The following is a 57,671-nucleotide window of genomic DNA, read 5'->3' on the forward strand; positions in this document are numbered from 1 at the left end:
GGGTGACGGGGGTCTGGACGGTGGGCTGCGGCGGGGCGACGGGGGCGGCCTGCTGGGGCGGAGCCACGGGGGCCGGCTCCTCCACGCTCACGCCGAAGTCGGTGGCGATGCCGGCCAGGCCGTTGGCGTAGCCCTGGCCCACGGCGCGGGCCTTCCACGCGCCGTTGCGCAGGTAGATCTCCACGATCACCAGCGCGGTCTCGGTGCCGAGCTGCGGGGGCGTGAAGGTGGCGAGGACGGAGTTGTCGGCGGCGTCGCGGATCGTGGCCGTGGGTTCGATGCCCTGGAAGGACTGGCCGGCGGCGTCCGGGCTGGCGGTGACGACGATCTTCTCGATGCCGGGCGGGATCGCGGCCGTGTCGACGACGATCGCGTCGGGGGCGGAGCCACCGCCCGAGCGGTACGTCACGCCCGGGCCGTTGGGCTGGTTGTAGAAGATGAAGTCGTCGTCCGAGCGCACCTTGCCGTCGGCGGTGAGCAGCAGGCTCGATACGTCGAGCCGCACCGGAGCGGCGACGTCCACCGTCACGCGCGCGGCGGAGAGAGGGATGTTCGAGCCGGGGGTCATAGCTGTCATGCCCGGTGAACGAGCGAGCCCCCTTTACCGTTCCCTTACCCGCGATCGTTCGGTTCAGAGGCGGTTGCGGGGGTGGTTGCGGGCCGTGCGTTCGTTGCCGTGCTTGTAGTTTCCGGTCCAGCGGGCCATGACGAGCTGGGGGTCCGGGGAGGACTCGACCTCGGCGAGGAACTGCGCGGCTCTGGGGCCGTGGAGGGTGGTGGCGGGGCGGTTGTGGTGGGTGATGTGGACGGTTCCGCCGGTGTGGGTCACGTAGTGGAATCCCTGGGGTTTTGGCATGCGGGGATGGTAGGGGCCCGGCGGGGGCGGACCCCAACGGTTTTCGCCCCCGCCGCCCCTACCCGTCCCATCCTCCAGGGGCGCTGCCCCTTCGACCCCGTTCCCAGGGGGCTCCGCCCCCTGGACCCCCGCTCCTCAAACGCCGGAGAGGCTGAAATTCACGGACCGCCCGTTTTTCATGCGCCGGTCACTGCATTTCAGCCCGTCCGGCGTTTGAGGAGCGGCAGCGGGGGTCTGGGGGCGCAGCCCCCAGGGGCGGGACGGGTAGGGGTGGCGGGGCCGAAAACCGCCCCTACGGCACCACCACGATCTTCCTGCCCACCCCCGACGCGAATTGGTCCAGCGCCTCCGGATAGCGGTCGAGGGGGATGCGGTCGCTGATGAAGATCTCGGGGTCGAGGACGCCGTTGGCGAAGAGTTCCGCCGCTCGTTCGAAGCTGTGCAGGACCGCCATCGAGCCGGTGATCGTCAGCTCCTGGTTGTAGATGCGGTACGGGTCGATCGTCACGCGCGTCGCGTAGTCGGCCACGCCGAACTGGAGAAACGTGCCCGCCTTCGCCACCCGCTCCAGCCCGTCCTGGATCGCCGCCGCGTTGCCCGTCGCGTCGACGACCACGTCCCAGCCCTGAGGGCGCTCGAGCTCGTCCGCGTTCGCCGCCGAGGACGAGACGCCCAGTCGGCGGGCCGTCTCCAGGCGGGACGGGTTCAGATCCACCACGTCCACACTCGCCGCACCCGTCCGCTTCGCAAGCTCCAGCATCATCAGCCCCATGGTTCCGGAGCCGTAGATCAGGACGTGGGCGCCCAGCCGGGACCGCAGGACGTCGTAGCCGCGTATCGCGCACGACAGCGGTTCCACCAGGGCCGCGTCCTGTGTGCGGACATGTTCGGGGAGCCGCACGCAGTTCGCCACCGGGGCCACCGCGTACTGCGCCGCGCCGCCGGCCGTGGTCACACCGATCGCCGCCCAGCGTTCACAGAGGTTGTTGTGGCCCGTACGGCAGTAGCGGCACTCGTAGCAGTACAGGGACGGGTCCACCGCCACCCGGTCGCCCACCGACAGTTCCGTCACCTGCCGGCCGACCCCCACCACCTCGCCCGCGAACTCGTGCCCCGGCACGATCGGCAGCTTCGGCGCGAACTCGCCCTGGAGGATGTGCAGGTCGGTGCCGCACAGCCCGCACGCGGCGACCTCGACGACGACCTCGCGCGGACCCGGCGTCGGGTCGGGGACCTCGGCGACGACGGCACGGCCCACGGACTCGATGACGGCGGCCTTCATTTCACGGCTCCCAACGACAGACCCTGGACCAGCTTGTCCTGGGCGGCGAACCCCGCGGCGAGCACCGGCAGGGAGATGACGAGCGACGCGGCGCACACCTTCGCCAGGAACAGGCCCTGGCTGGTGATGAAGCCGGTCAGGAAGACGGGGGCGGTCTCCGCCACCACGCCGGTCAGGACCCTCGCGAACAACAGCTCGTTCCAGCTGAAGATGAAGCAGATCAGCGCTGTCGCGGCGATTCCCGGGAGGGCGATCGGGGCCACCACGCGCGCCAGGATCGTCGGGAGCCGCGCCCCGTCCACCCGGGCCGCCTCGATGATCGCCACCGGCACCTCGGCCAGGAACGACTGCATCATCCACACCGCGATCGGCAGGTTCATGGAGGTGTAGAGGATGACCAGCAGCCAGATGTTGTCGAGCATGTCCGTGTTCTTGGCGAACAGATAGATGGGCAGCAGACCCGCCACCACCGGCAGCATCTTCGTCGACAGGAAGAAGAACAGGACGTCCGTCCACTTCTTCACCGGGCGGATCGACAGCGCGTACGCCGCCGGGAGCGCCAGGAGCAGGACGAAGGCCGTCGACGCCAGCGACGCCACCGACGAGTTGATCAGTGCCGGCCAGGGGCTCGCGCCGCCGCCCGTGCCGAAGAACTCGCGGTAGCCGTCCAGGGTGAGGGCGGCCCCGAAGGACGGCGGGTTGGTCGCCGCGTCCGCCTCCGAGTGGAAGGACGTCAGCGCCATCCACGCGATGGGGAGGAAGAACGCCACTCCCAGGAGCCAGGCCAGCAGGCCCAGGCCAACGCCCTTACGGCGTACGGTCATTGCACTCATGCCCGACCCGCCTCCTCACGGAACAGGGACGACACCACGCGCAGGGCGAAGGTCGCGATGATGATCGAGCCGATGACCACCAGGACGCCGGCGGCCGAGGCGAGGCCGTTCTCGTGGGCCTGGTAGAAGCTCTGGTAGACGGTGTAGGGGAGGTTGGCGGTGCCGAGGCCGCCCGATGTGATCGTGAAGACCGCGTCGAAGTTCTGGACGATGTAGATCGAGCCCAGCAGCGCGCCCAGCTCCAGATAGCGGCGCAGATGCGGGAGCGTCAGATGCCGGAAGATCTGCCAGTCGCTCGCGCCGTCCACCCGTGCTGCCTCGATCTGCTGGGAGTCGCGGCTCTGCAGGCCCGCCAGCAGGATCAGCATCATGAACGGCGTCCACTGCCAGACCAGGGAGGCCTCCACCGCCAGCAGCGGGGTGTTGGAGATCCAGTCCGGCTGTGGGCCGCCCACATAGTGCAACAACCCATTGAGCAGACCGTATTCGGGGTTGTAGAGCACATGCTTCCAGAGCAGCGCCGCCGCCACGGGGACGACGAGGAAGGGGGCGATCAGAAGGGTGCGGACCACGCCGCGCCCCTTGAACCGACGGTCCAGCAGGAGCGCCAGGGCCAGGCCGAGCACCAGGCTCACCAGGACCACCGTCGCCGTCAGCAGGACCGTCGTCCACACCGAATGGCGCAGGTCCGCGTCCGTGAGGACCTGTTGGTAGTTGTCGAAGCCCGTGAAGTGCCGGGCCTTCGGGTACAGGGCGTTCCAGTCGAAGAAGGAGATCACCAGCGTGGCCACGAACGGGAGCTGGGTGACCACGATCATGAAGATCAGGGCGGGCAGGAGCGGGGCCCGGGTGGCCCAGTTGCGCAGCCGGGCCGACGGTGGGCGGGCGGTGCGTACGGGAGTCGCGGCCACGGGGGCCGTCGTTGTCGCTGTCATCGTCCCTCGTACTCCTCGGAGATCTTCTCGGCGAGCCGCTGGGACTTCTCCAGGGCCGACTCGACGGACTGGCGTCCGGCGATGGCCGCGCTGATCTCCTGGGAGACCTTGGTGCCGAGATCGGTGAACTCGGGGATGCCGACGAACTGGATGCCGGGCGCGGGGCGCGGCTGCACCCCCGGGTCGTTGGGCTGCGCGCCTTCGATGGCCTCCTTGGTCATCTCCTGGAAGGCGGCGGCCTCTTTGACGTACGCCGGATTCGTGTACGTCGACGCGCGTTTGCCGGCCGGGACGTTGGACCAGCCGATCTGGTCGCCGACCAGCTGTTCGTACTGCTTGCCGGAGGCCCAGGACACGAACTTCCAGGCCTTGTCGGGGTTGTGGGAGGCGTCCTGGATGCCCCAGGCCCAGGTGTAGAGCCAGCCGGAGGACTTCGTCTCCTCGACGGGGGCGGGGGCGTAGCCGACCTTGCCCTTGACGGGGGAGTCGTCCGCCTCCAGGGAACCGGCGGCGCTCGTGGCGTCGTACCACATGGCGACCTTGCCCTGGGTCATGTTGTTCAGGCACTCGGCGAAGCCGGACTGGGGCGCTCCCGACTCACCGTGCTCACGGACGAGGTCGACATAGAACTTCGTCGCCTTCTCCCACTCGGGGGAGTCGAGCCGGGCCTTCCAGTTCTGGTCGAACCAGGTGCCGCCGAAGGTGTTCACGACGGTCGTCAGGGGTGCCATCACCTCGCCCCAGCCCGGCAGTCCGCGCAGACAGATGCCCTTCATGCCGGGCTCGGCGCCGTCCACCTTCGCGGCCAGGTCGGCCACCTGGGTCCAGGTGGGGTGGGCCGGCATCGTCAGACCCGCGTTCGCGAAGACGTCCTTGCGGTACATCAGGAAGGAGGACTCGCCGTAGAAGGGCTGGCCGTAGAGCTTGCCGTCGTCGCCGGTCAGGGACTGGCGCATGGGCCCCAGGACGTCCTGTTCGTCGTACGCCTGGTCCTTGGCGACGTAGGAGTCCATCTCGTGCAGCCAGCCGTTGCGGGCGTAGATCGGGATCTCGTAGTTGGAGAGGGTGGCCACGTCGTACTGGCCCGCCTGGTTGGCGAAGTCCTGGCTGATCTTGTCGCGGACGTCGTTCTCGGGCAGGACGGTGAAGTTGACCTTGATGCCGGTCTCTTCGGTGAAGCGGGGGGCGAGTTTCTGCAACTCGGTCATCTGGGGGTTGTTGACCATGAGGACGTTGATCGAGTCGCCGCCCGCCCCCGCCCCGCCGGCTCCGACCCAGCAGCCGGAGAGCAGCGGGGTGAGCAGCGTCCCTGCGGCGGCCAGGGCGAGCGTGGCTCGCGGTGGCCGTCGTCGGCTCTGGGTTCGCATGGATCGCTCCTGGACTTATGGGGAGATAAAGGGCACGACAAGGTGTGACGTGCCGCATTAAGTGGTGGGTTGGATTTTCAGACGCGGATGACCTGAGGCCCGAGCAGTGAGTAGCGGTGGGCCTCGGACGTGGGGAGCAGGGTGCTCGTGACGATCGTCTCCAGCGTGCCGATCTCCGCGAACCGGCAGAAGCTGACCGCCCCGAACTTGGTGTGGACACCCGCGAACACCGTGCGACGCGCGGCCCGGATCGCCTGTGCCTTGACCTCGCTGACCGCGGGGTCGGGGGTGGTGAGGCCGTGTTCGCGGGAGATGCCGTTGGCGCCGATGTAGGCGAGGTCGAGGACGAAGCCGGCGAGCATCTTCGTCGTCCAGTGGTCGACGGTGGCCAGGGTGCCGGAGCGGACCCGGCCCCCGAGCAGGAGGACCGAGACGCCGTCCGCCTCGGCGAGGGCGCCCGCGACCGGGAGGGATGCGGTGACCACGGTCAGGGGGCGGTCCCGGGGCAGGGCCTCGGCGATGAGCTGTGGGGTGAAGCCCTCGTCGACGAAGACCGTCTCGGCGTCCCCGAGCAGCTCGGCCGCGGCGGTGGCGATGCGGCGCTTCTCGGGGACGTGGCTGGTGGCCCGGAAGGCGAGCGTCGTCTCGAAGCCGGCGCTCTCCACGGGGTAGGCGCCGCCGTGGGTGCGGCGGACCAGGCCGTGGTCCTCCAGGGCGCGGAGGTCTCGGCGGACGGTTTCTTTCGCGACGCCGAGTTGGGCGGCGAGCGTGTTGACGTCGACGGCGCCTGTGGTGCGGGCGGCGTGGACGATATGCCGCTGGCGGTCTTCCGCGGTGCCGGTCATGTCGTCACCCGCCCTCCTGTGCTGCCGTTGCCCGTTCGGGCCGTATGCAGGAAGTTCTACAGCGGGTGGGTGGTGGTGACCAGGTCTGTTGCGTCAGTGATAGTGACCGTGTGTGCCCGTTCGGGCAGGGGGCGCCTATGGGTTGGGAGGGTGCGGTCGTGTGGCGGCTGCGGATTCGTTGTGGCTGGTCGCGCAGTTCCCCGCGCCCCTGGCAGGGCGCGGTCGCACCCGTTCCAGGGCCATGGCCGTCTGCCCGAACACCACTGCGGGCGGGCCCGTTCGGTGCCCGCCCGCCATCTTCATGGGTGTCTCAGTACGGCCAGATCGGCGGATCGCTCACGAAGTGGCCGCCGAGGTGGGCGTGGGCGATGTTCTCCGGGTCCAGTTCGCCCTGCTCGGCGATGATCTTCTCGGCGTACTGCTCGGAGTCGTCCCGGGGGTCGTAGCCGATCGCCCGGGCCGTGCTGAGGTCCCACCACAGGCGGGTGTTGGCGGAGGAGCCGTAGACGACGGTGTGCTGGACGTCCTCGGCGGTCAGGGCCGCGTGGAAGAGGCGGGCGCCGTCGGCCGGGCTCATCCACACCGACAGCATGCGGACGCTGCTGGGCTCGGGGAAGCAGGAGCCGATGCGTACCGACACGGTCTCCAGGGCGTGCTTGTCCCAGTAGAGCTGGGCAAGGTCCTCGCCGAAGGACTTGGACAGGCCGTAGAAGGTGTCCGGGCGGTGCGGGGTGTCGATCGGGATCAGGGGAGCGTCGCCCTGGGGGCGGGGGGTGAAGCCCACCGCGTGGTTGGAGGAGGCGAAGACGATCCTCGGTACGCCCTCCTCGCGGGCGGTCTCGTACAGGTTGTAGGTGCCCTCGATGTTCGCCCTGAGGATCTTGTCGAAGGAGGCTTCCAGGGAGATGCCCGCGAGGTGGATGATCGCGTCGACACCCCGGACGGCCTCGCGCACGGCGTCCTTGTCGGCGAGGTCCGCGACGATCGCGTCCGGTGCGCCCTCGACGGGGAGCAGGTCCAGGAGGCGCAGCTCGTAGCCGTACTCGGGGAGCAGGTCCCGCATCAGGGTGCCGAGCCCGCCGGCGGCGCCGGTGAGCAGTACGGTGCGGGGCGCTGGCATCCTCGGTTCTCCTTGAGTCGACGGCCGTAACACTGCTCGGTATTCACATTCGTGGACAAGTTAAGGATCATCGGCACGCCTCGTCAAGGGTGGTGCTACGCATGTTCAGAAACGTAAACTCTGATCAGAATCCCGCACGCCTCTGTTTCTCGTTCTAGGGAGAGCCCGTGACGACTGCCGACCTCGCCACCCGACTCGGCATCCCCAGCGGGCCGCTGTTCTTCCCCGTCACCGCCTACGCCCCCGACGGCTCGGTCGACCTCGACGTCTACCGCGCCCATGTGCGCCGCGGGGTGGAGGCCGGGGCCGCCGCCGTCTTCGCGTGCTGCGGCACCGGGGAGTTCCACGCGCTGACGCCCGAGGAGTTCGAGGCGTGCGTGCGGGCGGCCGTGGAGGAGACGGCGGGACGTGTGCCGGTCGTCGCGGGCGCCGGGTACGGCACCGCGCTCGCCGTGCGGTACGCGAAGCTGGCCGAGGCGGCCGGCGCGGACGGGCTGCTCGCGCTGCCGCCGTACCTCGTGATCGCCGGGCAGGAGGGCCTGCTGCGGCACTACAAGGAGATCGCGGCGGCCACCGCGCTGCCCGTCGTCGTCTACCAGCGCGACAACGCCGTGTTCACACCGCCGACCGTCGTCGAACTGGCCCGCACCGAAGGGATCGTCGGCCTCAAGGACGGGCTCGGCGACCTCGACCTCGTCCAGCGGATCGTCAGCGCCGTGCGCACCGAGGTCCCCGGCGACTTCCTCTACTTCAACGGCCTGCCGACCGCCGAACAGACCCAGCTCGCCTACCGCGCGGTCGGCGTCCCGCTCTACTCCTCCGCCGTGTTCTGCTTCGCCCCCGAGATCGCCCTCGCCTTCCACGGGGCGCTCGAGTCGGACGACTCGCGGACGGCCGACCGTCTCCTGGACGGCTTCTACCGCCCGTTCGTCGAGCTGCGCGCCCAGGGCCGCGGCTACGCCGTCGCCCTGGTCAAGGCCGGTGTACGGCTGCGCGGGCTCGACGTGGGGGAGGTCCGGCCACCGCTGCACGAGCCCACCGAGGATCATGTGAAGCAGCTCGCCCAGATCATCGAGCGTGGATACGCGCTGCTGGAGGAGGACACCAAGTGAAGGCGTCGACATTCGTCTACCCCTGGGACGTCAACGGGGACCCAGAGGCGGCCGCGCGCATCGCCTCCCTCGGTGTGGGCCAGGTGACGCTCGCCTCCGCGTACCATTCCACGCGCGCGCTGACGCCCCGCCACCCGCGCCACCGCATCGTCACCGCCGAGCACGCGTCCGTGCTCTACCCCACCGACGACCGCTGGCAGGGACGGGAGTTGCGCCCGTACCCGGCCGGCGACTGGGCGCCCGGCGACGCGTTCGGCGAGGCGGCCACCGCGCTGACGCGGGCCGGCCTGGAGGTGCACACCTGGGTGGTCCTCGCCCACAACTCCCGCCTGGGCGCCGAACATCCGGACACCTCGGTCGTCAACGCCTACGGCGACCGCTACCCCTGGGCTCCCTGTATCGCCCAGCCCGCCACGCGCGCGTACCTCGTCGACCTGGCTGCCGAGGCCGCGGTGCGCCCGGGCGCGCGCGGCACCGAACTGGAGTCCCTCGGCTGGTACGGCCTCCAGCATCTGCACGCCCACGACAAGACCGGCGGGGTCGGCCTCGGGGACGCCGGGATGTATCTGATGGCGCTCTGCTTCTGTGCGGTCTGCCGGGAGGGCTACGCCGCCCAGGGCCTGGATGCCGACGAACTGGCGGCCGCGGTACGGGACGCGCTGGAGCCGCTGTGGCAGGGGGCGCCGGACGACCGGGAGTGGGCGGGTGTCGAGAAGCTCCTGGGTGCCTCGGTGGCGGCGGCCACGCGCGCGTGGCGCGACGAGACCGCCCGCACCCTCCAGGAGGCGGCGGTCGGGGCGGTGCGCGCGGCGGCTCCCGACGGTTTCCAGATCCTGCTGCACGCCGACCCGGTGACGTATCACGTCGGCGCCAACCCGGGCGTGGACCCCGCGCACATCCTCTCCGTGGCGGACGGCGTGGTGGTGCCGTGCGCGGGCGGACCGGGCCTGCTGACGCCGTTCGCCGAGCAGGGCCGCGAGGATGCGGTGATCGCCGCCAACTTCGGCGTGGTCTCCGGGATGGGCGGCAGCCCCGGCACGCTCGCGGCGGACGCGGCACGCGCGCGTGAGCTCGGCGCCACCGAAATGCGGCTCTATCACGCCGGATTGGCGTCGGACGGCGACCTGGCGGCGGTGCGCGCGGCTCTCGCCGGCCGCTGAAGCGGCGGGGCCGCGCTCGGGTTCCCTGGTCGGCGACTGGTCGGCGACGAATTTCCCGTAGGGCGATGAGTTTCGGGAGCGTGGGCGGTCCACCCTCTGAAGGGCACCCATCCCGGAGGAGCACGCATGACTCTCGACCTCGGCCCCCAGACCCGCACTCTGGCGCGCCTCGCCCAGGCCGTCCGGGACGAGCGGCTGGCGGACCCGACCCCCTGTCCGGACCTGGCGCTCCGCAATCTGCTGGGCCACCTGCTGGGCCTGAGCGTCGCCTTCCGTGACGCCGCCCGCAAGGACCTCGGCCCCACGACGAACACCGACCCCTCCGCCGCCGTACCGGACATCGGTCCCGGCTGGCGCGAGGAGCTGCCGAAGGTCCTCGACGAACTCGCCGACGCCTGGCGCGACCGGTCCGCCTGGACCGGTATGACCCGCGCGGGCGGCGTCGACCTGCCCGGCGAGGTCGCGGGAGCGGTCGCGATCGACGAACTGGTCATCCACGGCTGGGACCTGGCCCGCGCCACCGGCCTCCCGTACGACCCGGACCCCGCCGCGCTCCAGGTGTCGTACGACTTCCTGCTCGCGGCCGCCAAGGAGGACGACCGGGGCGGCGGCATCTTCGGCCCCGTGGTTCCGGTGGCGGACGGCGCGCCCCTGCTCGACCGGGCGGTCGGGCTGAGCGGGCGGGATCCGGGGTGGCAGCGACCGTGATGAGCGGCAGCGGTTCTTAATCAGAGGCGCGGGGCAGGAGCCGCGACCTACCCTCCCCGCATGTCTCTCACCCTCACCGTCCTCGGCACCGCCTCCCCGCACCCCGGCCCGGGCACCCCCTGCTCCGGCTATCTGGTACGGGGCGGGGGTGCCGAGGTGTGGGTGGACGCCGGTACCGGAACCTTCGCCGAGTTGCAGCGGCACACGGATCCGACGCGGCTGAGCGCGATCTGGATCTCGCATCTGCACGCCGATCACTACGCCGATCTGACCGCCGCCTTCTACGGCTTCGCGTACGGCGGACTCGCCCTCCCCGCGCCCGTCCCCGTGTACGCACCGCGCGACTGTGCCCAGCGCCTCGCCGGCTTCTTCGGCCGGCCGGACACCGGGTTCCTGAGCGGTGTCTTCGACCTCCAGCCGCTGTACAACGGGCATTCCGTCCGGCACGGCGGCCTGACGCTCACCGCCCGTGCCGTCGAGCACGATGTCGAGGCGTACGGCCTGTGGGCACAGAGCGACGGACGGGCGCTGGCGTACTCCGGGGACACCGGGCCGTGCGACGGACTGCTGCGGCTCGCCGCCGGGGCGGACCTGTTCCTCTGCGAGGCCGATGTCGACGCGCATCGCGAAGGCGAAGTCGATCCGGTGCATCTGACACCGGAGGAAGTCGGCACCGCCGCCCGCATCGCAGGCGGCGTAGGGAAGGTGCTGGTCACCCACGTCGGCCCCACGCTCGCCCCCGAAGACGCCACCGCGCGCGCCGCCTCCGTCTTCGGTGGATCCACCGCCGTGGCCCGCGTCGGGGAGACGCACACCGTCTGAACGCCCTGATCGGCAACCTCAACTTCCTTTGTCAGAAGCATTGACGAAACACGAGCCCCCTCCTACCTTCAACCCGTCGTACTTCGTACGTCATATATGAGACGCGATACGTGAGATCCGATACGCGAGATCCGAGAGGCGCGCATGACCTCTGTGCCCACGCCGATCCCCTCCCGCACGCAGTACGTGCTCGAGGAGATCAAACGCCGCATCCTCACCGGCCAGCTGACGCCGGGGCAGGCTCTGGTCGAGACCGAGCTCGCCGCGCAGTTCGGGGTGTCCAAGACCCCGGTGCGCGAGGCGCTCAAGACCCTGGCCGGCACCGGGCTCGTCGTGATGAACCAGTACAAGGGCGTCACGGTGCGCATGGTGGACGCGGACATGGCGCGCGAGGTCTACGACGTCCGGCTGCTCCTCGAACCCGAGGCCCTGAAGCGGGCCGTCAAGCGCGGCGCCTCCCTCGACGAGGCCCGTGACGCGCTGACCCGGGCCGACCAGGCCACCGACACCGCCGAACGCTCCCTCGCCAACCGGGAGTTCCACCGGTCCCTGTATCTGCCGTGCGGCAACCCGCTGCTCGGCCGGATGCTCGACGAGGTCCGGGACCAGGCGGCCCTCGTCTCCGCCGTCGCCTGGGCGGCCTCGCCCTCCTGGGAGCGGGAGGCCGGTGAGCACCGGGAGATCCTGCGGCTCGCCCTCGACGGTGACGCCGACGGCGCGGCCCGCGCCCTCCACGCGCACATCGCGTCGTTCGTGCAACGGGCCTTCCCGGACGCGGAGTCCGAGGCCCAGGGAGAGGACGGTCAGGCATGACAGCGACGTTCGAGACCCAACGGGCGGCCCTGGCCGACGTGGTGGCGATCCCGGTGACACCGTTCGCCGAGGACGGCACCGTCGACCAGGACACCCACCGGGCCCTGCTGCGTCGTCTCCTCGACGGTGGGGTCACGACCCTCACCCCCAACGGGAACACCGGCGAGTTCTACGCCCTGACCCCCCAGGAGCGCCGGCTCGTCACCGAGCTGACGATCGACGAGGCCGGCGACCGTGCCGTGATCCTCGTCGGCGTCGGCCACGACGTGCCCACCGCCGTCGCCTCCGCACGGCACGCCCGTGAGCTGGGCGCGGCGATGGTGATGGTCCACCAGCCCGTCCATCCGTACGTCTCCCAGGGCGGCTGGGTCGACTACCACCGCGCCATCGCCGAGGCCGTGCCCGAGCTGGGCGTCGTGCCGTACATCCGTAACGCGCAGCTCAGCGGGGCTCGGCTCGCCGAACTCGCCGACGCCTGCCCGAACGTCATCGGGGTGAAGTACGCCGTCCCGGACGCGGCGAGATTCGCCGCCTTCGCCCGGGACGCGGGACTCGAACGCTTCGTGTGGGTCGCCGGCCTCGCCGAGCCCTACGCCCCCTCGTACTTCTCCGCGGGCGCCACCGGCTTCACCTCCGGACTCGTGAACGTCGCCCCGGCCGTTTCGCTGAACATGATCGAAGCGCTGCGATCCGGTGACTACCCGGCCGCCATGAAGGTCTGGGAGCAGATCCGCCGCTTCGAGGAACTCCGCGCCGCCAACGGCTCCGCCAACAACGTCACCATCGTCAAGGAGGCCCTCGCCTCCCTCGGACTGTGCCGCCGCGAGGTGCGTCCGCCGAGCCGGCCGCTGCCCGAGGACGAGCGGGCCGAGGTCGCCGGGATAGCCGCCGGGTGGTCGATATGACCGACAGAGAACGCAAACGCCCCGAGGAGCTGCGGAGCCACCAGTGGTACGGCACCGAGGGCCAGTTGCGCACCTGGTCGCACAACGCCCGGATGCGCCAGCTGGGTTACGAGGCGGAGGAGTACCGGGGCCGCCCGGTGATCGCCGTCCTCAACACCTGGTCCGACATCAACCCCTGCCACGTCCATCTGCGCGAGCGCGCCGAGGCGGTCAAGCGGGGCGTGTGGCAGGCCGGGGGCTTCCCACTCGAGTTCCCGGTCGCCACGCTCTCGGAGACGTACCAGAAGCCGACCCCGATGCTCTACCGCAACCTCCTCGCGATGGAGACGGAGGAGCTGCTGCGGTCGTACCCGATCGACGCGGCGGTGCTGCTCGGCGGCTGCGACAAGTCGACGCCGGCGCTGCTCATGGGCGCTGCCTCGGCCGACGTGCCGTCGCTCTTCGTGCCCGCGGGGCCGATGCTGCCGGGGCACTGGCGCGGGGAGACCCTCGGGTCCGGCACCGACATGTGGAAGTACTGGGACGAGCATCGCGCGGGCAATCTGACGGACTGCGAACTCCGCGAGCTCCAGGGCGGGTTGGCGCGTTCACCCGGTCACTGCATGACCATGGGCACCGCGTCCACGATGACCGCTGCGGCGGAGGTCCTCGGCATGACACTGCCGGGTGCCTCCTCGATCCCGGCCGTCGAGTCCGGGCACGAGCGGATGGCCGCCGCCTCCGGGCGCCGTGCCGTGGAGCTCGCCTGGACCGCCCTCAAGCCGTCGGAGATCCTCACCCGGGAGGCCTTCGAGGACGCCGTCACCACGGTGCTCGGACTCGGCGGCTCCACCAACGCCGTGATCCACCTGATCGCGATGGCGGGCCGGTCCGGGATCAAGCTCGCCCTCGACGACTTCGACCGCATCGCCCGTACCGTCCCGGTGCTGGCGAACGTACGGCCCGGCGGACAGACGTACCTCATGGAGGACTTCTACTTCGCCGGTGGCCTGCCCGCCTTCCTCACACGGATCACCGACCTGCTGCATCTGGACCGGCCGACCGTCAACGGCACGCTGGGAGAGCAGCTCGAAGGTGCCGTCGTGCACAACGACGACGTCATCCGCACCCGCGAGAACCCGGTCGCCGGCGAGGGCGGTGTCGCCGTCCTGCGCGGCAACCTCTGCCCGGACGGCGCGGTCATCAAGCACATCTCCGCCGAGCCGCACCTGCTCAAGCACACCGGTCCCGCGGTCGTCTTCGACGACTACAGGACCATGCAGCGGACCATCAACGACCCGTCGCTGAACATCACCGCCGACAGTGTGGTGGTGCTGCGCAACGCCGGGCCCAAGGGCGGTCCGGGCATGCCCGAGTACGGCATGCTGCCCATCCCCGACCACCTGCTCAAGCAGGGGGTGCGGGACATGGTCCGGATCTCCGACGCCCGGATGAGCGGCACGAGTTACGGCGCGTGTGTGCTGCACGTCGCGCCCGAGTCGTACATCGGCGGACCGCTCGCCCTCGTCCGCAGCGGTGACCGGATCACCCTGGACGTCGAGGCGCGCTCCCTCCATCTCCACGTGGACGACGAGGAGTTGGAGCGCCGCAGGGCGCAGTGGACGCCGCCGCCCGTCCGTTACGAGCGAGGCTACGGCGCGCTCTACAACGAGCAGATCACGCAGGCCGACACCGGCTGCGACTTCGAGTTCCTGGCCCGCCCGGGCAAGGGGAGCGACCCGTACGCCGGCTGAGCCGCAGCAGCACCACAGCGCACCCGCATGTCCAGAGAGAAAGCGCTTCCCGCAAGACGTACCAAGACGTACCGAGATCGGAGAACAGTCATGGCCCAAGCCGCAGCCGTGGCGAAACCGCCCGCGCCACCCCGGCGGCGCCGTGCCTCCGCCACCCCGCGCAAGCTCCCCTATCTGCTGATCGCACCGGCCGCCCTGCTCATGCTGGGCTTCATCGCCTACCCGGTGATCAGCGTCTTCTACTACAGCCTGCAGAACTACAACCCCACGAAGCCCTGGCGCAACGGATACGCGGGCTTCGACAACTTCGTCCACGCCTTCACCGAGGACCCGGTCTTCTGGAACACGCTGACCTTCAGCGCCAAGTGGGTCTTCGTCGAGGTGGGCCTCCAGCTGCTCTTCGGTCTCGCGCTGGCGCTCATCGTCAACCAGAGCTTCGTGGGCCGGGCCATGGGACGCGCCATGGTCTTCTCCCCGTGGGCCGTCTCCGGTGTGCTGACCTCCGCGATCTGGGTCCTGCTCTACAACTCCCAGACGGGCCTCACCCGTTACCTCGCGGACATGGGCATCGGCTCCTACGGCACCAGCTGGCTCTCGGACACCTCCACCGTGTTCCCGGCGGCGATCGTCGCCGACCTGTGGCGCGGTGTCCCCTTCTTCGCGATCCTCATCCTCGCCGACCTCCAGTCCGTCTCCAAGGACCTCTACGAAGCCGCCGAGGTCGACGGGGCCAGCCGGTTCAAGCAGTTCCTGCACATCACGCTGCCGCACCTGAAGGACGCGATCATCCTGTCCACGCTGTTGCGCGCGGTCTGGGAGTTCAACAACGTCGACCTGCTCTACACCCTCACCGGCGGCGGACCCGCCGGCGAGACGACGACCCTCCCGCTCTACATCGCCAACACATCCGTCGACGCCCACAACTTCGGCTACGCATCGGCCCTGACCACGGTGGCGTTCGTGATTCTGCTCTTCTGCTCGATGGTCTATCTGCGCCTGAGCAAGTTCGGAGGCGACGACAAGTGATCACCAAGGAAGCCACCCCGGTCGCCCCGGCCCCGCAGGCCGCGGACCCCGCACCACCGCGCCCGAAGAAGCACCGGCGTGCCTGGGACGAGGTCCCCCGCTGGCACATCTACCTGCCGCTGTCGATCTATCTGCTCTTCACCCTGATCCCGTTCTACTGGATCCTGCTCTTCGCGCTCCGCCCGTCCGGCTCGACCTCGCTCGTACCGTGGCCGATGACCTTCGACCACTTCGAGAAGGTCTGGACGGAACGCTCGTTCGGCACCTACTTCGAGAACAGCGTCCTCGTCGGCGTCGCCACCCTGGTGATGACGACCCTCGTGGCGCTGGCCGGCGGCTACGCCCTCGCCCGGTTCAACTTCAAGGTCAAGCGGGCCTTCATGCTCGGCCTGCTGTGCTCGCAGTTCGTGCCGGGCGCGCTGCTCCTGGTGCCGCTGTTCGAGATCTTCGCCGAACTGCAGATGATCAACTCGCTGACCAGTGTCATCATCGCCGAGACGGTCTTCCAGCTGCCGCTGTCGATCATCCTGATCAGCAACTTCATCAAGAACGTGCCGTACTCCCTGGAGGAGGCGGCCTGGGTCGACGGCTGCAACCGCTTCACCGCGTTCCGGATCGTCGTCCTGCCACTGCTGCGGCCCGGTCTGATCGCGGTGGGTTCCTTCGCCTTCGTGCACTCCTGGAACCACTTCCTGTTCGCCCTGATGTTCCTCAACAACCAGGACAAGCAGACGATCCCGGTCGGCCTCAACACCCTGATGGGCGCGGACAGCGTCGACCTCGGCGCGTTGGCCGCCGGCGGCATCATCGCGGCGGTGCCCGTGGTGATCGTGTTCGCCTTCATCCAGAAGTGGCTGATCACCGGCTTCAGCGCGGGGGCGGTGAAGGGATGAGGCTCCGTCAGGGCGTGGAGCGAAGCGCGGGAGGGGGTCTCTTCCGGGCCGTGGGGTCAGGCGCGGGGTCGGGTCTCTTCCGGAGTGTGAGGGGAGGCGTGGGGCCGGATCTTCTCCGTCGCGCCGGCCGCGTAGACGGCCGTAGCGTCCGACGCGGCAACCCGGCGGCAGCCAACGGCCGGGCGGCCGCGAGGGAGGGTGTGGCCGACGGCGGCTCTGCGGAAGCAGCTGTCCGCCGCGGCGGCCGCGCCCGGACGCGGTTGACCTCCGGGTTCGGCGCCAAGCGCGCCAGCGGAACCACCACGACGGGCCGTCAGTCGTCCGCGGCGCAGTCATGGCTGGTCGAGCCCGGCGGCGCGGCATATCGATACAGCCCCGCTCCCCTTCAGGACGCTGCCGAGCCGCAGCGGACTTCGCCGGACCCGCTCAGGGAGGTGTACGCATGAGGCTCCGTCACATCGCCGCCTCCGCAGGTGTGTTGGGGCTCCTCTGTGTCCCCGCCCACGCCGAGGCCCGTGACATCAGCCGCGACACGCTGCCGGTGAACGACGGCTGGGCGTCCGAGGGCCCGGGCACCACCGGTGGCTCCGCCGCCGACGACGCCCATGTCCTCACGGTCACCGGCCGCGCCGAGCTCGCGGCAGCCCTCGACGGCGGCAGCGCCACCCCGAAGATCATCAAGATCGCCGGGACGATCGACGCCAACACCGACGACGACGGCGACCACCTGGACTGCGCCGACTACGCCACCGACGGCTACTCCCTGAAGAAGTACCTCGCCGCATACGACCCCCGCACCTGGGGCCCGGCCAAGCCCAGCGGAGCGCAGGAGGAGGCCCGCCAGGCCTCCGCGGCCCGGCAGGCCGAGCGGGTCACGCTGAACGTCGGCTCCAACACCACGATCGTCGGCCTGAAGGGAGCCGTCCTCAAGGGCGCCAACCTCCAGGTCAGGAACGCCTCCAACGTCATCATCCGCAACCTCGACCTGCGCGACGCCTACGACTGCTTCCCCGTCTGGCAGCCCAACACCGGCGGCCTCGGCGACTGGAAGACGGCGTACGACAACATCTGGCTGATCGGCTCCCACCACGTCTGGGTCGACCACGTCACCCTCAGCGACAAGGGCCACCCGGACGAGAAGGAACCGACGTACTTCGGCCGCAACTATCTGCGCCACGACGGCCTGCTGGACATCACCAACGGCTCCGACCTGGTCACCGTCTCCTGGAGCCGGCTCGTGGGTCATGACAAGGCGATGCTCATCGGCAACAGCGACTCGGCGACCGGCGACCGCGGCAAGCTCCGGGTGACCCTGCACCACAACGAGTTCGAGTCCGTCGTACAGCGTGCGCCCCGGGTCCGCTTCGGCCAGGTGCACGTCTACAACAACCGCTACGTCGTCCCCGAGGACGCGGCCGACTACCGCTACTCGATCGGTGTCTCCACCGAGTCCGGCGTGTACGCCCAGAACAACGCCTTCGACACGCCCGGCCACGTAGAGGTCGCCGACCTGGTCAAGAGCTGGAACGGCACCGCCCTGCACGACGAGGGCACCCTCTTCAACGGCTTCCCGGTCGACCTGCTGCCGATCCACAACGCCTACAACTCCGGCAGCGAGCGCGACCTCACGGCCGACGTCGGCTGGACGCCTACCCTGCACACAAAGATCGACAGCGCCGAGGAGGCCGACCGAGAGGTGGCACGCGGCGCGGGCGCAGGGAGGATCCCATGAGCACCGTAGACATCGTCCTGGCGGGCGCACGAGGCCACGGCCGCTGGCACCTGGAGAACATCCGCCGGCTCCAGGACAAGGGGATCGTCCGCCTCGCGGGCATCTGCGAGCTGACCCCGCTGACCGCGGGCGAGCTCCCCGAGGGCCTCGGCACACCCGAGCAGTCCGCCGACTTCGGTGCCCTCCTGGACTCCACGGGCGCCCGGATCGCGGTGATCTGCACGCCGATCCCGACCCACACCGACCTGGCGCTCGAAGCGGCCCGCCGGGGCGTGCACATCCTGCTGGAGAAGCCCCCGGCCCCGTCGTACGCCGAGTTCCGGCGCATGGCCGACGGGGTCGCCGCGGCCGGGGTCGTCTGCCAGATCGGCTTCCAGTCGCTGGGCTCGCACGCGGTGCCCGCGATCCGGCAGCTGGTCGCCGACGGAGCCGTCGGCGAGCTGGTCGGCGTCGGTGGCGCCGGTGCCTGGGCACGCCCGGAGGCCTACTACACGCGGGCTCCCTGGGCGGGCAAGCGGCGCCTGAACGGCGTCGACGTGATCGACGGCGCGCTGACCAACCCGCTCGCGCACGCGGTCGCCACCGGGCTCGCCCTGAACGGCTCCACGCGCGCCGAGGACGTCACCGGCATCGAGACCGAGCTGCTGCGCGCCAACGACATCGAGTCCGACGACACCTCCTGTGTCCGGATCTCCACGGCACAGGGCCGCCCGGTCACCGTCGCCGCGACCCTGTGCGCCGAGGACCCGGACGACCCGTACGTCCTGGTGCACGGCACGCGCGGCCGGATCACCTTCTGGTACAAGCAGGACCGCGTCCTGCTCCAGCGCGCTGGCCACGGCCCGCAGGAGTACGACCACGGCCGCACCGACCTGCTGGAGAACCTGGTCGACCACCTGACCGACGGCACCGACCTGCTGGTCCCGCCGGACGCGACCGGCGCCTTCATGAAGGTCGTCGAGGCGATCCGGACGGCCCCCGATCCGGCCCAGCTGCCCGAGAGCGCCTGGCACCTGATCCCCGGCGAGGACCGCAGGGTCGTCCCCGGCATCGACGGGCTCGTCGCGGCCTCCGCGGACACCCTCGCCCTCTACTCCGAGCTCGGCACGCCCTGGGTCGTGGATGCCCTACCGAAAGAGGTGAGTACCTGATGACGACCCCGGACTCCCCGGTCCTGCGCGTCGCGGGCCGCCCGGTCGGCCGCTATGTCACCCGGCCCGAGCTGCCCGCGCGGCTCTCCCCGCGCCCCTATCTGCACCCCGTCACCACCCTGGCCGGCACGGCGGTCACCGAACTGAGCCCCGCCGACCACCTCCATCACCTCGGCGTCGGTGTCGCCGTTCCCGACGTCGAGGGGTTCAACTTCTGGGGCGGACGCACCTACGTCCGCGACCAGGGCCCCACCGAGCTCGACAACCACGGCGCCCAGCGCCACAGCTCCTTCCAGCTCCGCGACCCGGACGGCTTCGTGGAGGAACTGCGCTGGATCGCCGCGGGAGCCGAGCTGCTGCGCGAGCGCCGTACCGTCGCGGCCAGCGAACTCACGGACGCGGCCTGGGCGTTGGACTTCACGTTCTCGCTCACCAATGTCACGCCCGACCCGCTGTCCATCGGCAGCCCGGCCACCAATGGCCGCCCCGGCGCCGCGTACGGCGGCTTCTTCTGGCGGGCCCGCAAGGAGGACCGGGCGCCGGACGTGTTCACCCCGAGCGCGGAGGGTGAGTCCGAGGTGCACGCCCGCCCCGCCCACTGGCTCGCCCTCGTCGGCTCCACCTGGACGCTGGTCTTCGCCGGGGCCACCGAGCAGACCCGCCGGGACCCGTGGTTCGTGCGCACCGGCGAATACCCGGGCGTGGGCTCGTCGTTGGCGCACGCCGAGCGCGTACCGATCGCCCCGGGCGACACCCTCGTCCGCCGTGTCGTCACGGTCGTCGCCGACGGCCGCCTCGACCGGGACGGGGCCGCGGCTCTCATACGCAAGGCGGTGAGCCTGTGACCGCCTCCGGGACATATACGAACCCGATCCTGAACGCCGACTGGTCCGACCCGGACGTCCTGCGCGTCGGCGACGACTTCTACCTCACCGCCTCCAGCTTCGGCCGCGCCCCCGGCCTGCCGCTGCTGCACTCCCGCGACCTCGTCAGCTGGACCCTGGTCGGCCACGCACTCCAACGCCTGGAGCCCGCGGCCGAGTTCAAGGCCCCCCGGCACGACTGCGGCGTCTGGGCCCCGTCGTTGCGCCACCACGACGACCGGTTCTGGATCTTCTGGGGCGACCCCGACCAGGGCATCTTCCAGATCAACGCCCCCGAGATCAGGGGACCTTGGTCCCGCCCGCACCTCCTCAAGGCCGGCAAGGGCCTGATCGACGCCTGCCCCCTGTGGGACGACGAGAGCGGCGAGGCCTACCTGGTGCACGCCTGGGCCAAGTCCCGCTCCGGCGTCAAGAACCGGCTCACCGGCCACCGGATGCACCCCGACGGCACCGAACTCCTCGACGACGGCAAGCTCATCGTCGACGGCGACCGGATACCCGGCTGGTTCACCCTGGAGGGCCCCAAGCTCTACCGGCACGACGGCTGGTTCTGGATCCTCGCCCCCGCCGGGGGAGTGGAGACCGGCTGGCAGGGCGCCTTCCGCTCACGCGAGTTCTTCGGGCCGTACGAGGAGCGGATCGTCCTTGAGCAGAAGGACACCGACGTCAACGGCCCCCACCAGGGCGGCTGGGTGCGCACCCCGTCCGGTGAGGACTGGTTCCTGCACTTCCAGCAGAAGGGCGCCTACGGCAGGGTCGTCCACCTCCAGCCGATGCGCTGGGGTGACGACGGCTGGCCGGTGCTCGGGGACGAAGGCTCCCCCGTCGCCGTACACACCAAGCCCGACCTGCCGCCGCAGCCGCCCGCAGCGCCCGCCACCGACGACGACTTCCCCGGCGGACGCTTCGGCCGCCAGTGGAGCTGGACCGCCAACCCGAGGGACGGCTGGGCCACCCACCACTCCGGCGACGGCCTCCGCCTCACCTGCGTCCGCTCGGCCGACGCGCACGACCTGCGCAGACTGCCGAACGTCCTCACCCAGCGGCTGCCCGGCACGCCCTGCGCCGTCGAGGTGGAGCTGCGCCTGGACAGCGAGGATCCGGGGGCGCGGGCCGGGCTCGCGGTCCTCGGGGACGCGTTCGGCTGGATCGGGCTCCAGCGGGACGAGGACGGGACTGTGCGGGTCGTGCACCGGTTCGCCGAGGCGGTCGCCGAGCGGGAGCGCGACGCCGCCCATCCCGTGATCGCCCCCGAGGGACGGGTACGGCTGCGGATCGAGATCGGCGCCGGGGCGCGCTGCCGCTTCTTCCACGACGTCGGCGACGGCCCGCGTCCGTCCGGTCCCGTCTTCGCGGCCACGCCGTGGCGCTGGGTCGGCGCTCTGCTCGGTCTCGTCGCCCTCGCGCCCGCCGGACAAGGTCACGCCGGCGCGGCAACCTTCACGAAGTTCAGGATCGACCAGCTGTAGCACACCTCATTCTTGTACGCCTGTTGGGAGCCGCAATGACGCACCTCCATAGCAAGCGCTTGTCGGGACTCGGTCCCGGCAGAGTCCTGGCCACCGTCGTGGGCCTGCTGGCCGCCCTCGTGCTGGGGGCGAGCGGGGAAGCCGACGCCTCGGCAGGACCCTCGCCGGTGGCCGCTCCCCGCTGGACCGACCAGCCGCACGGCTTCGCCTCCCTCGCCGGCGGCACCACCGGCGGGGCGGGCGGCAAGGTCGTCACCGTCACCGACCAGGCCTCGCTCGCCCGGTACGCGGCGGCCGAAGAGCCGTATGTCATCCGGGTGTCGGGGGCGATAGCCGTCGAGCCGTTCGGCTCGGACATCGTCGTGGCCTCGGACAAGACGATCATCGGCGTCGGCGACACCGGCGAGATCGTCCACGGCGAGCTGCACCTCAACCCCGGCACCAGCAACGTCATCATCCGCAACCTGACGATCCGGGACTCCTACGTCGAGGGCGACTGGGACGGCAAGACCACCGACTTCGACGCCATCCAGATGGACACCGTCGAACACGTCTGGATCGACCACAACCGCTTCACGCACATGGGCGACGGGCTGCTCGACATCCGCAAGGACAGCCGGTACATCACCGTCTCCTACAACCAGTTCACCAACCACAACAAGGCGTTCGGGATCGGCTGGACCACCAACGTCCTCACCGAGATCACGATCGACCACAACTGGTTCACGGGGACGAAGCAGCGCAACCCCTCCGCGGACAACTGCGCCTACGCCCACCTCTACAACAACTACCTCTCGGCCCAGGTCGCCGACGGGGACCCGACGTGGACGTACGGGAACTGGTCGCGCGGCAGGACCAGGATGGTCATCGAGAACAGCTACTACGACGGCGTCCAGCACCCCTACCAGGCCGATGCCACGGCCGAGTTGGTGCAGCGCGGATCGATCCTGAAGAACACGGCCGGGCGAACCGACGCATGGGGCACGGCATTTGACCCCCGGGGGTTCTACGCCTACCGGCTGGACCCGGCCGCCGCCGTTCCGGCGCTGGTGACGCGGTTCTCCGGGCCCCGGAAGCAGATCGGCGCGGTGACCCTGCACGTCCCGGCCGACTACGCGACCGTGCAGGCCGCCGTGGACGCCGTGCCGGCCGGGAACACCGAGGCGGTGAAGATCGCCGTCGCGCGGGGGACCTACCGCGAGAAGGTCCTCATCCCCGCGACCAAGCCGAACATCGTGCTGCAGGGGACTGGACAAGATCGGTCCGACACCGTCATCGTCTACGACACGCCCGCCGCGTACGGCGGTTCGACCGGCAGTGCCACCGTGCGGATCGCCGCGAACGACGTCACGGTGCGCAACCTCACCTTCAGCAACGACTTCGACGAGGCCGCGGTCGAGCTGAACGGCGAGCAGGCGCTGGCGATGAAGACGACCGGCGACCGGATCGTCTTCGAGGACACCGCCTTCCTGGGCAACCAGGACACCCTGATGACCGACAGCCCCAAGCTGACCACCGTCAGCCGGGTCTATGTCCGCGACTCGTACATCGAGGGCGATGTCGACTTCGTCTACGGACGGGCGACGACCGTGATCGAGCGGTCGGTGATCAAGGCGCTGAGCCGGGGCTCGGACACCAACAACGGCTACATCACGGCGGCTTCGACGTGGACCGGCAACCCGTACGGGTTCCTGATCACCGGCTCGAAGATCGTCAGCGACGCGCTGGCCGGGTCCTTCCACCTCGGCAGGCCCTGGCATCCGGGAGGGGAACCGGAGGCCGTCGCCCAGGTCCTGATCCGCAACACCGAGCTGCCGGCCGCGATCAAGGCCTCCCCGTGGACCGACATGAGCGGCTTCTCGTGGAGGGACGCCCGGTTCACCGAATACCGCAACTACGGGCCCGGCGCCGAAGTCACCGCGGACCGGCCGCAGATGAGCGAGCCGGACGCCCGCGCCCACACCGTCGCCGACTACCTCCGCGGCAGCGACGACTGGGCGCCGTACGCCCGCCACTGACCCCCACAACTCCATATCTCGACACAGCAGTTCACCGCTTGATCCAGCTGAGACTGACCCAGAAGAAAGAGCCGACCAATGAAGATCAGCATCCGCAGAAGCAGGCGAGCCGCCGTGGCGGTCGCCCTGGGCTCCGTCCTCGCGCTGACCGCCACCGCCTGCGGTGACGACGGCAGCAGCACGGGTGACAAGGGCGACGACGGCAGCGGCACGGGCAAGATCGTCTTCTGGGACAACAACGGTGGTGTCCGCACCGACATCTGGAAGGAGGTCATCGCCGACTTCGAGAAGGCGAACCCGAAGATCGACGTCGAGTACGTCGGTATCCCCTCCACCGACTACCAGTCCAAGGTGGACACCGCCATCCAGGCCGACAGCCTGCCGGACGTCGGTGGCGTCGGCGCGGCGATGCTCGCGGGGTTCTCCGCCCAGGGCGCGCTGGAACCGCTGGACAACCGGCTCGCCAAGTCCTCGCTCAACGGCAAGCTCAACGAGGACATGGTCGAGTCGCTGACGGCCGCCGGCGGCGGTGACGGCCGGCTCTACTCGATCCCGACCTCCGCGAACAACGGTGTGCTCTACTACCGCACCGACCTGTTCAAGAAGGCGGGCCTGGACGAGCCGGCCACATGGGACAAGTTCTACGAGGCGGCGGACAAGCTCACCGACGCCGGCAAGAACGAGTTCGGCTACACGATCCGCGGCGGCGCCGGGTCCATCGCGCAGGCACTGGACGCGATGTACGGGCAGTCCGGGCTCACGTCGTTCTGGAACGGCGACAAGACCACGGTCAACGACCCGAAGAACGTGGAGGCGCTGGAGAAGTACGCGGCGCTCTTCAAGAAGGACACCCCGGCCGCCGACCTCAACAACGACTTCACCAAGATGGTCGCCCAGTGGGATTCCGGCACGATCGGAATGCTGAACCACAACCTGGGGTCGTACCAGGACCATGTGAAGGCGCTCGGCGTCGAGAAGTTCCGGGGTATTCCGCAGCCGACCGGGGCCGACGGAAAGCGGGTCCAGGTCTCCAACCCCGTTGACGGCATCGGCCTGTTCAAGAGCTCCAAGAACAAGGACGCGGCCTGGAAGTTCATCGAGTTCGCGCTGTCGCACGCGGAGAACTCGAAGTTCAACGAGTCCGCGGGGCAGGTGCCCGCGAACAACGAGGCGGCGCAGGACGCGTGGATCTCGAAGGCCGAGCCGACCAAGCTGGCCGCGGCCGCGCTGACCGACGGTTCCACCAGCATTGTCCAGCTGCCGTACTACCTGCCCGACTGGGGCACCATCTCGAAGGCCGACAACGAGCCGAACTTCCAGAAGGTGCTGCTCGGGAAGATGAGCGCTAAGGACTTCCTCGACACGCTGGCGGACCAGCTGAACGAGGCTCAGGCCGAGTGGAAGTCGCAGAACGGCTAAGAGTTCGGGTGGTTGGGGTTGTGGGGAGCTGCCGGCCGGTTGGGGCTGGTCGCGCAGTTCCCCGCGCCCCTAGGGACGTCAACGAAAGGCATTCCTGTGTCACTTACCCGCAGACAGGTCACCACAGCGGCCCTCGCCGCCGTTCCGCTCTCCTTCGCGGCCACCGGTACCGCTTCCGCCGGAAGCCGTCGGCCCCGGACGATCTACATCGCCGGTGATTCCACCGCCGCTCAGAAATACGCCGACGCCGCTCCCGAGACCGGGTGGGGTATGGCGCTTCCGTTCTTCCTTCACAAGGACCGGCCCGTTTCCAATCACGCGGTGAACGGGCGGAGTTCGAAGAGTTTCGTCGATGAAGGTCGGCTCGATGTCGTTCTCGGGGCCATCCGGCCCGGGGATTTCCTGCTCATCCAGTTCGCGCACAACGACGAGAAGGTCGCCGATCCGACTCGGTACACCGAGCCCTGGACGACGTATCAGGACTGTCTGCGGCTCTATATCGACGGTGCCCGCGCCCGTGGGGCCCGGCCCGTGCTCGCGACCTCTGTGGAGCGCCGGAAGTTCGACACGGCCGGCAACGCCGTGCCGACCCACGGCGACTACCCGGCGTCGATGCGTGCGCTCGCCGAGGAGGAGCGGGTCGCGCTGCTCGACATCCAGGCACTGTCCCTCGCGCTGTGGCAGAAGCTCGGGGTCGAGGAGACGAAGACGTACTTCAACTGGACCGCGACCGAGCAGGACAACACGCACTTCAACCCGCCCGGTGCCATCGCCGTGGCGCGGCTCGTGGCGCAGGAGCTGCTGCGCACCCGGGTGCTGCGCCCGCAGGACGTGCGGCGGCTCGACCAGGAGATCCCCACGTCCTGGATCACCTGGCCCGAAGCCACCGCGTAACCCCTCTGAACCGGAAGAGAGAGCCGCACAATGAGCACACAGAAATGGCATGGGCATGACATAGCGGCCAAGGTGGCGCGTGCCGCCGCCGTCGTCGGCTGCACCGCGCTCGTGCTGACCGTCACCGGACCCGGCGCCCAGGCGAGCGGTCGTGACGTCGCCCGGCAGACCCTCCCGGCCGGTGACGGCTGGGGTTCCTACGGGACGGGGACCACCGGTGGCGCCGAGGCCGACGCCGCCCACGTCCACACCGTCTCCACCTGGGCCGAGTTCAAGGCCGCCCTGGCCGCCGGCGGAGACGCGCCGAAGATCATCAAGGTCAAGGGGACGATCGACGCCGTCTCCGAGGGCTGCGACGCCTTCGCCGCCGCCGGATACGACTTCGACGCCTACCTCGCCAAGTACGCGCCGGAGACCTGGGGGCTCGACACCGACCTCAGCGCCGAGCCCGACGACAGCCCCGAGGGGCTGCGCCGCACCTCGGCCGCCAACCAGGACAAGGCCATCAAGGCCAACGTCCCCTCCAACACCACGATCATCGGCATCGGCAAGAACGCCGGGATCAAGGGCGCCAGCCTCCAGATCAAGGCCGTCGACAACGTCATCATCCGCAACCTCGCCTTCGAGAGCCCCATCGACTGCTTCCCGCAGTGGGACCCGACCGACGGCGCCAACGGCAACTGGAACTCCGAGTACGACACCGCCGTCGTCTACGGCTCCACCCATGTGTGGATGGACCACAACACCTTTACCGACGGCGCCCACCCCGACAGCGCCGCGCCGACCTACTTCGGCATGCTCTACCAGCAGCACGACGGGGAGCTGGACATCGTCCGCGGCTCCAACTACGTCACCGCCTCCTGGAACGTCTTCACCGAGCACGACAAGACGATCCTGATCGGCAACAGCGACAGCGAGTCCACGGCGGTGGGCGACCGGGGCAAGCTCAAGGTCACCTTCCACCACAACCAGTTCTCCGACCTCGTCGAGCGGGCCCCACGCGTGCGGTTCGGGCAGGTCGACTCCTACAACAACCACTTCGTGGCCAACGAGGACTACGCCTACAGCTTCGGCATCGGCAAGGAGTCCCAACTCGTCGCCGAGCACAACGCGTTCACACTGCCGCAGGGGGTCAGCGCGGCCAAGGTGCTCAAGCGCTGGAACGTCTCCCCGGTCACCGCCGCCGACAACTACGTCAACGGCGAGCTCACCGACCTGATCGCCGTCCACAACGCCGAGATCCCCGCCGAGGCCCTCGAGTCCGGCGCCGGCTGGACACCGACCCTGCGCACGAAGATCGACCCGGTCAAGAAGGTCCCCGGGATCGTCGACCGCGGCGCCGGCGCCGGCCGCATCTGCTGACACCCGCCTCCTGAACGGCCGGGGCGGCCCGCACCGCACTCACCACCTCGAGCGCGCCCGCCCGCCCCGGCCCACACCCCCCACGGCGAGGAAACACCACGCACATCCCCGAAGAGCCGCACAGCCAAGGAGCCTTTCCATGCGCTCGCCCCACCGCCGACTCCCCCTGTCCAGAAGGGGCTTCCTGACCGCGAGCGCCGGTGCGGCCGCCGCGCTCGGCCTCGCGCCCGCGCCCGCCTCCGCGGGCGGCCGGCGCCCCTTCGGCCGGTTCGGTTCCCCGGCCGCCCGGCTGACCCCGACCACGCTCTACGTCGACACTCAGGGCCGCGGCGACTTCACCACCGTCCAGGCCGCCGTCACCACGGTCACCGCCACCGGGTACACCCTGGTCCTCGCCCCCGGTGTCTACCGGGAGACGGTCGCCGTCGCGGCCACCGCCACCGAGCTGACCTGGATCGGCGCGAGCGAGGATCCGCGTGACGTCGTCATCGTCTACGACAACGCCGCCGGCACCCCCAAGCCCGACGGCTCGGGCACCTACGGCACCACCGGATCGGCCACCACCCTGGTCCGCCCCGACGGCTTCACCGCCCGCTGGATCACCTTCGCCAACGACTGGCTGCGCGCCGACCACCCGGGCGTGTCCGGCACCCAGGCCGTCGCCATCAAGGTGCTGGGCGACCGCTCGGCCTTCCACCACTGCCGCTTCCTGGGCCACCAGGACACCCTGTACGCGGACTCCGCCGCCCTGGCCGTCTTCGCCCGCCAGTACTTCTCGCACTGTTACGTGGAGGGCGACGTCGACTTCGTCTTCGGCCGGGGCACCTCCGTGTTCGAGCAGTGCCACTTCCGTACGCTGACCCGCACCGACCTGGCCTCCGCCCCGTACGGCTTCGTCTTCGCGCCGTCCACGGCAGGCGCCAACCCGCTCGGCTACCTGGTCACCAGGAGCCGCATCAGCAGCGAGGCCCCCGACGCCTACTACAAGCTGGCCCGCCCCTGGGTGCCCAGCTCCGACACCACCGCCCGCCCCGGTCTCACCGTCCGGGACAGCCGGCTCGGCGCGGGCATCGACGCGGTCGCGCCCTACGCCAACATGTCGGACAGCTTCCCCTGGCAGAGCCAGCGTTTCGCCGAGTACCGCAACACAGGACCCGGCGCGGTGATCACGGTCCCCGAGAACCGGCCCCAACTCACCGACGACCAGGCCGAGTCGGCGACCCGCGCCGCCTACCTCGGCGACTGGCAGCCGTGGAAGCAGGGGTGCTGAGATGCGCAGACGCACCCTTCTCGCCGCGGCTACGGGCCTGTTCGCGGCGGGAGCCGCCACGCCGGCCCTCGCCACCGGTGCCCGCCGGGTCCTGCACGTCCGCCCCGGCGACTCCGTCCAGGCGGCCGTGGACGCGGTGGACGGCCCGGGCTGGACGATCGTCGTGCACCCGGGGACGTACCGCGAGGTCGTCGACGTGCCCGCCGACAAGGCCGAGTTGACCCTGCGCGGTGCCTCCTGCGACCCCCGCGACGCCGTGATCGTCCACAACAACGCCAACGGCACGCCGAAGCCCGACGGTTCGGGCACCTACGGCACCGCGGGCTCCGCCACCTTCACCTCCGCCGCCCCCGGTCTGACCGTCCGTGACCTGACCCTCGCCAACGACTGGCTGCGCGCCGACCACCCCGACTACACCGGCACCCAGGCGGTGGCCTCGTACACCTACGGCGACCGCACCCACTTCGACAACGTCCGGCTGCTCGCCCACCAGGACACCCTGTTCGTCGAGACGACCGCGCTCACCTCCTTCGACCGGCAGTACTTCCACCGCTGCTACATCGAGGGCGACGTCGACTTCGTCTTCGGCCGGGCCACCGCCGTCTTCGAGGAGTGCCACTTCCACACCCTCCAGCGGGACGTCGCCTTCACCCCGAAGGGCATGGTCTTCGCCCCGTCCACCGCCCGCGCCAACCCCTACGGCATCCTCGCTCTGCGCTCCCGCATCACCTCGGGCGCCGAGGACGCGGCGTACAAGCTGGCCCGGCCGTGGGTCCCGTCGTACGAGACGACCGCCTGGCCGTCCCTCGTCGTGCGGGACACCCGGATCGGGCCCGGCATCGACCCCGTCGCGCCCTACACCAACATGCGGGAGGCGTATCCCTGGCAGACCATGCGGTTTCGGGAGTACCGCAACTCCGGCCCCGGCGCGGTGATCCCGGTGCCGGAGAACAGGCCTCAACTGACCCGGGACCAGGCCGAGTCGCACACCAAGGCCACGTATCTCGGCGACTGGCGGCCCCGTGCCTGAGCGCTCCGCCGGACACGCGGTTCGTTCGCCGCGGGCCGGTGGGGGCCGGCCGCGCAGTTCCCCGCGCCCCTTGCGGGGCACGGTGGTGCACTCGACGCTCAGGGCCGCCGCGGCCCTCCTCGCTTGCGTGTGCCTGGCCTTCGGCTGGGCACCGCAGGCCGCCGCCACCGAGCGCGGTCCCGTCGGCTGGGCCTCCACCGGCACCGGCACCACGGGCGGGGCGGGCGGCACCGTCTGGACGGTGCGCACCCGCGCCGAGCTCAAGGAGGCCCTCGCCAACGCGGGCGATCCCACCGCGCCCAAGGTGATCCGGGCCGTGGGGGACATCAACGGCCATGAGGCGGACGACGGTTCACTGCTCGGCGAGCAGGACTACGCCCCTGGATACGACCTCGCCAAGTACATGTCCTGCTTCGGCGAGGACGGCACCACCTGGTCCGACACCCGCCACGACTACTGCAAACAGCAGCGGCAGCTGCGGCAGACCGGGTCGAACAAGGAGAAGGCCCGCTTCGGACAGGTGCATGTCGTCATCAACGTCTACCGGGGCCAGGCACCTCTCTACGCCCTGGGCGTGGGTGTGGAGTCGGCGATCTACTCCGAGCGCAATGTCTTCCGGTACGACCCGATCCTCGCCTTGGCCGCCTATGGCGGCGAGCACTTCCACGACACCGGCTCCTGGTTCAACGGCCGCCCGGCCAGGCTGAACACGGTGGCGAGCGGCCTCGGACCGACCGACGACGTCGGCGGGGACCCGGCCGGCATCTACGACTACCGGCCGCTCACGTCCCCGGCGGCGGTCGAGCACCACGTCCTGACCCACGCCGGCGCGGGGAGGCCGTATGACCACCCCTGACAGCCTGTACCCGGCGTTGCGGAAGGAGCTCACCTTCCCGCTCGCCTGGGGCAATTCGCCGGTCCGGAACTTCAGTGACTGGCGGCTCGTGGCCCGCGCCAAGGTCGAGCAACACCTCCTGGTGGAGCGGCAGGACGACACACCGTACGCCCCGGAGTACGGCGTGCCGTCCCGAACCGACTCCTACATTCAGGAGTTGGTGACGCTCTCCCTCACACGGTACGAGCGTGTGCGGGGCGTCCTTCTCACCCCGCGCGGCCCCGGCCCCTTCCCCGCCGTGCTCCTCTTCCACGATCACGGATCCGAGTTCGGCATCGGCAAGGAGAAACTCGTCCGGCCCTGGTACGACGAGACCCGGCTGGCCTCCGCCCAGGCGTGGGCCGACAGGTACTTCAGTGGTCGGTTCGTGGGCGACGAGCTGGCCCGGCGCGGATATGTCGTGCTGTGCCTGGACGCCCCGGGCTGGGGGGACCGCGGCCCGATCGCCTACGACCAACAGCAGGCCCTGGCCGGCAACTTCTACCATCTCGGCTCCTCGCTCGCCGGACTCATGGCCCGCGAGGACGCCCGCGCCGCCGGCTTCCTGGCCGGCCTGAAGCGCGTGCGCCGGGTCGGGGCCCTCGGCTTCTCCATGGGCGCCTACCGCGCCTGGCAGACCGCCGCGCTCAGCCACGACATCGCGGCCACCGCCGCCGTCTGCTGGATGACCGGCCTCAGGGAAATGATGGTGCCCGGCAACAACACGCTGCGCGGGCAGTCGTCGTACTACATGCTCCACCCGGGCCTGTCCCGGTTCCTCGACTTCCCCGACGTGGCGAGCATCGCCGCCCCCAGGCCGATGCTCTTCTTCGACGGCGGGCTCGACCCGCTGTTCCCCGCCGACGGTGTCCAAGTCGCGTACGACACGTTGCGCGCCGTCTGGCACTCGTGCCACGCCGAGGAGCGGTTGCGTCTGAAGACCTGGCCCGATCTCGGCCATGTCTTCGTCGACCGCATGCAGGACGAGGTCTTCCACTGGCTCGACCACGTCCTCTGACTCACCGTCCCATCCCCATCCCCGTCCGAACGAGAAAAGGACCGCACTCCATGTCTCGTCGTACCGCTCTGATCGCCACTACGGCCCTCGCCCTCGGCACCGCCGTCGCCGTCCTCCCCACCCAGGCGCAGGCCGCGACCGTGGTCGTGGACACCTCGGCCGAGCTGACCAGCGCCCTGTCCGGCGCCACCGCCGGCACGGTCATCCAGGTCCGCGGCGGCACCTACTACCCGACGGCCACTCTGCAGTCCACGGCCAACGGCACCTCGTCCTCGCCGGTCCAGCTCACCGCCTACGGCTCGGAGACCGTGAAGATCGACGGCTCGAACCTGCCCGACGGCGACTGGATCTTCAAGCTGACCGCGGACTACTGGAACGTCTCCAACATCACCTTCCAGAACTCCCCGGACAGCGCGGTCGTCTGCCAGTCCTGCACCGGCACGGTGTGGAACAACATCAAGACCATCAACGGCGGCGACTCCGGCTTCACGCTCACCGGCGACGGGACCGTCAACAACACGGTCAAAAACATCGACTCCTACGGCCACTACGACCCCGCCAACCACGGCGAGAACGCCGACGGCATCGCCGTGAAGTTCGGCTCCGGCACCGGCAACCTGATCACCGGTGCCCGCCTCTACAACAACTCGGACGACGGTCTGGACTTCTGGTCCTTCTCCTCGCCCGTCACCGTCGAGCACACCTGGGCCATGGGCAACGGCGTCAACCGCTGGTCCGACTCGGCCTTCGCGGGTGACGGCAACGGCTACAAGCTGGGCGGCGACGGCGAGGTCGTCGCGCACGTCATCAACAACTCGGCGGCCTGGGGCAACGCCGGCAACGGGTTCACCGAGAACTCCAACAAGGGCGCCATCGTGATCAACCGCACCACCTCCTACGCCAACAGCAAGTGGGGCTACTACTTCGCCACCGGCGCGGCCAAGCTCGGCAAGAACCTCGCCGTCAGCAACGGCGGCGGCTCGGTCAGCAAGGGCTCCTCGGTCACCTCGGCCGGCAACAACTGGGACTCCGGCATCGCGACGCCGTCCTTCATCTCCACGAACGCGTCGACGACATACAACGCCCGCAGCTCCAGCGGCACCCTGCCGGCCACGACCTTCCTCACCACGGGCTCGACGACCATCGGCGCCACGATGAACTGACCCACCGGGGCGCTTGACCCGTTTTTTGCCCGGCGGGTCTCGCGCTCACCGGGGTGACGCGCGTAGAACGTCTGTCATGCATAAGTCACTGCGTATCGCGGCGATCGCCGCAGCGTGTGCCGTCACCGGCGCCGCCCTCTACGGCGCCGGTGCGGCCACGGCCGGCCAGTCCACCGCGAACAGCACCCACGAGCCCTACAACATCGGGCTCCTGGTGAAGGACATCGACACCTACTACGGCACCACGCTCGACGCCAACGGCGTCTACCAGGCGTCCACGAGCAGCCAGTACGCCAAGGACCTGGCCAAGCTCGACGCGGCCGCCAGGAAGCAGATCGACAAGGCGGCCCGCAAGGCGCCGAAGAAGGGCGACAAGCCCGCGGTCGTCTTCGACATCGACGACACACTGCTGCTCAGCCTCGACTACGAGAAGAAGACCAACTACACGTACAACGCCACCACGTGGGCCGACTACGTGAACAGGGCCGACCGTCCGGGAGTCTTCGGCAGCGCCGAGCTCGTGCGGTACGCCGAGGCCAAGGGCGTCGAGGTCTTCTACAACTCGGGTCTGTCCGAGGCGCAGCGCTCCGCGGCCGTCGAGAACCTGAAGAAGATCGGCGCCGATGTGAACCTCGACGCCGACCACGTGTTCCTCAAGGACAAGGCCAACCCGCCGTCCTACCTCAGCGCCTGCGCCACACCGGGCACCTGGACCTGCACGACCGTGCAGTACAAGTCCGGCACCCGCAAGCACATCGAGCAGGACCTCGGGTACGACATCGTCGCCAACTTCGGCGACCAGTACTCGGACCTGGACGGCGGCTACGCCGACAGGACGTACAAGCTCCCGAACCCGACGTACTTCGTCAGCTAGTTCTTCCTGACCGGCTTGATCCCCTCCAGGGTCGGCACCACCGGCAGAATCGATCCGTCGGCCGCGAACTCCATGCGGTCGACGGTCGTCTCCCGGTGCATGCCGTCCCCGCCCGCCGTGCCCGGCCCGTTCAGGGCGAACCGGTGGTAGACGATGTACCAGTCGTCGGTGCCGGGCGTGTTCACCACGGAGTGATGGCCGGTGGCGAGGATGCCGTACTCGGGACGCTTGGACAGGATCGTCCCCTTCTTGGTCCACGGGCCGAGCGGGGACGGTCCCGTCGCGTAGGCGACGTGGTAGTTCTCGCTGCGGGTGTCGTCCTCGGACCACATGAAGTAGTACGTGCCCTTCCGCTTGATCACGAAGGATCCCTCGCGGAAGTTGTCCGGGGTGATGTCCTGAACCTTCGAGGCGTCGTACGACACCATGTCGTCGTTCAGCGGCACGACATACCCGTGGCCGTTGCCCCAGTAGAGATACGACGTCCCGTCGTCGTCCGTGAAGACGGCCGGGTCGATCATCTGGCCCTTCAGTGAACCGCCCTTGGCCACCAGCGGCTTGCCCAGCGCGTCCGCGAACGGACCGGCGGGGGAGTCGGCCACCGCGACACCGACCTGCTGCTCGGCACAGAAGTAGAAGTAGTACTTCCCGTCCCGCTCGGCGATCGCCGGCGCCCACGCGTACGTGTCCGCCCAGCTGACGTCCGGGCCGAGATCCAGGATGACGCCGTGGTCCTTCCAGTGGACCAGGTCCTTCGACGAATACGCCTTGAACTTCGTGCCGCCCCAGCCCTGGAAGCCGTCCGTCGTCGGGTAGATCCAGTACTCGCCGTTCAGATAGTGCACGTCAGGGTCGGCGTTGAGCCCTGGCAGGACGGGACTCCCCGTCCGTGCCGCCTCCACCGTCCAGGTGCGCCGGGTGCCGTCGGCCGCCGTCACGGTGTACGTCTGCGGCTTGCGGAAGTCGCGGCGCGTACCGGACCCGGGGCTGACGGAGGCGCCTTCACCGATCGCGAGCTTCGGCGCCAGACGCGAGAGGTCCGCGTCCGGCCGCATCGGCAGGACGACCTTCGAGGAGGCCTCCGTGACGATGGCGTACCCCTTCTGGTCCTTCGCCGTCACATCGACGACCGAGGCGGGACCGACCGGGTACGCCGCCAGCAGCCGGTCGTACTCGGCCTGTGTCACCGGAAGTACCGTTCCGTGCCGGGGACTTGCCGGGAGCTGGTAGTTCGTCGACGGCGTCCACCGGCCCGAGTCGAGGTCGGTCGTCTCGAAGGGGACGTACCCGCGACCGCCGTACTCGTCGATGAAGAGGTACCACTTCTCCTCGGTGTTCGACTTGAACACCGTCGGCCCCTCGCCGCGCGACATCGCGCCACTGCCGACACAGTCCGCCACGAAGTCGTACTTCGTCGAGGTCAGGGAGGTCGACTTCTCCGCGGTGATGAACTTCGAGCAGGGACTGGAGGAACTGGGGTCCCGCTCGTCCTTGGTGTAGCGGTAGTACGTGTCCTTGTGCTTCACGACCGTCGAGTCGATGACCGAGTAGCCCGGGTCGTCCCAGACCTTGGGTTCGCTGAAGGTGCGGAAGTCCTTCGTGGTCGCGTACAGCATCTTGTTGTACGTGGATCCCGTGTGGTCGGGGTCGTCGTCGGCGTAGAGCTTCGACGCCCAGAAGACGACGTACGCGCCGAGGGAGTCGTCCCAGTAGGCCTCCGGCGCCCAGGTGTTGCCCGCGGCGTCGGGGGAGACCTTCACCAGGCGCTGGTCGGTCCAGTGGACCAGGTCGGTGGACTCCCAGACCATGATCGACTTGCTGCCGTGCCGCTGGACGTCGTCCCAACTGCCGCTGCTGTTCCGGTACATGCGCAGGTCGGTGGCTATCAGATAGAACTTGTCGCCCTTGGGGGAGCGGATCACGAAGGGGTCGCGCAGCCCCTTCTCGCCGGTCGTCGAGGTCAGGACGGGCTTGCCGGCGTTCAGCTCACGCCAGTGCAGCGGGTCGTTGCCACGGCTGAGGGCGTAGCGGATCTGCTCGCCGTCGGCGGTGCCCTCGCCGGTGAAGTAGGTGAAGAGATATCCGGCGTACTTGGGCTTGTTCACGGGTGGGGCTCCGGAGTTCGCGGTACTGGGCGGGGCCGACAGCAGGCCGAGCAGAAGGGCGAGGAGGGGGAGCAGGAGCGTGCGAGCGGTGCGGGGGCGCATGACACATCCTGTGTGAGTGTGGGGGTTTGAGTTCGATCGGAGTGTCATCGGTGGGGCGGGACGCGTCAATCGGTGTACGGGGGATGGGTGATACCGAAACTTTCGATCGATCTTCACGGGGCGCGGCAACCTTTTCCGGGTGCGGCGGCGACCTGGATGCAGAAACGGGCCGGGGCGGCCCCTCCGGCCCGTTTCGTCTCCATTGCCTAGGAAAGGAACGCCCCGTGCGTCAGAGCACCGGACGCCACCGCAGGACCCGTACGCTCTCCGTCGCCGCGGCGGTGGCCGTCGCCGCGGGGGCGGGCGGCGTCTATCTCGGCCTGTCGAACGGCGGCGCCGAGGCCGCTTCGTCGACGGTCACCGTGACCACCACCGCGCAGCTCGAAGCAGCCGTGAAGAGCGCCGCAGCGGGCACCACCATCCAGCTCCGTGCCGGCACCTACTACCCGACGGCGACCCTCAAGTCGACCGCGAACGGCACGAGTTCGGCGCGGATCACGCTTCAGGCGTACGGCAGCGAGAAGGTCAGTGTCGACGGCTCCAAGCTGGCCGACGGGTCCTGGCTGGCCGGGATCTACGGCGACTACTGGACCGTGCAGAACCTGACCTTCCAGAACTCCCCGGCCCAGGGCTTCGTTGTGACCTCGTCCGTGGGCGGCGTCTTCAAGAACCTCGTCACCGCGAAGAACGGCGACTCCGGGTTCACGCTGCGCGGCGACGGCACGACGAACAACCTCGTGCAGAACCTGGACAGTCACGGCAACTACGACCCGGCCGGACACGGGCAGAACGCCGACGGCATCGCGGTCAAGTTCGGTTCCGGCACCGGCAACAGGATCACCGGTGCCCGTCTCTACAACAACTCGGATGACGGTCTCGACCTCTGGCAGTTCTCCTCCCCCGTCACCATCGAGCACTCCTGGGCGTTCGGCAACGGCAAGAACCGCTGGAACGACTCGGCCTTCGAGGGCAACGGCAACGGCTACAAGCTCGGCGGCGGGGGTGTCACGGTCGCGCACGTCGTCAACAACAACACGGCCTGGGGCAACACGCTCCACGGGTTCACCGAGAACTCCAACCCGGGTGCGATCATCCTGAACCGCAACACCGCGTACGCCAACACCGAGGCGGGCTTCTACTTCGCCACCGGCAAGGCCCGGCTGGCCCGGAACCTCGCGGTGAGCAACAAGGCCGGGCTGTCCAAGCTGGGTTCGTCGACGGTGTCGGCCGCGAACAACTGGGACAGCGGGGTGTCGGCGCCGTCCTTCAAGTCGACGGACGCCACGACGGCGTACAGCGCGCGGAAGTCGGACGGTTCGCTCCCGGCCACCACCTTCCTCACCACCGGCTCGACCGCCATCGGTTCGACGATGAACTGAACGCGGGAAACGAAACGCCCCGCCTGTCGTCACAGGCGGGGCGTTCTCTGTGCCGGCCGAGGGGGGCTCTGGCCGGCAACTGCTGACCGAGGGGGGCTCAGGTCAGCAGGTCTATGCAGTCGAACGACGTGCCCGGGCTGAGATAGGCCGTGCCCGTCGAACCACTGACGATGTTGATCTTCAGGACGTTGTACTGGGAGGTGTCCGTCTGCCACGCACTATTAGGGACGTTGAAGGTGAACGAATGGTTGTTCCCCCGGTATGAACCTGTGGTGAGAGAGCGGGTGTTGGGCTGAGCGGGAGCCGTGGGGACGGCCGAAACCCAGTCGTTCACGGTGACGCGCGGACGGCCGTTGAGGAAGGCGTCCGTGACACCGACCCTGAGAGTGTGCGCGGACGCGGCTTGTGCCTTGGTCAACTTGAAGTAGACCAGGATGCCGTCGTTGACGTCCTTCCACATGTACGCCGGGAAGGAGGCGGCCTCGCTGCCGCCGCCGATCGTGACATTGCCGGTCCACTTCGCCGCGCGGGCGTCGGACGGGTGCGCGTACGTCATCAGCCTGGCGTTCTTGAACTCCCCGGGCGTGCCGTCCCAGTCGCCGAGCCGCCAGATGGCCTTCCCCGCGCTCGGGTCACCGCTGATCGGCAGGCTGTTCAGGGACGTCGTACCGCCCGCCGTGACCTTCACCGATGCCGTGTGCACGGCGAGTTCGCCCTTGTAGACGGTCAGCGTGTACGTCCCCGGCAGCATCCCCTTGCAGGAGAACCCGCCCGTGCCCGCCGCGGCCTTCGCCCAGTACTGGGCGTCCGCGTTGGCGAAGCCCACAGTGTAGGCGTACCTGGCGTCCATCCCCTTCAGCCCGACGCCGGCCACCTTGCCGCGGCCGGCCGCGCCGACCCAGCCGGTGATGCCGAGGCCGTCCACCCATGAGGTGTCGAGCTTGGCGTGGAAGAGGGACGGCGAGGGGGTTCCGCCGTCCGTGAAGGCCAGCACGTACGGGCCCTGCAGGCCGAAGCGCTGGGCCTCCGTCTGGGCCTGGTTGTAGTGCAGGATCTCGTAGAGCCCCGCGCCCAGGTCGTTGGAGTGGCGCAGCAGCGAGCGGTAGAAGGGGCCGCCCGAGGCCTTCTCGTGGTTGGAGCGCACCACATACAGACCGACCGAGCCGGTGGTGAAGCCGACGTGGTCGTAGTCGATGACGCGCTTGCCCGAGTAGTGCTTGGAGTGGGTCGTGCCGTCGCCGCGCTTCCAGACGTCACCGGCCTCGATGACCTTGTCGGAGGCCTCGATCCAGGAGTCCGAGCCCTCGTTGGGGAACATCCCGGGCTTGAGGCGGACGATGTAGCGGGTCGCCGTGAAGGAGGCGTCCGCCTTGTTCGTCCAGGCGTAGACGTTGTTCTGGCCGCTGCGGGCCGCGTACCACTGGGTGATCGCGCCGTGGGCGACCTTCGCCAGGATCGTCGAGCCCACCTGCTTGATCGTGACCGTGGAGGCGCCGAGGCCGGACTCGACGTGCGAGTGCCTGCCGCCGTAGCCCTCGTACTCCTTGCCCCGGTAGGCGAGGGACGTGATGTCGCCCGTCGACTTGGAGACCTTGAAGACGAGCGAGGCCCCGGTGTCGATGACGTAGTTCTTGCCGTCGTCCTGGTAGCCGAAGGTCGCGGCGGACGCCGACGACAGCATGCCGGTGCCGCCCGCGACGGCGGCGCCGGTGGCGGCGACGCCGATCGCGGAGGCCCCGAGCACCCGTCGGCGCGTGAGGTGTCTCTTGTGCGTGCTCAAGGGGAAGACTCCGTCATGCTTGAAGGTTCACTTACTCGTACGAAATGTCAGAGGAAGAGAACCTGCAGAAGGTTCCATCGGCCCCGGTGCCGATCTGGGTCGGTTCGGCGCCGGTGTTGTTGCCCTTGAAGCGGACACAGGTCTTGATCTTCTTGCTGCTGTCGCCGTGGATACGGACCTTGCGCAGCGCGGCGGTGTCGCCGTAGTTCGTGTTGATGCCCACGATCGCGTTCATCGGCGCGGTGACGTCCACGTCGTTGAGGATGATCGTGCGCTTGTACTGCGTGGAGCAGTTGCCGCAGCTGCGCACCAGCTTGCCGGAGTTGGCCACCTGGAACTTGCTCACGACCAGCTTGCCGGCGCCGTTGAACTGCAGGACCTTGTCCGAGCCGTTCTTCGCGCCGCCGCCGTAGACCGTGTACACCGAGGACGAGGACTTGCCCTTGAAGGTGGCCGCGTCCTCGCCGACGTCCGTCCACCAGACGTTCTGGAGCGTGCAGCTGCCGAGGCAGTGGACGCCGTCCGCGGCGGGTGTGCCGATGATCACGTTTTTGAGGACGGCACCGTCCGCCAGCTGGAAGACCGGGTCCTGGCCCTCTTCCTGGCCGTCGCCGCCGAGGGCGCCGCTGCCGTAGAACTGCTTGTAGCCGCCGTTGTAGGTGCCCGTGACCTTGATGGTGCTGCTCACGGCCTGCTTGCCGGTGGCGGTCGGCCAGGAGGACGCGGCGCTCGCGGAGGACATCATCGTCGTCGTGACGATCGCCGCACCCGTGAGGCCGAGGGCCGAGACTCCGGCGATCACCGCCCGGCGCTTGGAAACCTGGCGGCGGTGGCGGACGCGCTGTTCAGCTCGTGCAGTCATGCCCATTCCTTGCGTGGGAGAGGATCCTTACGGCTCCTGGTCGCCACGGGTGAAGGAAAGGGTTGCCGCCCCTCCGGATTTTCTTTACGAATCCCCGTCTGACGATGCGTCGTCGCCCGAGTGGGAGGCGAAGTCGCCCTTCACCGCGAGCTGTTCGCCGGCGGCGGTGCCGGTCGCGCTGTACCCGTCGTCCGCCGCGTCGCGGCCGCCGCGCTCATGGTCGTACTGCCCCGCGAACACCCACTCGCCCTTGGCGACCTTGCGGCCCTCCTTGAGCGTCCAGGTGTAGACGAGGAAGCCGTCCTTCTCCTCGGTCGTCAGCGTGAAGTCGTCCTCGGGGAGCGAGCGCCAGGCACCGGCCGAGGTGACGCCGCCGGTCTGCGCGATCTTCAACTGCACGGTGAGCGCGGTCAGTTCCTCGGAGGTCTTCAGGGTGACGTTGCTCTGCGCCCAGAAGTCGTTGCTGTGCGGGTCGACCGAGCCGTCCGACCAGAGGGGGCCGTCCTCCTCGCCGGAGGCGGTGACCGGGGGCTGGGCGGTGGGGGTCGCGGAGGGCTGCCGCTGCGAGGGCGTGCCGCTGGGCTTCCTGGTCTCCTGGGCCTCGCCCGGCGACGGGTCGGCCGGCTTGATCGGCGCCCGGCTCGTCGCGTCCGGCGAGGGCTCGGGCGTCGCCGTGGTCGCCACGGTCTGCTGCGGAGCGTTGTCCTTCACGGCCGACGCCACCGCGTAACCGCCGACACCGAGCACACACGCGACCGCCGCCGTGGCGCTGACCACCCGCACCCAGCCGAACACCGGCGGACGGGTGGCCCGGTGGTCGGGGCGGGTCTCCTCGGCCATGCCACGCTCGATCCGCGCCAGGATGCGCGCGCGGTCGGGTTCGTGCTGTCCGGCCGCCTCGTGCAGCCGGGCGCGCAGCTCGTCGTGCACGTCCTGCTGCCTCATCGGGTCCGTCCTCCGCTCTCGCCGCCGCGCGCCATGGCCGCCGCCATCTTCCGGGGTACGCCCTGGGAGCCGAGCAGCCGTTGCAGTTCGGCCATCCCCTTGGACGTCTGGGACTTAACCGTACCCACGGAAACACCCAGGGCGAGAGCGGTGTCCTTTTCCGACAGGTCGAACGCGTGCCGGAGGACGACGCACGCCCGTTTGCGGAACGGCAGCCTGCGCAGCGCCTCTTGGACGTCCACGACTCCCGCTATGTCCGGGTTCTCCGTCTTCTCCTCGCGCTGCGACCAGAACAGGGCGATCCGTCGGCGCTCGCGGACCGCGCTGCGGATGCGGGTGCGGGCAAGATTGGCGACGACACCACGGGCGTACGCTGCCGGATGGTCGGCCGCGCGCACCCGGTCCCAGCGGTTCCAGAGCGCGAGCAGCGCGTCCGCCGCGAGATCGTCGGCGGCGTCCGACTCACCGGTCAACAGGTGGGCGAGGCGGGACAGTTCGGCGTAGTGACGCTCGAAGAAGGCATGGAACTCCACGGAGGCTGCGTCGTCGACGACCGTGCCCACGGGCGAGACCTCCCTGTGCCTGTCATGTGAATGACATGTGATCATCCGGAGGTGACCCGGACGAGATCCGGAAGCGTAGCAGTGATCATCGGGGTGGTTCGTACGGGGCTTCGAACGCAGTCTGGTCCACCGACCCCGATTCCGTAACACGGAGAAAACCTGAAGCGCGTTCAACGCGGGAACAATCCAGCCAGCATCCGCACACCGATCAGCCAGGCAACAAGGAGCAACAGGCATGTCCGACACACAGAAGGTGGCCGACCGGCCGAGCGTCCCGCCACCGGCGGCGAACAGCGTCGACCGGTACTTCAAGATCTCCGAACGGGGATCCACCTTCGCCAGGGAGATACGCGGCGGCTTCGCCACGTTCTTCACGATGGCCTACATCCTTGTCCTGAATCCCATCATCCTGGGCAGCGCCAAGGACAAGTTCGGCGACACCCTCGACCCGGTCCAACTCACCACCGCCACCGCCCTGGTGGCCGCGGTGATGACGATCATCATGGGCGTCGGCGGAAACCTGCCCCTCGCGCTCGCCGCGGGCCTCGGATTGAATGCAGTCGTCGCCTTCCAGATCGCCCCGCTGATGAGCTGGGACGACGCGATGGGTCTGGTCGTCCTCGAAGGCCTGCTGATCTGCGTCCTGGTGGTGACCGGTCTGCGCGAGGCCGTCATGCACGCCATCCCGCAGCCGCTCAAGCAGGCGATCAGTGTCGGCATCGGCCTGTTCATCGCCTTCATCGGCTTCGTCGACGCCGGCTTCGTCAGCCGGATCCCGGACATCGCGCACACCACCGTGCCGGTCCAGCTCGGCGGCACCGGCACCCTCTCCGGGTGGCCGATCCTGGTCTTCTGTCTCGGTGTGCTGCTGACGATCGGACTGCTCGCCCGCAAGGTCAAGGGCGCCATTCTGATCAGCATCGTGACCATGACGATCATTGCGATGATCATCAACTCGGCGGCCGACATCAAGAGCTGGGGTCTGACCACGCCCGCGTGGCCCGACAAGCTCGTCGACACCCCGGACTTCGGGCTGATCGGTCACTTCAGCCTCTTCGGAGCGTTCAGCGCCGCCGACGTCGGTGTCATCACCGTCGTCCTGCTGATCTTCACGCTGATCCTGTCCGACTTCTTCGACACCATGGGCACGGTCGTCGGCATCAGCGCGGAGGCGGGTCTCCTCGACGAGGAGGGCAAGGTCCCCAACCTCGGCCGGGTGCTGCTCATCGACGGTGCGGCGGCGGTCGCGGGCGGCGCGTCGTCGTCGTCCTCCGCCACGTCGTACATCGAGTCGGCGGCGGGTGTCGGCGAGGGGTCGCGCACCGGCTTCTCGAACCTGATCACCGGTGGCCTCTTCGGCCTCGCCCTGTTCCTGGGCCCGCTGCTCACCATCGTCCCGCTCCAGGCGGCCGCCCCCGCACTGGTCGCCGTCGGCTTCCTGATGATGACCCAGGTCAAGCACATCGACTGGGAGAAGTACGAGATCGCCATCCCGGCGTTCCTCACCATCGCCGTGATGCCGTTCACGTACTCGATCACCAACGGTATCGGTGCGGGGTTTCTCGCCTACGTCGTGATCAAGACGGTTCTCGGCAAGGCGAAGGAGATCCACTGGCTGCTGTGGGGGACGTCGGTGCTGTTCCTCGTGTACTTCGCCATTGACCCGATTGAGCAGATTCTCGGGGCCAAGTGACGGACGCTGCGCGACCAGCCGCGGGTTCGTCGCGGCTGGTCGCGCCCGCGCGGCGGAGCCGCAAATTGATACAGCCCCGCGCCCCTTGGGGGCGCGTCTACTGCAACGCTGCTTCCATCATCGCCTTGGCCACCGGCGCCGCCAGCCCGTTGCCGCTGACCTCGGAGCGCTCCGCGTTCGACTGCTCGACCAGGACCGCGACGGCGACCTCCTTGCCGTCGGCCTTGCCGTACGAGGTGAACCAGGCGTACGGCGACTTGCTGTTGTTCTCGCCGCGCTGCGCGGTACCCGTCTTGCCGCCGACGGTCGCCCCGTCGATCTGCGCGTTGGTACCGGTGCCGTCCTTGACGACCGTCTCCATCGCGGACTGGAGCTGCTCGGCGGTCTCGGAGCTGACGACCTCGGTCGTCGACGCCTCGTCGTCGTAGTTCTCCAGCACATCGCCGCCGCTGTTCGTGATCTGCGACACCATGTGCGGAGAGACCAGCTTGCCGCCGTTGGAGATGGCCGCGGACACCATGGCCATCTGCAGCGGCGTCGCGGTGACATCGAACTGGCCGATGCCGGTGAGCGCCGTCGACGAGTCGTCCATGTCCGAGGGGTAGACGCTGGTGTACGCCCGCACGGGCACGTCCTGCGACTCGTCGTTGAAGCCGAACTTCTCCGCCATCGCCCGCAGCTTGTCCTGGCCGAGGTTGAACGCCATCTTCGCGAACACGTTGTTGCAGGAGTACTGGAGCGCGGTGCGGATCGAGGCGTTCTCGCAGGGCGCCGACTTGTTCTCGTTCTCCAGCTTGGTGACCGTGCCCGGCAGTGTGTACGGGTCCGGGCTCTCGGTCTTCTCGTCCACCGACGAGTACAGACCGTCCTCCAGCGCGGCCGCCGCCACGACCAGCTTGAACGTCGAACCCGGCGCCACCGGCTGCCGCAGCGCGCGGTTGGTCAGCGGCTTGTCGGAGTCCGCGTTGAGCTTCTTCCAGGCCGAACCGGCCGTGTTGGCGTCGGTCAGCGAGGACGGGTCGTACGACGGGGTCGACACCACGGCCAGGATCTTGCCGGTCGTCGGATCGATCGCGACGGCCGCGCCCTGCTTGTCGCCGAGCGCCTCATAGGCCGCCTTCTGCACGTCCGGGTCGATCGTGGTGACCACGTTGCCCGGCTCGGCGCGCTGGTTGGTGACCGTGTCCATGACGGACTTCAGCCGGCTGTCCGTGCCGTTGAGAAGGTCGGTGTAGATGCCTTCCAGCTGGGTCGGAGCGTAGGCCTGCGAGGCGTAGCCCGTCACCGAGGCGTACAGCTCGCCGTCCTTGTAGGTGCGCTTGTACCTGAGGTCGCTGCCCTTCGTCTGCGCGGAACCGGTGATCGACTCTCCGGCCACGATGATGTTCCCGAGCGGCGACGAGTACGTCTCGATCGCATTCCGCCGGTTGTCGCTGTCGTCCGCGAGCGCTTGACCGTCGTAGAACTGCACCCAGGTCGCCCGCACCAGCAGAGCGAACACCAGCAGCAGCGCGAAGACCGATGCGCGCCTGATCGTCTTGTTCATCCCGCTCAGGTAGACGAGCAGAGCACCGCGAATCGTTCCCGTGCGTCCGCGATTCTCATGGGACGTTCATGCGCGGCGCCGTCAGACGCCCAGCGTCAGGACGACCTCGTCGATCTCCTCGCCGCGGGCGTTCGCGTACCCCCGCGCATGGGCCGACAGCCGGAAACCGCACTTCTCCAGCACACGCCGGGAACCGGCGTTGTCGGCGGCGGCACGGGCGTACAGCGGGCGCTCGGGCACCTGGGTCACCAGCTCGCGCAGGGCCGCCGAGGCGATGCCCCGGCCCCAGTACGCGCGGTCGATCCAGTACGTCACCTCGCGCTCGTTCGGTTCGCCGTACACCGACGCGCTGCCCACCACGTCCCCGTCCGCCAGGACCGTGCGATGCACGGCGTCGGAGGCCCGGATGCGTTTCCAGTGGGCGTCGAAGGCGTCCCGGTCGGTCGGGTCCTTCGAGGTGAAGGCCGCCATGTGCAGGGCTTCGGGATCGTTCATCTGCCGGAAGAACACCGGCAGATCGCTGTCGTGGACCTCTCGGAGCGTGATCTGCATGCCTCAGAGCCTACGGGTGGCCAGTGTCAGCCGGTCCCGCGCGTCGAACAGCGCGTCCTTCACCATCTGTTCGTGCGCGGGCGTCAGCCGGGCCACCGGCACCGAGCAGCTGATCGCGTCCCGCGCGGGGGTCCGGTAGGGGATCGCCACACCGAAGCAGCGCAGCCCCAGCGTGTTCTCCTCACGGTCCACGGCGAAGCCCTGCTCCCGCACCAGGTGCAGCTCCTCGATGAGCTTCTCCCGGTCGGTGATCGTGTTCTCGGTGAGCGCCGGCAGCGTCTCCGGGAGCATCTTGCGGACCTGCTCGTCGGGGTAGGTGCTGAGCAGCGCCTTGCCGAGGGAGGTGGAGTGGGCCGGCAGCCGACGGCCGACCCGGGTGAAGGGGCGCAGATAGTGCTGCGACTGCCGCGTGGCCAGGTAGACGACGTTCGTCCCGTCCAGACGCGCCAGGTGGATGGTCTCGGTCGTGTCGTCCGACAGCCGGTCCAGCGTCCCACGCGCCGCCGCGACCACCTCGTCACCGTCGATGTACGACGTGCCGACCAGCAGCGCCCGCACCCCGATGCCGTACCGCGTGCCCGTCGCGTCCGTCTCCACCCAGCCCAGCTCCACCAGCGTGCGCAGCAGCATGTAGAGGCTGGACTTGGGGTAACCGACGGCCTCCTGGACCGCCGCGAGGGAGTGCATACCGGGGCGTCCGGCGAAGTATTCGAGCAGTTCAACCGTCCGTACCGCGGACTTGACCTGCGCCCCGCCGCCCGTCTCGCCTGCCGACATCGCCCTTGCACCCCTTCGTTGGACGAGAATCCAGAGATATAGTCTCCAACAGATATTCACCATCAGAGACAGCGTTCAGCATATCGAACGAGCCTGGTGGATGACCTAGGAACTGTGTGGAGGGACCCGCGGTGGCAGCAGCACCAGTCTGGAGTGTCGACCCCCGAACCGGGAAGCAGCGTGAGCAGGTTGCCGTGGAGGCTACCGCCCAGGAGGTGGACGCCACCGTCCGGGCCGCGCACGACGCCCGAGGCGCCCTTGCCGACCGCACGGTCCGCGCCGCTTTCCTGCGTACCGCCGCCGACAAGCTGACGGCGGCCAAGGACCAGCTCGTCGAGGCCGCCGACGCGGAGACCGCGCTCGGTCCGGTCCGGCTCACCGGGGAACTCGCCCGCACCAGCTACCAGCTGCGGGCCTTTGCGGACATCGTCGACGAGGGCGCCTTCCTCGACGTCGTGATCAACCACCCCGACGACACCGCGACCCCGCCGATCCCGGACCTGCGCCGCTACAAGGTGCCGCTCGGTGTCGTCGGCGTCTACTCGGCCTCCAACTTCCCCTTCGCCTTCTCGGTCGCCGGCGGCGACACCGCGAGCGCGCTGGGCGCCGGCTGCCCCGTCGTCGTCAAGGCGCACCCCGACCACCCCGGCCTGTCCGAGCTGGTCGCGGCCGTCCTGCGCCGGGCCGCCGCCGAGCACGGCATCCCCGAGAGCGTGCTCGGTCTCGTGCACGGCTTCGAGGCGGGCCTCGAGCTGATCAAGCACCCGCTGGTCGCCGCCGCCGGCTTCACCGGGTCCATCCGTGGCGGGCGGGCCCTCTTCGACGCGGCCGCCGCCCGTCCGGTCCCGATCCCCTTCCACGGCGAGCTGGGCTCCCTGAACCCCGTCGTCATCACCGAGGCCGCGGCCGCCGAGCGCGCCGAGGGCATCGGTATGGGCCTCGCGGGCTCCATGACACTGGGCGTCGGCCAGTTCTGCGTGAAGCCGGGCCTCGTGCTGGTGCCGTCGGGCGCCGCCGGTGACGGCCTGGTCAAGTCCCTCACGGACGCCGTCAGCAACACCGACGCGGGCGTGCTGCTCGACCACCGGATGCGGGACAACTTCATCGCCGGGGTCGCCGAGCGCGCCGAACTGGCCGACGTGGAGACGCCGGTGACGCCGGGCTCCGGTGGTGACCACACGGTGAGCGCGGGCTTCCTGACGGTTCCGGCGGACAAGCTGGCCGCCGAGGGTGAGCACGATCTGCTCCTGGAGGAGTGCTTCGGTCCGGTGACGGTCGTGGCGCGCTACGACGACGACGCGCAGGCGCGGGCCGTGCTGTCGCGTCTGCCGGGCAACCTCACCGCGACGGTGCATCTGTCGACCGAGGAGACCGAGGGCAAGGGACGTGGCACGGAGATCCTGGCGGAGCTGACGCCGCTGGCGGGGCGTGTGCTCGTCAATGGCTGGCCGACGGGTGTCGCCGTGGCGGCTGCTCAGCACCACGGCGGTCCGTACCCGGCGACGACGTCGACGTCGACGTCGGTCGGTGGTACGGCGATCGAGCGGTGGATGCGGCCGGTTGTGTACCAGACGACTCCGGAGGCTCTGCTGCCGGTGGAGCTGCGGGACGACAACCCGCTGGGGCTGCCGCGTCGGTTCAACGGGCAGTTGGAGCGATAGCGCCGTAGGGGTGTGGGGCTGTGTGGCGGCTGCGGGTTCGTCGTGGCTTGTCGCGCCCACGCGGCGGAGCCGCATATCGATGCAGCCCCGCGCCCCTGGGTGGGTGCACTCACCCTGCGATAATCAGTCGATGGACGTCTTGCTCCCCGAACTGCCCTTTCCCCTCCGCACCTACGGACCCGACGGGCACTGGTCCTACGAGGACGGTGTGCTCACCGGGTGGGCCGGGCCCCGGCAGGACCGGTTCGTGCCGCCGACCGCCGAAGGGCTCGATCCCGCTTCCGACGCGCCGCGGCTGCTCGGTGCGCCCGAAGGGGACTTTCAGCTCATCGCTCGCGTCACCGTGGGGTTCAACGCGTCCTTCGACGCGGGTGTGCTCTACGTCCATGTCGGCGACCGGGCCTGGGCCAAGCTCTGTCTGGAGTACTCCCCGGACGTGGCCACGATCTGCACGGTGGTCACCCGGGGACACTCCGACGACGCCAACTCCTTCACCGTGGACGGCAGTTCGGTCTGGCTCAGAGTGAGCCGCACCGGCCGCGCCTTCGCCTTCCACGCCTCCCGTGACGGCGAACACTGGATATTCGTCCGGCTGTTCAGCCTCGACGACGAGAAGAAGAGCGACGCCGCCCTCGTCGGCTTCATGACACAGTCCCCGATGGGCGAGGGCTGCGTCGTGACGTACGACCACCTGGAGTTCAGGCCCGACTGGCCGAAGGACCTGAGAGACGGAAGCTGAACAGCCACGTCACCGCGAACAGGGCCGCGCCGATCCCGAGACTCTCCCGCATCCCCTCGACGAACCCGTGGGAGACCAGCGTCCCGAACACGGCGATCCCCAGCCCGCCGGCCGTCTGGCGGGCGGAGTTGAGGACGCCGGCCGCCAGCCCGGCCCGCTCCGCCGGTACCGCCTCCATCATCAGGGACGTCAGTGGCGGCACCGTCAGCGCGCAGCCGACGGACAGGGGGATGAGCAGCGCCGCCACCAGGGCCGCGGGGGTCCCCTCGTCGACGCACACGAGCAGCAGCAGGAGACCGGCCGTCGCCAGGCCCTGGCCGATCAGGATCGGCAGCCTCGGCCCGTAGCGCCCCGCCAGCCTTCCCGCGGACACGTTCGACGCCGCGATCAGCCCCGACATCGGCAGGAACAGCAGCCCGGCGTACAGCGCCGAATGTCCCTGGACCTGCTGGAAGAAGAGGGAGAAGACGAACACCACTCCGTAGAAGGCCACACTGCACGCCACCCCCGCCGCGACCGCCACGGAGACGGCCCGGGTACGGAACAGGCCCGGCGGGACCACGGGGTGCGCCTGCCGCGCCTCGACCCGGACGAAGAGAACGCCCGACACCACGGCCACCGCCAGCGCCACCAGCCCGGTCGCCCCGCCCTCGATCACCGCGAACGTCAGCGCCGTCAGGGTCACGATCGCCGTCAGCTGTCCGGGCAGGTCGAGAGGGGCCGGACGCCGCTCCGACCGGGGGGCCCGCACCAGCAACGCCAGTGCCACGGCCCCCAGCGGCAGGTTGATGAAGAAGATGCCCCGCCAGTCCCAGGCCGTCGTCAGCGCGCCGCCCGCCACCGGCCCCAGGGCGACCGCCACCGAACCGCCCGCGGCCCACGCGGCCACGGCACGCGCCCTGCGCGCGGCGTCGGGATACGCCTGCCGTACCAGGGCCAGCGACGCCGGAAGCACCACGGCCGCCGCGACACCCTGCACCGCCCGGGCGCCGATCAGCACCGCCAGGTTCGGTGCCAGCCCGCAGGCCGCCGAGGCGAGGGTGAAGAGCAGGATGCCGATCGCGTACGCCCGGCTCGCCCCGGCCCGGTCCGCGAAGGCGCCGGTGGACAGCATGAGCGCGGCGAAGGCGAGGGTGTAGGCGTCCACGACCCACTGCAGGCCCGCCATCTCACCGCCGAGCGCCGAGCCGATGGCCGGGAGGGCCACGTTCACCACGGACGCGTCGAGGGTGATCAGCGCGAAGCCGAGAAGTGCGGCGACCAGCGTGGTGGCGGGAGAGGTCCTCATGGACTGAGACTCCCCGGAAGGAGCGGTGAGTTGACGTTTCCTGGCCAAGTGATTACCGGACATGCCTCCCATGCTGCGGATCTCCGCCGACGTACAGTAGTGGCCTGAATGCCATACGTCCGGAGGTTCTGGCCATGCCCCGCGCCCCGCACCGCGTCGTCGTCATCGCGCCGTCACCGGTCTCGATGTTCAACCTGGCCATCCCCGAGCTGCTCTTCGGGAAGGTCGAGGTGGACGGCGGCCAGGGCTACGAGGTCGTCGTCTGCACCCCGGACCCGGGCCCCGTCGCCACCACCGGCGGCCTCGCCCTCCACATCGACCGGGGTCTGGACGCGATCGGGGGCGCCGACACGGTGGTGGTGGCCGGGACGGGCCACCGCTACGCCCCCGACCCGCGCACCATCCACGCCGTGCGCGAGGCGGCGGCGGCCGGCAGGCGCGTGACCTCCATCTGCAGCGGCGCCTTCGTACTGGCCGAGGCGGGTCTCCTGGACGGCCGCAGCGCCACCACGTACTGGCAACTGGCGGACGAACTGCGCGACCGCTACCCGTCCCTGGACCTCCAGGGTGACGTCCTGTACGTACAGGACGGCCAGATCCTCACCTCCTCCGGCTACGCGGCCGGCATCGACATGTGCCTGCACATGATCCGCACCGACTACGGCGCCGCGGTCGCCAACGAGGTGGCCCGCCTCTCCCTGGTGGCCCCGGTACGGCCGGGCGGCCAGACCCAGTTCACCCAGACCCCGCTGCCCCCCGAACGCGGCACCGCCTGCGCCGACACCCGGGGCTGGGCCATGCGCAACCTCGACAGACCCCTCACCCTCACCGACCTCGCCCGCCACGCCGGCGTCTCGGTACGCACCCTCACCCGCCGCTTCCACGCCGAAAGCGGCGTCAGCCCCCTCCAGTGGCTCCTGCACCAGCGCGTCGAACGCGCGAAGGAACTCCTGGAAACGACCACCCTCCCCATGGACCAGGTGGCCCGTTCCTGCGGCCTCGGCACCGCCGACTCGCTCCGCGCCCATCTGGTCCGCCGCACCGGTCTGACACCGAGCGCATACCGGGCCCAGTACAGCCGCCTGGGAACCGGTCCGACCGAGGTCACGTCCTCCGTTGCATGATCCACGACAGGGCCGTGGGAGCCCGAGTGATCCGGACCGCCGTACCCGCCGAGGCGGAGGCCGTCGCCGCGCTCCACGCCCGCGCCCGGGCCACGTACTACTCCGACGGCATCCCGGACGACGGCACCGACTGGCTCGCCGCCTGGCGGGGTGCCATCGCCCGGCCGGACGGCCATGTTCTGTGCCTGGTGGACGACGGGCGCATCGTCGCGCTCGCCTCCTTCCGCACCCCCGAGGAAGCCCCGGCGCAAACGGTCAAGCTCCTCCAGTTCCACGTCGACCCCGACCGGTGGCGCTCCGGCCTCGGCACCGCCCTGCACACGGCCTGCGTCGAGCAGTGGCAGGCCGACGGCAGGCGGACCGCCGTGCTGGAGGTGCATGGGGACAACGCGCGGGCGCAGGCCTTCTACGCACGCCAGGGCTGGACCCCGCATCCCGTCGAACCGGGGCACCACCATCTGCGCATGACCCTTGCGGTGGCCGGGGAATGATCCCCACTCCTTGAACGTTCACCCATTAACCGGAGGCCGTCTCCGTACCCGTGCGAGCTGGAAAGAGCCGAAGACATGCGCGTCGAGATCTGGAGCGACATCGCCTGCCCCTGGTGCTACGTGGGCAAGGCCCGCTTCGAGAAGGCGCTCGAGGCCTTCCCGCACCGTGGCCAGGTCGAGGTGGTCCACCGCTCCTTCGAGCTGGACCCGGGGCGCGACAAGGGCGACGTCCAGCCGGTGATCAAGATGCTGACCAAGAAGTACGGCATGAGCGAGGCGCAGGCCAAGGCCGGCGAGGAGAACCTCGGCACGCAGGCCGCCGCCGAGGGCCTGGAGTACCGCACCCGGGACCGTGACCACGGCAACACCTTCGACATGCACCGCCTGCTCCACCTGGCCAAGGCGCAGGGCAAGCAGGACCGGCTCATTCAGCTCTTCTACAAGGCCAACTTCGCCGAGGAGCGGTCCGTGTTCTCCGAGGGGGACGAGCGGCTCGTGGAGCTCGCCGTCGCCGCGGGCCTGGAGGCGGACGACGCCCGCAAGGTCCTCGCCGACCCGAAGGCGTACGCCGACGACGTCCGCGCCGACGAGCGCGAGGCCGCCGAACTCGGCGCGAACGGCGTGCCGTTCTTCGTCCTCGACCGCAAGTTCGGCGTCTCCGGCGCCCAGCCCGTCGAGGTCTTCACCCAGGCGCTGACCCAGGCCTGGGGCGAGCGCCCGCCGCTGACGCTGATCGAGGACGACGGCGCGGAGGCCTGCGGCCCGGACGGATGCGCGGTACCGCAGCAGCACTGAGACGGCGCAGGTCGGGACAGACCCATAAGGGTTCCTTAGGGGAACCACGTAAAAAATCGCGATGGACTAATGCTTCGAGCGGCTCCACAGTGGACGCATGGAGACCTTCGAGAGCCTCGTCCGTACCGAGTTCGCCCCGAAGAACACCTTTCTGAACACCGCGTCCAGCGGTCTGCTCCCCGCCCGCGCCGTGACCGCCCTGACGCAGGCCGCGAGGATCCGGGCCGAGGGCAGGCCACTGGACCCGCTGTTCGACGACGTGGAGACGGCTCGCGCGACCTTCGCCCGCCTGGCCGCCGTGCCGACGCACCGGGTGGCGGCCGGCACCTCCGTCTCCACCTACTCCGGTCTGGTCGCGGCCTCGCTTCCCGCGGGCGCCGAAGTTCTCACCGCGGAGGACGACTTCACGTCCGTCGTGAACCCCTTCCATGCCCGAGGCGACCTCAAGGTCCGCATCGTCCCCCTGGAACGGCTCGCCGAGTCCGTCCGCCCGGAGACCGCCCTCGTCGCGGTCAGCGCCGCCCAGTCCGCCGACGGCCGTATCGCGGATCTGCCCGCGCTGCGCCAGGCCGCCCGGGCGCACGAGGCCCGGACGTACGTCGACTTCTCACAGGCCGCCGGATGGCTGGCCATGGACGCGACCGAGCACGACTACACCGTGTCGACCGGCTTCAAATGGCTGCTCGGCCCGCACGGCGCCGCCTTCCTGGTGGTCCCGGAGGACTTCGGCGCCCTGACTCCCCTGCTGGCCGGCTGGGTCGCGGGCGAGATCCCCTGGAACAGCTGCTACGGCCCGATCGCCGAACTCGCCCACTCCGCCCGCCGGTTCGACATCAGCCCCGCCCTGTTCAGCTACGCCGGCCTGCGCGCCTCCCTCTCCCTGATCGAGGAACTCGGCGTCGCCGCCATCCACGTCCACGACCTGGCCCTTGCCGACCGCTTCCGCGCAGGACTCGCCACCCTCGGCCACGACCCCGTGCCGGCCCCCGGCTCGGCGATCGTCTCCGTCCCCGGACTCGGCGCGAAACAGCCCGCGTTGAGCGCGGCGGGCATCGAGGTCTCCGACCGCGCGGGCAATCTGCGTGCCGCCTTCCACCTCTACAACACCGCCGCGGACGTCGACCGCCTTCTGGACGCCCTGTCCATCTGACCTACGGCGCGCGAACCATTGGCCATGGCCTGTTGTCGTGAACCGCTGGCGCGGGCCCGGCGAGAACGCTAGGAAGGCACCAGGGGTGGTGGTGCCGGTGGAACAGGCGGGCGATACGTCCGTGCGGCCTCCCGTCGACACGGAGCTGCACAGGCGGCTGGTGTACGGCGACGAGTCCGCGCTGACCGAGGCGTACGAGGCGTACGGCGGCCTGGTGCGGCGGATCGCCGTCCGGGTCACCCGCAGTCCGGGCGCCGCCGAGGACGTGGCGCAGGAGGTCTTCGCCCACCTGTGGAGCAGGCCGTACGCCTTCGACGCGGGCCGCGGCACCCTGCGCACCTGGCTCTCCATGCTCGCCCACCGGCGGGCCGTGGACTGGGTGCGCAGCGAGGCCCGGCACCGCAAGGCCGCCGGCGCCGACGACTCCGCACTCCAGGCCATCCCCGAGCCCGGTCCAGGCCCCGACGAGACGGTCGTCGACCGGGAACGCGCCCTCCTGCTCCACTCCGCCCTCGCCGAACTCCCGCAGACCCAGCGGGAGGTGGTGCATCTGGCCTACTTCGCGGGCCGCACCTACCGGCAGGCCGCGGTCGAACTCGGCATCCCCGAGGGGACGGCCAAGACACGGTTGCGCACGGCGTTACGTACCTTGGCCGCTTCTCTGGCGGATTCGACGGACCCGCCCGACCCAGCGCTCGAAAGAGGCGCATGATGGCAGGAGACCTCGCGCGAAAGGGGGGCGCCCGGTGACCACCGAACACGACGGCGTACGCGACCTGCTGGCCGCCTGGGCCTTCGGGGCGCTGGACCCCGCCGACCGCAGAACGGTCGCGTTGCACCTGGCCGAGTGCGAGAGCTGCGCGGCGGAGGCGGAACGGCTGCGCGAGACGGTACGACTCCTCGACGGCCCCGCGTCGAACGGCCCGGGACGTCGCCCGGCCGCCGACATACTCTCCGGCGCCCTGCGCACCCGCCCGGCCGCACCCCGGGTCGCGGCGCACGCCGCCCCGTACGCCGCGGCGGTGGCCGGCCTCAAGGCGCTGCTGCCCGAGATCGAGGGCCGCTGGTCCACCCCGGTCGTGCACGACTGGGACGTGCACGCGACCCTCGCCCATCTCCTCGCCGCCGACGAGCACCTGGCACGGCTGCTCGGCCTGGACACCCGTCTGCCGCTCTCCCGGATCCCGCACGACACCCACTGGGGGGAGGCCTGGAACGAGCGGACCGCCGAGGTCATCGCCCACGAGTACGGCCGTACACCCGAGGAGACCGTCGCCGACTGGGCCGCACAGGCGGACGAGCTGCTCACCGCGCCCGAGGCCCTTGATCCCGAACCGGCCGCCCGCGCGGTGATGTTGATGGGGGTACGGCTGCCGGTCGCCGACCACTACGTGGTGCGCGCCTTCGAGGCGTGGATCCACACCGACGACATCGGCCGCGCCCTCGGACTCGCCGTCCCGCCGCCGCCCGAGGCGCACCTGTGGCAGCTGGTCCGCCTGGCCGTCCGCATCCTCGGTCTGGCCCTGGGCCCGGACGCCGCGCCGGTGCTGTTCTCGGTCACCGGCGGCGAACAATGGGTACTGGGCTCGCAGGACGAGCCCGTACAGGCCGAACTCACCCTGGGTCCGGTCGACTTCTGCCTGCTGGTGGGCGGCCGCCTCACATCCGACGCGGTGCGTAGAGGCGCCACGGGCGACGCGGCCGCCGTACGGAACGTACTGGAGCGGGCCGCGTCGCTGGCGTGGCTGTGAAGGTCACCTCACGGGGGTGAAGTCCCGCGCGCCGATGAACTCGGGCCGGCGTATCGGTGCCGCGAACGGCTCCATGGCCGCGTTCTCCACGCTGTTGAACACGATGAAGACGTTGCTGCGCGGGAACGGCGTGATGTTGTCGCCGGACCCGTGCATGCAGTTGCAGTCGAACCAGGTCGCCGAACCGGCCTTGCCGGTGAACAGCTTGATGCCGTACTCACCGGCCATCGCGGTCAGGGCCTCGTCCGAGGGCGTGCCCGCGTCCTGCATCTGTAGCGACTGCTTGTAGTTGTCCTTCGGCGTGGCCCCCGCACAGCCGAGGAACGTACGGTGCGAGCCCGGCATGATCATGAGGCCGCCGTTGGTGTCGTAGTTCTCCGTCAGGGCGATGGAGACGGACACCGTCCGCATGTTCGGCAGCCCGTCCTCGGCGTGCCAGGTCTCGAAGTCCGAGTGCCAGTAGAAGCCGGAGGCACCGAACCCGGGCTTGACGTTGATCCGCGACTGGTGGACGTACACGTCCGAGCCGAGGATCTGCCGGGCCCGCCCGACGACGCGCTCGTCCCGCACGAGGCGCGCGAACACCTCGCTGATCCGGTGCACCTCGAAGACGGACCGGATCTCCTTGGACTTCGGCTCGATGATCGACCGATCGTCCGCGCGGATCGCGGGGTCGGTGACGAGCCGCTCCAACTCCTGCCGGTAGACGGCCACTTCGTCATCGCCGATGATCTGGTCGACGGCGAGGAAGCCGTCGCGCTCGAACGACTCCAGCTCGCCCGTTTCGATCGGTCCCGGCGTGCCGGGCGCCGACCAGACGACCGGGTCCTTGCGCGGGAGGGCCACCTCGGTGGCGCCGCGACTGGGGTAGAGATCGGTGACGGTGGTCATGCGGTCACACCTCCTCGGGTTCGGTGAGCAGCGGGTAGACGCCGTTGTCGTCGTGGTCCTCCCGGCCGGTCACGGGCGGGTTGAACACACAGATGCAGCGGAAGTCCTCCTTGACCCGCAGCGTGTGCCGCTCGTGCCCGTCCAGGAGGTACATGGTCCCGGGCGTGATCGAGTGGGTCAGCCCGCTCTCGTGGTCGGTCAGCTCGGCCTCGCCCTCGACGCAGACGACGGCCTCGATGTGGTTCGCGTACCACATCGACGTCTCCGTACCCGCGTACAGGATCGTCTCGTGCAGCGAGAAGCCGACCCGCTCCTTGGCGAGGACGATGCGTTTGCTCTCCCAGGTGCCGGACGCGGCCCTCACATGCCGGTCGGTGCCTTCGATCTCCTTGAACGAACGGACGATCACGGTGCTGCGATGCCTCCTATGTAGACGGTTTGTGCAGGGGGTGGTTCAGACGGTTTCCCGTACGGAGCGGGCCAGGACGCTGAGTCCCTCGTCCAGCTCCTCGGGGGTGATCGTGAGCGCCGGAAGCAGCTTCACGACCTCGCTCTCCGGGCCCGACGTCTCGATGAGCAGCCCGAGCTCGAAGGCCCGGTGCGCCACCCGGCCGGCGCGCTCCTTGTCGTGGAACTCCAGGCCCCACACCAGCCCGCGCCCCCGGTACTCCTTCACATCGGCGAGGTTCTCCTCGGTGATGGAGATGAGGGCCTGCTCGATCTGCTCACCGCGCTTGCGGGTCTGCTTCTCCATCGCGGAACCGTCCGCCCAGTACGTCTCCAGGGCGGCGGTGGCGGTGACGAAGGCGGGGTTGTTGCCGCGGAAGGTGCCGTTGTGCTCGCCCGGCTCCCAGATGTCCAGCTCCGGCTTGAACAGGCAGAGGGACATGGGAAGGCCGTAGCCGCTGATCGACTTGGACACGGTGACGATGTCGGGCGTGATGCCGGCCTCCTCGAACGAGAAGAAGGCCCCCGTACGTCCGCACCCCATCTGGATGTCGTCGACGATGAGCAGCATGTCCTGCCGCTCGCACAGCTCGGCGAGCGCCTGCAGCCACTCCTTGCGGGCCACGTTGATGCCGCCCTCGCCCTGCACGGTCTCGACGATCACGGCGGCCGGCTTGTTGAGTCCGGAGCCCTGGTCCTCCAGGAGCCGCTCGAACCACAGGAAGTCCGCGACCGTGCCGTCGAAGTAGTTGTCGAACGGCATCGGCGTGCCGTGCACGAGCGGTATCCCGGCGCCGGCCCGCTTGAAGGCGTTGCCGGTGACGGCGAGCGACCCGAGCGACATCCCGTGGAAGGCGTTGGTGAACGAGACGATGGCCTCGCGTCCCTTGACCTTCCGCGCGAGCTTGAGCGCGGACTCGACGGCGTTGGTGCCGGTCGGGCCGGGGAACATGACCTTGTACGGCAGGTCGCGCGGCCGCAGGACGACGTCCTGGAAGGTCTGCAGGAAGGCCCGCTTCGCGGTGGTGGACATGTCGAGCCCGTGCGTGACGCCGTCCCGCTCCAGGTAGTCGATCAACGCCCGTTTCAGGACGGGGTTGTTGTGCCCGTAGTTCAGGGATCCGGCGCCCGCGAAGAAGTCCAGGTACTCGTGGCCGTCCTCGTCGTACATGCGGCTGCCCTGCGCGCGGTCGAAGACGGTGGGCCAGCCGCGGCAGTAGCTGCGCACCTCGGACTCGAGAGTCTCGAAGACACTGAGGTCGGGCTGGGTGATGGTCACGAAGAATCGCTCCTCGATGCGTGGGGGAGTGCGTTCGGGTCGTCTCGGGTCGTCAGAGGGAGAGGGGGCCGATGCGGTACAGGACTTCGGGTTCGTGCGGCCCGTCGGGGAACAGAGCGGCATCGAAGAGCACTTCACGCTCCAGGTCGGCGTCATGACGCTCGGCGAAGGCGCCGAACAGCC

At 69.7% G+C, this 57,671-nt stretch carries 54 protein-coding genes (1 of these 54 running past the window's edge); 33 read left to right on the top strand and 21 right to left on the bottom strand.

What is annotated here, in order from left to right:
- From TN53_RS07570 to TN53_RS07605, 8 genes are all read right to left on the bottom strand, one after another.
- The coding region (locus TN53_RS07570; protein ID WP_199924532.1) for a TerD family protein at positions 1-568 on the bottom strand (568 nt) is incomplete at its 3' end.
- 63 nt (positions 569-631) lie between these two features.
- Positions 632-856, bottom strand: coding sequence for a hypothetical protein (locus TN53_RS07575; RefSeq protein ID WP_046257623.1), 225 nt, complete (start codon positions 854-856; stop codon positions 632-634).
- Between the two features lie 292 nt (positions 857-1,148).
- Positions 1,149-2,138, bottom strand: coding sequence for a zinc-dependent alcohol dehydrogenase family protein (locus TN53_RS07580; RefSeq protein WP_046257624.1), 990 nt, complete (start codon positions 2,136-2,138; stop codon positions 1,149-1,151).
- Positions 2,135-2,962, bottom strand: a complete 828-nt coding sequence (locus tag TN53_RS07585; protein WP_420719088.1) for a carbohydrate ABC transporter permease — start codon at positions 2,960-2,962, stop codon at positions 2,135-2,137. Before TN53_RS07585 ends, TN53_RS07580 begins: the two co-directional genes overlap by 4 nt.
- A 5-nt stretch (positions 2,963-2,967) precedes the next feature.
- Positions 2,968-3,906 carry a carbohydrate ABC transporter permease gene (locus TN53_RS07590; RefSeq protein ID WP_046257626.1) on the bottom strand — a complete coding sequence of 313 codons (939 nt, stop codon included), beginning with the start codon at positions 3,904-3,906 and terminating at the stop codon, positions 2,968-2,970.
- The gene (locus TN53_RS07595; protein WP_046257627.1) at positions 3,903-5,273 is read right to left on the bottom strand and encodes an ABC transporter substrate-binding protein; all 1,371 of its coding nucleotides are present in this window, start codon (positions 5,271-5,273) and stop codon (positions 3,903-3,905) included. The genes TN53_RS07590 and TN53_RS07595 overlap by 4 nt, the downstream gene beginning before the upstream one ends.
- A gap of 77 nt (positions 5,274-5,350) precedes the next feature.
- The gene (locus tag TN53_RS07600) at positions 5,351-6,118 is read right to left on the bottom strand and encodes a DeoR/GlpR family DNA-binding transcription regulator (protein WP_046257628.1); all 768 of its coding nucleotides are present in this window, start codon (positions 6,116-6,118) and stop codon (positions 5,351-5,353) included.
- Positions 6,119-6,428: 310 nt separating this feature from the next.
- Entirely contained in the window at positions 6,429-7,238 is an 810-nt protein-coding gene (locus tag TN53_RS07605) for an NAD-dependent epimerase/dehydratase family protein (RefSeq protein WP_046257629.1), read from the bottom strand.
- 167 nt (positions 7,239-7,405) lie between these two features.
- Between TN53_RS07605 and TN53_RS07610 the strand changes: the two genes are divergently transcribed.
- The 23 genes from TN53_RS07610 (at position 7,406) to TN53_RS07720 (ending at position 33,568) form a co-directional block, all read left to right on the top strand.
- A complete protein-coding gene (locus TN53_RS07610; RefSeq protein ID WP_046257630.1) occupies positions 7,406-8,350 on the top strand; it encodes a 5-dehydro-4-deoxyglucarate dehydratase in 945 nt (314 codons plus the stop codon).
- Positions 8,347-9,510 (top strand): hypothetical protein, encoded by a 1,164-nt coding sequence (locus tag TN53_RS07615; RefSeq protein ID WP_046257631.1) that lies wholly within the window; start codon positions 8,347-8,349, stop codon positions 9,508-9,510. Before TN53_RS07610 ends, TN53_RS07615 begins: the two co-directional genes overlap by 4 nt.
- A gap of 126 nt (positions 9,511-9,636) precedes the next feature.
- The gene (locus TN53_RS07620) at positions 9,637-10,218 is read left to right on the top strand and encodes a TIGR03086 family metal-binding protein (protein ID WP_046257632.1); all 582 of its coding nucleotides are present in this window, start codon (positions 9,637-9,639) and stop codon (positions 10,216-10,218) included.
- Between the two features lie 60 nt (positions 10,219-10,278).
- On the top strand, positions 10,279-11,040 hold the full coding sequence (locus tag TN53_RS07625) for an MBL fold metallo-hydrolase (protein WP_046257633.1): 762 nt from the start codon (positions 10,279-10,281) through the stop codon (positions 11,038-11,040).
- 144 nt (positions 11,041-11,184) lie between these two features.
- Positions 11,185-11,853 (top strand): GntR family transcriptional regulator, encoded by a 669-nt coding sequence (locus TN53_RS07630; protein ID WP_046257634.1) that lies wholly within the window; start codon positions 11,185-11,187, stop codon positions 11,851-11,853.
- Entirely contained in the window at positions 11,850-12,758 is a 909-nt protein-coding gene (locus tag TN53_RS07635; RefSeq protein ID WP_046257635.1) for a dihydrodipicolinate synthase family protein, read from the top strand. The genes TN53_RS07630 and TN53_RS07635 overlap by 4 nt, the downstream gene beginning before the upstream one ends.
- A complete protein-coding gene (gene araD, locus TN53_RS07640; RefSeq protein ID WP_046257636.1) occupies positions 12,755-14,491 on the top strand; it encodes an L-arabinonate dehydratase in 1,737 nt (578 codons plus the stop codon). The genes TN53_RS07635 and araD overlap by 4 nt, the downstream gene beginning before the upstream one ends.
- 90 nt (positions 14,492-14,581) lie before the next feature.
- On the top strand, positions 14,582-15,517 hold the full coding sequence (locus TN53_RS07645; protein ID WP_046257637.1) for a carbohydrate ABC transporter permease: 936 nt from the start codon (positions 14,582-14,584) through the stop codon (positions 15,515-15,517).
- The gene (locus TN53_RS07650; RefSeq protein ID WP_046257638.1) at positions 15,514-16,410 is read left to right on the top strand and encodes a carbohydrate ABC transporter permease; all 897 of its coding nucleotides are present in this window, start codon (positions 15,514-15,516) and stop codon (positions 16,408-16,410) included. Before TN53_RS07645 ends, TN53_RS07650 begins: the two co-directional genes overlap by 4 nt.
- Before the next feature lie 442 nt (positions 16,411-16,852).
- Positions 16,853-18,142: a pectate lyase family protein gene (locus TN53_RS07655; RefSeq protein WP_046257639.1), complete on the top strand. Its 1,290-nt coding sequence runs from the start codon at positions 16,853-16,855 to the stop codon at positions 18,140-18,142.
- Entirely contained in the window at positions 18,139-19,293 is a 1,155-nt protein-coding gene (locus TN53_RS07660) for a Gfo/Idh/MocA family protein (protein ID WP_046257640.1), read from the top strand. Before TN53_RS07655 ends, TN53_RS07660 begins: the two co-directional genes overlap by 4 nt.
- Complete coding sequence (locus tag TN53_RS07665; protein ID WP_046257641.1) at positions 19,293-20,138, top strand: PmoA family protein; 846 nt, start codon at positions 19,293-19,295, stop codon at positions 20,136-20,138. The genes TN53_RS07660 and TN53_RS07665 overlap by 1 nt, the downstream gene beginning before the upstream one ends.
- Positions 20,135-21,646 carry a glycoside hydrolase 43 family protein gene (locus TN53_RS07670; RefSeq protein ID WP_046257642.1) on the top strand — a complete coding sequence of 504 codons (1,512 nt, stop codon included), beginning with the start codon at positions 20,135-20,137 and terminating at the stop codon, positions 21,644-21,646. The genes TN53_RS07665 and TN53_RS07670 overlap by 4 nt, the downstream gene beginning before the upstream one ends.
- Positions 21,647-21,681: 35 nt before the next feature.
- Complete coding sequence (locus TN53_RS07675) at positions 21,682-23,664, top strand: pectinesterase family protein (protein ID WP_046257643.1); 1,983 nt, start codon at positions 21,682-21,684, stop codon at positions 23,662-23,664.
- 78 nt (positions 23,665-23,742) lie between these two features.
- Complete coding sequence (locus tag TN53_RS07680; RefSeq protein WP_046257644.1) at positions 23,743-25,083, top strand: ABC transporter substrate-binding protein; 1,341 nt, start codon at positions 23,743-23,745, stop codon at positions 25,081-25,083.
- A gap of 96 nt (positions 25,084-25,179) precedes the next feature.
- Positions 25,180-25,977, top strand: a complete 798-nt coding sequence (locus tag TN53_RS07685) for a rhamnogalacturonan acetylesterase (protein WP_046257645.1) — start codon at positions 25,180-25,182, stop codon at positions 25,975-25,977.
- Between the two features lie 30 nt (positions 25,978-26,007).
- A complete protein-coding gene (locus TN53_RS07690) occupies positions 26,008-27,339 on the top strand; it encodes a pectate lyase family protein (RefSeq protein ID WP_046257646.1) in 1,332 nt (443 codons plus the stop codon).
- Between the two features lie 139 nt (positions 27,340-27,478).
- Positions 27,479-28,609 carry a pectinesterase family protein gene (locus tag TN53_RS07695; protein ID WP_046257647.1) on the top strand — a complete coding sequence of 377 codons (1,131 nt, stop codon included), beginning with the start codon at positions 27,479-27,481 and terminating at the stop codon, positions 28,607-28,609.
- A gap of 1 nt (position 28,610) precedes the next feature.
- Positions 28,611-29,639, top strand: a complete 1,029-nt coding sequence (locus tag TN53_RS07700) for a pectinesterase family protein (RefSeq protein WP_046257648.1) — start codon at positions 28,611-28,613, stop codon at positions 29,637-29,639.
- A gap of 70 nt (positions 29,640-29,709) precedes the next feature.
- Positions 29,710-30,495, top strand: coding sequence for a hypothetical protein (locus TN53_RS07705; RefSeq protein ID WP_052745155.1), 786 nt, complete (start codon positions 29,710-29,712; stop codon positions 30,493-30,495).
- Positions 30,482-31,531 (top strand): dienelactone hydrolase family protein, encoded by a 1,050-nt coding sequence (locus tag TN53_RS07710; protein ID WP_046257649.1) that lies wholly within the window; start codon positions 30,482-30,484, stop codon positions 31,529-31,531. The genes TN53_RS07705 and TN53_RS07710 overlap by 14 nt, the downstream gene beginning before the upstream one ends.
- Before the next feature lie 50 nt (positions 31,532-31,581).
- Positions 31,582-32,694: a right-handed parallel beta-helix repeat-containing protein gene (locus TN53_RS07715; RefSeq protein WP_046257650.1), complete on the top strand. Its 1,113-nt coding sequence runs from the start codon at positions 31,582-31,584 to the stop codon at positions 32,692-32,694.
- Between the two features lie 76 nt (positions 32,695-32,770).
- Positions 32,771-33,568, top strand: coding sequence for an HAD family acid phosphatase (locus TN53_RS07720; protein WP_046257651.1), 798 nt, complete (start codon positions 32,771-32,773; stop codon positions 33,566-33,568).
- On the opposite strand, the gene TN53_RS07725 is transcribed toward TN53_RS07720, so the two are convergent.
- The gene (locus TN53_RS07725; protein WP_046257652.1) at positions 33,565-35,775 is read right to left on the bottom strand and encodes a family 43 glycosylhydrolase; all 2,211 of its coding nucleotides are present in this window, start codon (positions 35,773-35,775) and stop codon (positions 33,565-33,567) included. The genes TN53_RS07720 and TN53_RS07725 overlap by 4 nt on opposite strands.
- 224 nt (positions 35,776-35,999) lie before the next feature.
- On the opposite strand from TN53_RS07725, the gene TN53_RS07730 reads away from it, so the two are divergent.
- Complete coding sequence (locus TN53_RS07730; protein ID WP_046257653.1) at positions 36,000-37,154, top strand: right-handed parallel beta-helix repeat-containing protein; 1,155 nt, start codon at positions 36,000-36,002, stop codon at positions 37,152-37,154.
- Between the two features lie 97 nt (positions 37,155-37,251).
- Here TN53_RS07730 and TN53_RS07735 read toward each other — a convergent pair whose 3' ends face one another.
- The 4 genes from TN53_RS07735 to TN53_RS07750 form a co-directional block, all read right to left on the bottom strand.
- Positions 37,252-38,934, bottom strand: coding sequence for a rhamnogalacturonan lyase B N-terminal domain-containing protein (locus tag TN53_RS07735; RefSeq protein ID WP_046257654.1), 1,683 nt, complete (start codon positions 38,932-38,934; stop codon positions 37,252-37,254).
- A gap of 31 nt (positions 38,935-38,965) precedes the next feature.
- The gene (locus TN53_RS07740; RefSeq protein ID WP_046257655.1) at positions 38,966-39,796 is read right to left on the bottom strand and encodes a pectate lyase; all 831 of its coding nucleotides are present in this window, start codon (positions 39,794-39,796) and stop codon (positions 38,966-38,968) included.
- A gap of 84 nt (positions 39,797-39,880) precedes the next feature.
- Positions 39,881-40,741, bottom strand: coding sequence for a hypothetical protein (locus TN53_RS07745; RefSeq protein ID WP_046257656.1), 861 nt, complete (start codon positions 40,739-40,741; stop codon positions 39,881-39,883).
- Complete coding sequence (locus TN53_RS07750; protein WP_046257657.1) at positions 40,738-41,304, bottom strand: SigE family RNA polymerase sigma factor; 567 nt, start codon at positions 41,302-41,304, stop codon at positions 40,738-40,740. The genes TN53_RS07745 and TN53_RS07750 overlap by 4 nt, the downstream gene beginning before the upstream one ends.
- Positions 41,305-41,539: 235 nt before the next feature.
- Between TN53_RS07750 and TN53_RS07755 the strand changes: the two genes are divergently transcribed.
- Positions 41,540-42,997, top strand: coding sequence for an NCS2 family permease (locus TN53_RS07755; RefSeq protein WP_046257658.1), 1,458 nt, complete (start codon positions 41,540-41,542; stop codon positions 42,995-42,997).
- Between the two features lie 97 nt (positions 42,998-43,094).
- Here TN53_RS07755 and TN53_RS07760 read toward each other — a convergent pair whose 3' ends face one another.
- The 3 genes from TN53_RS07760 to TN53_RS07770 all read right to left on the bottom strand — a co-directional run bounded on the left by TN53_RS07760 (position 43,095) and on the right by TN53_RS07770 (position 45,872).
- Positions 43,095-44,543 carry a peptidoglycan D,D-transpeptidase FtsI family protein gene (locus tag TN53_RS07760; protein ID WP_046257659.1) on the bottom strand — a complete coding sequence of 483 codons (1,449 nt, stop codon included), beginning with the start codon at positions 44,541-44,543 and terminating at the stop codon, positions 43,095-43,097.
- Between the two features lie 81 nt (positions 44,544-44,624).
- Positions 44,625-45,095: a GNAT family N-acetyltransferase gene (locus tag TN53_RS07765; protein WP_046257660.1), complete on the bottom strand. Its 471-nt coding sequence runs from the start codon at positions 45,093-45,095 to the stop codon at positions 44,625-44,627.
- Positions 45,096-45,098: 3 nt separating this feature from the next.
- The gene (locus TN53_RS07770) at positions 45,099-45,872 is read right to left on the bottom strand and encodes an IclR family transcriptional regulator (protein WP_046257661.1); all 774 of its coding nucleotides are present in this window, start codon (positions 45,870-45,872) and stop codon (positions 45,099-45,101) included.
- A 131-nt stretch (positions 45,873-46,003) separates the two neighbouring features.
- Between TN53_RS07770 and TN53_RS07775 the strand changes: the two genes are divergently transcribed.
- Both TN53_RS07775 and TN53_RS07780 read left to right on the top strand, forming a co-directional pair.
- On the top strand, positions 46,004-47,533 hold the full coding sequence (locus tag TN53_RS07775; RefSeq protein ID WP_095046363.1) for an aldehyde dehydrogenase (NADP(+)): 1,530 nt from the start codon (positions 46,004-46,006) through the stop codon (positions 47,531-47,533).
- Between the two features lie 130 nt (positions 47,534-47,663).
- Positions 47,664-48,272 carry a DUF1349 domain-containing protein gene (locus tag TN53_RS07780; protein WP_046257663.1) on the top strand — a complete coding sequence of 203 codons (609 nt, stop codon included), beginning with the start codon at positions 47,664-47,666 and terminating at the stop codon, positions 48,270-48,272.
- On the opposite strand, the gene TN53_RS07785 is transcribed toward TN53_RS07780, so the two are convergent.
- Complete coding sequence (locus TN53_RS07785) at positions 48,232-49,560, bottom strand: MFS transporter (RefSeq protein ID WP_234441526.1); 1,329 nt, start codon at positions 49,558-49,560, stop codon at positions 48,232-48,234. The two genes, TN53_RS07780 and TN53_RS07785, sit on opposite strands and share 41 nt — an antisense overlap.
- A gap of 134 nt (positions 49,561-49,694) precedes the next feature.
- Between TN53_RS07785 and TN53_RS07790 the strand changes: the two genes are divergently transcribed.
- From TN53_RS07790 to TN53_RS07815, 6 genes are all read left to right on the top strand, one after another.
- Positions 49,695-50,684 (top strand): GlxA family transcriptional regulator, encoded by a 990-nt coding sequence (locus TN53_RS07790; protein ID WP_046257664.1) that lies wholly within the window; start codon positions 49,695-49,697, stop codon positions 50,682-50,684.
- On the top strand, positions 50,681-51,175 hold the full coding sequence (locus tag TN53_RS07795) for a GNAT family N-acetyltransferase (protein ID WP_199924531.1): 495 nt from the start codon (positions 50,681-50,683) through the stop codon (positions 51,173-51,175). Before TN53_RS07790 ends, TN53_RS07795 begins: the two co-directional genes overlap by 4 nt.
- A gap of 75 nt (positions 51,176-51,250) precedes the next feature.
- Positions 51,251-51,970, top strand: a complete 720-nt coding sequence (locus TN53_RS07800) for a DsbA family oxidoreductase (RefSeq protein ID WP_046257666.1) — start codon at positions 51,251-51,253, stop codon at positions 51,968-51,970.
- Positions 51,971-52,067: 97 nt separating this feature from the next.
- Entirely contained in the window at positions 52,068-53,120 is a 1,053-nt protein-coding gene (locus tag TN53_RS07805) for an aminotransferase class V-fold PLP-dependent enzyme (protein WP_046257667.1), read from the top strand.
- Positions 53,121-53,205: 85 nt separating this feature from the next.
- The gene (locus TN53_RS07810) at positions 53,206-53,832 is read left to right on the top strand and encodes an RNA polymerase sigma factor (RefSeq protein ID WP_046257668.1); all 627 of its coding nucleotides are present in this window, start codon (positions 53,206-53,208) and stop codon (positions 53,830-53,832) included.
- Between the two features lie 34 nt (positions 53,833-53,866).
- Positions 53,867-54,871 carry a maleylpyruvate isomerase family mycothiol-dependent enzyme gene (locus TN53_RS07815; protein ID WP_046257669.1) on the top strand — a complete coding sequence of 335 codons (1,005 nt, stop codon included), beginning with the start codon at positions 53,867-53,869 and terminating at the stop codon, positions 54,869-54,871.
- Between the two features lie 3 nt (positions 54,872-54,874).
- On the opposite strand, the gene thpD is transcribed toward TN53_RS07815, so the two are convergent.
- The 4 genes in view from thpD to ectA are tightly spaced (at most 52 nt apart) and all read right to left on the bottom strand, a layout consistent with a single transcriptional unit that may run on beyond the window.
- Positions 54,875-55,762 carry an ectoine hydroxylase gene (thpD, locus tag TN53_RS07820; protein WP_046257670.1) on the bottom strand — a complete coding sequence of 296 codons (888 nt, stop codon included), beginning with the start codon at positions 55,760-55,762 and terminating at the stop codon, positions 54,875-54,877.
- A gap of 4 nt (positions 55,763-55,766) precedes the next feature.
- On the bottom strand, positions 55,767-56,171 hold the full coding sequence (locus tag TN53_RS07825; RefSeq protein ID WP_046257671.1) for an ectoine synthase: 405 nt from the start codon (positions 56,169-56,171) through the stop codon (positions 55,767-55,769).
- 45 nt (positions 56,172-56,216) lie between these two features.
- Positions 56,217-57,488 (bottom strand): diaminobutyrate--2-oxoglutarate transaminase, encoded by a 1,272-nt coding sequence (gene ectB, locus TN53_RS07830; RefSeq protein WP_046257672.1) that lies wholly within the window; start codon positions 57,486-57,488, stop codon positions 56,217-56,219.
- Between the two features lie 52 nt (positions 57,489-57,540).
- Positions 57,541-57,671, bottom strand: the end of a protein-coding gene (gene ectA / locus TN53_RS07835; protein WP_046257673.1) for a diaminobutyrate acetyltransferase. 388 nt of this gene lie beyond the right edge of the window; only the last 131 of its 519 coding nucleotides appear in the window; its start codon lies beyond the right edge, outside the window; the stop codon is at positions 57,541-57,543.

The organism is Streptomyces sp. WM6386, assembly GCF_000972385.1.
Taxonomy (GTDB): domain Bacteria; phylum Actinomycetota; class Actinomycetes; order Streptomycetales; family Streptomycetaceae; genus Streptomyces.

Coding starts and splice junctions, on each gene's coding strand:
- TN53_RS07575 (WP_046257623.1), bottom strand. CDS start 856: ATGCCAAAACCCCAGGGATTCCACTACGTGACCCACACCGGCGGAACC.
- TN53_RS07580 (WP_046257624.1), bottom strand. CDS start 2,138: ATGAAGGCCGCCGTCATCGAGTCCGTGGGCCGTGCCGTCGTCGCCGAG.
- TN53_RS07585 (WP_420719088.1), bottom strand. CDS start 2,962: ATGACCGTACGCCGTAAGGGCGTTGGCCTGGGCCTGCTGGCCTGGCTC.
- TN53_RS07590 (WP_046257626.1), bottom strand. CDS start 3,906: ATGACAGCGACAACGACGGCCCCCGTGGCCGCGACTCCCGTACGCACC.
- TN53_RS07595 (WP_046257627.1), bottom strand. CDS start 5,273: ATGCGAACCCAGAGCCGACGACGGCCACCGCGAGCCACGCTCGCCCTG.
- TN53_RS07600 (WP_046257628.1), bottom strand. CDS start 6,118: ATGACCGGCACCGCGGAAGACCGCCAGCGGCATATCGTCCACGCCGCC.
- TN53_RS07605 (WP_046257629.1), bottom strand. CDS start 7,238: ATGCCAGCGCCCCGCACCGTACTGCTCACCGGCGCCGCCGGCGGGCTC.
- TN53_RS07620 (WP_046257632.1), top strand. CDS start 9,637: ATGACTCTCGACCTCGGCCCCCAGACCCGCACTCTGGCGCGCCTCGCC.
- TN53_RS07625 (WP_046257633.1), top strand. CDS start 10,279: ATGTCTCTCACCCTCACCGTCCTCGGCACCGCCTCCCCGCACCCCGGC.
- TN53_RS07630 (WP_046257634.1), top strand. CDS start 11,185: ATGACCTCTGTGCCCACGCCGATCCCCTCCCGCACGCAGTACGTGCTC.
- TN53_RS07635 (WP_046257635.1), top strand. CDS start 11,850: ATGACAGCGACGTTCGAGACCCAACGGGCGGCCCTGGCCGACGTGGTG.
- araD (WP_046257636.1), top strand. CDS start 12,755: ATGACCGACAGAGAACGCAAACGCCCCGAGGAGCTGCGGAGCCACCAG.
- TN53_RS07645 (WP_046257637.1), top strand. CDS start 14,582: ATGGCCCAAGCCGCAGCCGTGGCGAAACCGCCCGCGCCACCCCGGCGG.
- TN53_RS07655 (WP_046257639.1), top strand. CDS start 16,853: ATGAGGCTCCGTCACATCGCCGCCTCCGCAGGTGTGTTGGGGCTCCTC.
- TN53_RS07660 (WP_046257640.1), top strand. CDS start 18,139: ATGAGCACCGTAGACATCGTCCTGGCGGGCGCACGAGGCCACGGCCGC.
- TN53_RS07665 (WP_046257641.1), top strand. CDS start 19,293: ATGACGACCCCGGACTCCCCGGTCCTGCGCGTCGCGGGCCGCCCGGTC.
- TN53_RS07675 (WP_046257643.1), top strand. CDS start 21,682: ATGACGCACCTCCATAGCAAGCGCTTGTCGGGACTCGGTCCCGGCAGA.
- TN53_RS07680 (WP_046257644.1), top strand. CDS start 23,743: ATGAAGATCAGCATCCGCAGAAGCAGGCGAGCCGCCGTGGCGGTCGCC.
- TN53_RS07690 (WP_046257646.1), top strand. CDS start 26,008: ATGAGCACACAGAAATGGCATGGGCATGACATAGCGGCCAAGGTGGCG.
- TN53_RS07695 (WP_046257647.1), top strand. CDS start 27,479: ATGCGCTCGCCCCACCGCCGACTCCCCCTGTCCAGAAGGGGCTTCCTG.
- TN53_RS07700 (WP_046257648.1), top strand. CDS start 28,611: ATGCGCAGACGCACCCTTCTCGCCGCGGCTACGGGCCTGTTCGCGGCG.
- TN53_RS07710 (WP_046257649.1), top strand. CDS start 30,482: ATGACCACCCCTGACAGCCTGTACCCGGCGTTGCGGAAGGAGCTCACC.
- TN53_RS07715 (WP_046257650.1), top strand. CDS start 31,582: ATGTCTCGTCGTACCGCTCTGATCGCCACTACGGCCCTCGCCCTCGGC.
- TN53_RS07720 (WP_046257651.1), top strand. CDS start 32,771: ATGCATAAGTCACTGCGTATCGCGGCGATCGCCGCAGCGTGTGCCGTC.
- TN53_RS07725 (WP_046257652.1), bottom strand. CDS start 35,775: ATGCGCCCCCGCACCGCTCGCACGCTCCTGCTCCCCCTCCTCGCCCTT.
- TN53_RS07740 (WP_046257655.1), bottom strand. CDS start 39,796: ATGACTGCACGAGCTGAACAGCGCGTCCGCCACCGCCGCCAGGTTTCC.
- TN53_RS07745 (WP_046257656.1), bottom strand. CDS start 40,741: ATGAGGCAGCAGGACGTGCACGACGAGCTGCGCGCCCGGCTGCACGAG.
- TN53_RS07755 (WP_046257658.1), top strand. CDS start 41,540: ATGTCCGACACACAGAAGGTGGCCGACCGGCCGAGCGTCCCGCCACCG.
- TN53_RS07760 (WP_046257659.1), bottom strand. CDS start 44,543: ATGAACAAGACGATCAGGCGCGCATCGGTCTTCGCGCTGCTGCTGGTG.
- TN53_RS07765 (WP_046257660.1), bottom strand. CDS start 45,095: ATGCAGATCACGCTCCGAGAGGTCCACGACAGCGATCTGCCGGTGTTC.
- TN53_RS07770 (WP_046257661.1), bottom strand. CDS start 45,872: ATGTCGGCAGGCGAGACGGGCGGCGGGGCGCAGGTCAAGTCCGCGGTA.
- TN53_RS07780 (WP_046257663.1), top strand. CDS start 47,664: ATGGACGTCTTGCTCCCCGAACTGCCCTTTCCCCTCCGCACCTACGGA.
- TN53_RS07785 (WP_234441526.1), bottom strand. CDS start 49,560: ATGAGGACCTCTCCCGCCACCACGCTGGTCGCCGCACTTCTCGGCTTC.
- TN53_RS07790 (WP_046257664.1), top strand. CDS start 49,695: ATGCCCCGCGCCCCGCACCGCGTCGTCGTCATCGCGCCGTCACCGGTC.
- TN53_RS07795 (WP_199924531.1), top strand. CDS start 50,681: ATGATCCACGACAGGGCCGTGGGAGCCCGAGTGATCCGGACCGCCGTA.
- TN53_RS07800 (WP_046257666.1), top strand. CDS start 51,251: ATGCGCGTCGAGATCTGGAGCGACATCGCCTGCCCCTGGTGCTACGTG.
- TN53_RS07805 (WP_046257667.1), top strand. CDS start 52,068: ATGGAGACCTTCGAGAGCCTCGTCCGTACCGAGTTCGCCCCGAAGAAC.
- thpD (WP_046257670.1), bottom strand. CDS start 55,762: ATGACCACCGTCACCGATCTCTACCCCAGTCGCGGCGCCACCGAGGTG.